Origin of the sequence: Alteripontixanthobacter muriae (genome assembly GCF_013336795.1) — a bacterium.
Taxonomy (GTDB): domain Bacteria; phylum Pseudomonadota; class Alphaproteobacteria; order Sphingomonadales; family Sphingomonadaceae; genus Pseudopontixanthobacter; species Pseudopontixanthobacter muriae.
Map to the genome: position 1 here is coordinate 1 of NZ_JAAFZT010000017.1, position 55,525 is coordinate 55,525.

Annotated in this window: 54 protein-coding genes and 1 tRNA gene (1 of these 55 cut by a window edge); 29 read left to right on the forward strand and 26 right to left on the reverse strand. The window is 61.6% G+C overall.

Annotation, left to right across the window (positions count from 1 at the left end; genetic code table 11):
* The coding region (locus G7A66_RS13930) for a hypothetical protein (protein WP_206675085.1) at nucleotides 1-262 on the forward strand (262 nt) is incomplete at its 5' end.
* Nucleotides 263-333: 71 nt separating this feature from the next.
* On the opposite strand, the gene G7A66_RS05535 is transcribed toward G7A66_RS13930, so the two are convergent.
* Together G7A66_RS05535 and G7A66_RS05540 are read right to left on the reverse strand one after the other, a co-directional pair.
* Nucleotides 334-1,260: a lipid kinase gene (locus tag G7A66_RS05535; protein WP_174294712.1), complete on the reverse strand. Its 927-nt coding sequence runs from the start codon at nucleotides 1,258-1,260 to the stop codon at nucleotides 334-336.
* 211 nt (nucleotides 1,261-1,471) lie between these two features.
* Nucleotides 1,472-2,845, reverse strand: a complete 1,374-nt coding sequence (locus tag G7A66_RS05540; protein WP_174294713.1) for a transposase — start codon at nucleotides 2,843-2,845, stop codon at nucleotides 1,472-1,474.
* Nucleotides 2,846-3,337: 492 nt separating this feature from the next.
* Here G7A66_RS05540 and G7A66_RS05545 point away from each other — a divergent pair, with 492 nt between their 5' ends.
* The 8 genes from G7A66_RS05545 to G7A66_RS05580 all read left to right on the forward strand — a co-directional run bounded on the left by G7A66_RS05545 (nucleotide 3,338) and on the right by G7A66_RS05580 (nucleotide 17,586).
* Nucleotides 3,338-9,229 carry a DUF3320 domain-containing protein gene (locus tag G7A66_RS05545; RefSeq protein WP_174294714.1) on the forward strand — a complete coding sequence of 1,964 codons (5,892 nt, stop codon included), beginning with the start codon at nucleotides 3,338-3,340 and terminating at the stop codon, nucleotides 9,227-9,229.
* Nucleotides 9,230-9,239: 10 nt separating this feature from the next.
* The gene (locus G7A66_RS05550) at nucleotides 9,240-10,361 is read left to right on the forward strand and encodes a metallophosphoesterase family protein (protein ID WP_174294715.1); all 1,122 of its coding nucleotides are present in this window, start codon (nucleotides 9,240-9,242) and stop codon (nucleotides 10,359-10,361) included.
* Complete coding sequence (locus G7A66_RS05555) at nucleotides 10,361-12,988, forward strand: AAA family ATPase (RefSeq protein ID WP_174294716.1); 2,628 nt, start codon at nucleotides 10,361-10,363, stop codon at nucleotides 12,986-12,988. The genes G7A66_RS05550 and G7A66_RS05555 overlap by 1 nt, the downstream gene beginning before the upstream one ends.
* Nucleotides 12,989-13,192: 204 nt before the next feature.
* A complete protein-coding gene (locus tag G7A66_RS05560) occupies nucleotides 13,193-14,308 on the forward strand; it encodes a DUF4062 domain-containing protein (RefSeq protein WP_174294717.1) in 1,116 nt (371 codons plus the stop codon).
* Between the two features lie 573 nt (nucleotides 14,309-14,881).
* On the forward strand, nucleotides 14,882-15,094 hold the full coding sequence (locus G7A66_RS05565) for a hypothetical protein (protein WP_174294718.1): 213 nt from the start codon (nucleotides 14,882-14,884) through the stop codon (nucleotides 15,092-15,094).
* Nucleotides 15,095-15,278: 184 nt separating this feature from the next.
* Nucleotides 15,279-15,506: a DUF3489 domain-containing protein gene (locus tag G7A66_RS05570; protein ID WP_174294719.1), complete on the forward strand. Its 228-nt coding sequence runs from the start codon at nucleotides 15,279-15,281 to the stop codon at nucleotides 15,504-15,506.
* A gap of 2 nt (nucleotides 15,507-15,508) precedes the next feature.
* Nucleotides 15,509-15,925, forward strand: a complete 417-nt coding sequence (locus tag G7A66_RS05575; protein ID WP_174294720.1) for a DUF2924 domain-containing protein — start codon at nucleotides 15,509-15,511, stop codon at nucleotides 15,923-15,925.
* Nucleotides 15,922-17,586, forward strand: a complete 1,665-nt coding sequence (locus G7A66_RS05580; protein WP_174294721.1) for a recombinase family protein — start codon at nucleotides 15,922-15,924, stop codon at nucleotides 17,584-17,586. Before G7A66_RS05575 ends, G7A66_RS05580 begins: the two co-directional genes overlap by 4 nt.
* Before the next feature lie 659 nt (nucleotides 17,587-18,245).
* Here the strand turns inward: G7A66_RS05580 and G7A66_RS05585 are convergent.
* A tRNA-Ser gene (locus tag G7A66_RS05585) sits at nucleotides 18,246-18,336 on the reverse strand.
* Nucleotides 18,337-18,453: 117 nt separating this feature from the next.
* On the opposite strand from G7A66_RS05585, the gene G7A66_RS05590 reads away from it, so the two are divergent.
* A complete protein-coding gene (locus tag G7A66_RS05590; protein ID WP_174294722.1) occupies nucleotides 18,454-19,488 on the forward strand; it encodes a peptidylprolyl isomerase in 1,035 nt (344 codons plus the stop codon).
* Here the strand turns inward: G7A66_RS05590 and G7A66_RS05595 are convergent.
* The 3 genes from G7A66_RS05595 to hemF form a co-directional block, all read right to left on the reverse strand.
* On the reverse strand, nucleotides 19,485-21,575 hold the full coding sequence (locus G7A66_RS05595; RefSeq protein WP_174294723.1) for a RelA/SpoT family protein: 2,091 nt from the start codon (nucleotides 21,573-21,575) through the stop codon (nucleotides 19,485-19,487). The genes G7A66_RS05590 and G7A66_RS05595 overlap by 4 nt on opposite strands.
* An 83-nt stretch (nucleotides 21,576-21,658) precedes the next feature.
* Nucleotides 21,659-23,584, reverse strand: coding sequence for a M1 family metallopeptidase (locus G7A66_RS05600; protein ID WP_174294724.1), 1,926 nt, complete (start codon nucleotides 23,582-23,584; stop codon nucleotides 21,659-21,661).
* A gap of 63 nt (nucleotides 23,585-23,647) precedes the next feature.
* Complete coding sequence (gene hemF / locus G7A66_RS05605; RefSeq protein WP_232366682.1) at nucleotides 23,648-24,544, reverse strand: oxygen-dependent coproporphyrinogen oxidase; 897 nt, start codon at nucleotides 24,542-24,544, stop codon at nucleotides 23,648-23,650.
* A gap of 44 nt (nucleotides 24,545-24,588) precedes the next feature.
* Between hemF and pdeM the strand changes: the two genes are divergently transcribed.
* Together pdeM and infC are read left to right on the forward strand one after the other, a co-directional pair.
* Nucleotides 24,589-25,296, forward strand: coding sequence for a ligase-associated DNA damage response endonuclease PdeM (pdeM, locus tag G7A66_RS05610; RefSeq protein ID WP_174294725.1), 708 nt, complete (start codon nucleotides 24,589-24,591; stop codon nucleotides 25,294-25,296).
* A 120-nt stretch (nucleotides 25,297-25,416) separates the two neighbouring features.
* Nucleotides 25,417-25,935, forward strand: a complete 519-nt coding sequence (infC, locus tag G7A66_RS05615) for a translation initiation factor IF-3 (RefSeq protein ID WP_170003116.1) — start codon at nucleotides 25,417-25,419, stop codon at nucleotides 25,933-25,935.
* A gap of 133 nt (nucleotides 25,936-26,068) precedes the next feature.
* Here the strand turns inward: infC and G7A66_RS05620 are convergent, their stop codons facing one another.
* Nucleotides 26,069-26,287, reverse strand: a complete 219-nt coding sequence (locus G7A66_RS05620; protein ID WP_174294726.1) for a hypothetical protein — start codon at nucleotides 26,285-26,287, stop codon at nucleotides 26,069-26,071.
* Between the two features lie 284 nt (nucleotides 26,288-26,571).
* Between G7A66_RS05620 and G7A66_RS05625 the strand changes: the two genes are divergently transcribed.
* Nucleotides 26,572-27,897 carry a cystathionine gamma-synthase family protein gene (locus tag G7A66_RS05625; RefSeq protein ID WP_174294727.1) on the forward strand — a complete coding sequence of 442 codons (1,326 nt, stop codon included), beginning with the start codon at nucleotides 26,572-26,574 and terminating at the stop codon, nucleotides 27,895-27,897.
* 87 nt (nucleotides 27,898-27,984) lie between these two features.
* Here G7A66_RS05625 and G7A66_RS05630 read toward each other — a convergent pair whose 3' ends face one another.
* The 15 genes from G7A66_RS05630 to hisB form a co-directional block, all read right to left on the reverse strand.
* Nucleotides 27,985-28,512 (reverse strand): J domain-containing protein, encoded by a 528-nt coding sequence (locus G7A66_RS05630; RefSeq protein ID WP_174294728.1) that lies wholly within the window; start codon nucleotides 28,510-28,512, stop codon nucleotides 27,985-27,987.
* A gap of 157 nt (nucleotides 28,513-28,669) precedes the next feature.
* Complete coding sequence (gene pal, locus G7A66_RS05635) at nucleotides 28,670-29,188, reverse strand: peptidoglycan-associated lipoprotein Pal (RefSeq protein ID WP_174294729.1); 519 nt, start codon at nucleotides 29,186-29,188, stop codon at nucleotides 28,670-28,672.
* 66 nt (nucleotides 29,189-29,254) lie between these two features.
* Complete coding sequence (tolB, locus tag G7A66_RS05640) at nucleotides 29,255-30,646, reverse strand: Tol-Pal system beta propeller repeat protein TolB (protein WP_174294730.1); 1,392 nt, start codon at nucleotides 30,644-30,646, stop codon at nucleotides 29,255-29,257.
* Nucleotides 30,647-30,650: 4 nt separating this feature from the next.
* Entirely contained in the window at nucleotides 30,651-31,529 is an 879-nt protein-coding gene (locus G7A66_RS05645; RefSeq protein ID WP_174294731.1) for an energy transducer TonB, read from the reverse strand.
* A gap of 11 nt (nucleotides 31,530-31,540) precedes the next feature.
* Complete coding sequence (locus G7A66_RS05650; protein WP_174294732.1) at nucleotides 31,541-31,990, reverse strand: ExbD/TolR family protein; 450 nt, start codon at nucleotides 31,988-31,990, stop codon at nucleotides 31,541-31,543.
* Nucleotides 31,990-32,697 carry a protein TolQ gene (tolQ, locus tag G7A66_RS05655; RefSeq protein WP_174294733.1) on the reverse strand — a complete coding sequence of 236 codons (708 nt, stop codon included), beginning with the start codon at nucleotides 32,695-32,697 and terminating at the stop codon, nucleotides 31,990-31,992. The genes G7A66_RS05650 and tolQ overlap by 1 nt, the downstream gene beginning before the upstream one ends.
* Nucleotides 32,694-33,194, reverse strand: coding sequence for a YbgC/FadM family acyl-CoA thioesterase (locus G7A66_RS05660; protein WP_174294734.1), 501 nt, complete (start codon nucleotides 33,192-33,194; stop codon nucleotides 32,694-32,696). Before G7A66_RS05660 ends, tolQ begins: the two co-directional genes overlap by 4 nt.
* 105 nt (nucleotides 33,195-33,299) lie before the next feature.
* On the reverse strand, nucleotides 33,300-33,689 hold the full coding sequence (locus G7A66_RS05665; protein WP_174294735.1) for a histidine triad nucleotide-binding protein: 390 nt from the start codon (nucleotides 33,687-33,689) through the stop codon (nucleotides 33,300-33,302).
* A 44-nt stretch (nucleotides 33,690-33,733) separates the two neighbouring features.
* On the reverse strand, nucleotides 33,734-34,045 hold the full coding sequence (locus G7A66_RS05670; RefSeq protein ID WP_174294736.1) for a phosphoribosyl-ATP diphosphatase: 312 nt from the start codon (nucleotides 34,043-34,045) through the stop codon (nucleotides 33,734-33,736).
* Nucleotides 34,046-34,097: 52 nt separating this feature from the next.
* Nucleotides 34,098-34,250 (reverse strand): PEP-CTERM sorting domain-containing protein, encoded by a 153-nt coding sequence (locus G7A66_RS05675; protein WP_174294737.1) that lies wholly within the window; start codon nucleotides 34,248-34,250, stop codon nucleotides 34,098-34,100.
* A gap of 128 nt (nucleotides 34,251-34,378) precedes the next feature.
* Nucleotides 34,379-35,158, reverse strand: coding sequence for an imidazole glycerol phosphate synthase subunit HisF (gene hisF, locus G7A66_RS05680; RefSeq protein WP_174294738.1), 780 nt, complete (start codon nucleotides 35,156-35,158; stop codon nucleotides 34,379-34,381).
* A gap of 10 nt (nucleotides 35,159-35,168) precedes the next feature.
* The gene (gene hisA / locus G7A66_RS05685; protein ID WP_174294739.1) at nucleotides 35,169-35,897 is read right to left on the reverse strand and encodes a 1-(5-phosphoribosyl)-5-[(5-phosphoribosylamino)methylideneamino]imidazole-4-carboxamide isomerase; all 729 of its coding nucleotides are present in this window, start codon (nucleotides 35,895-35,897) and stop codon (nucleotides 35,169-35,171) included.
* Between the two features lie 77 nt (nucleotides 35,898-35,974).
* Complete coding sequence (locus G7A66_RS05690; RefSeq protein ID WP_174294740.1) at nucleotides 35,975-36,766, reverse strand: SDR family oxidoreductase; 792 nt, start codon at nucleotides 36,764-36,766, stop codon at nucleotides 35,975-35,977.
* Between the two features lie 78 nt (nucleotides 36,767-36,844).
* The gene (gene hisH, locus G7A66_RS05695; RefSeq protein ID WP_174294741.1) at nucleotides 36,845-37,474 is read right to left on the reverse strand and encodes an imidazole glycerol phosphate synthase subunit HisH; all 630 of its coding nucleotides are present in this window, start codon (nucleotides 37,472-37,474) and stop codon (nucleotides 36,845-36,847) included.
* A complete protein-coding gene (hisB, locus tag G7A66_RS05700) occupies nucleotides 37,467-38,060 on the reverse strand; it encodes an imidazoleglycerol-phosphate dehydratase HisB (protein ID WP_174294742.1) in 594 nt (197 codons plus the stop codon). The genes hisH and hisB overlap by 8 nt, the downstream gene beginning before the upstream one ends.
* 82 nt (nucleotides 38,061-38,142) lie before the next feature.
* Between hisB and G7A66_RS05705 the strand changes: the two genes are divergently transcribed.
* The 4 genes from G7A66_RS05705 to G7A66_RS05720 all read left to right on the forward strand — a co-directional run bounded on the left by G7A66_RS05705 (nucleotide 38,143) and on the right by G7A66_RS05720 (nucleotide 40,763).
* Nucleotides 38,143-38,646, forward strand: coding sequence for an SspB family protein (locus G7A66_RS05705; protein ID WP_174294816.1), 504 nt, complete (start codon nucleotides 38,143-38,145; stop codon nucleotides 38,644-38,646).
* 61 nt (nucleotides 38,647-38,707) lie between these two features.
* On the forward strand, nucleotides 38,708-39,115 hold the full coding sequence (locus G7A66_RS05710; protein ID WP_174294743.1) for a hypothetical protein: 408 nt from the start codon (nucleotides 38,708-38,710) through the stop codon (nucleotides 39,113-39,115).
* Between the two features lie 97 nt (nucleotides 39,116-39,212).
* On the forward strand, nucleotides 39,213-39,872 hold the full coding sequence (gene gmk / locus G7A66_RS05715) for a guanylate kinase (protein ID WP_232366683.1): 660 nt from the start codon (nucleotides 39,213-39,215) through the stop codon (nucleotides 39,870-39,872).
* A 138-nt stretch (nucleotides 39,873-40,010) separates the two neighbouring features.
* Nucleotides 40,011-40,763, forward strand: coding sequence for an EAL domain-containing protein (locus G7A66_RS05720; protein WP_174294744.1), 753 nt, complete (start codon nucleotides 40,011-40,013; stop codon nucleotides 40,761-40,763).
* Between the two features lie 54 nt (nucleotides 40,764-40,817).
* Here the strand turns inward: G7A66_RS05720 and G7A66_RS05725 are convergent, their stop codons facing one another.
* The 3 genes from G7A66_RS05725 to G7A66_RS05735 are packed head-to-tail and all read right to left on the reverse strand — an operon-like array spanning nucleotide 40,818 to nucleotide 43,942.
* Nucleotides 40,818-41,624, reverse strand: coding sequence for an SDR family NAD(P)-dependent oxidoreductase (locus tag G7A66_RS05725; RefSeq protein WP_174294745.1), 807 nt, complete (start codon nucleotides 41,622-41,624; stop codon nucleotides 40,818-40,820).
* A 14-nt stretch (nucleotides 41,625-41,638) separates the two neighbouring features.
* Entirely contained in the window at nucleotides 41,639-42,778 is a 1,140-nt protein-coding gene (locus G7A66_RS05730) for an acyl-CoA dehydrogenase family protein (protein ID WP_174294746.1), read from the reverse strand.
* A gap of 3 nt (nucleotides 42,779-42,781) precedes the next feature.
* Nucleotides 42,782-43,942 (reverse strand): acyl-CoA dehydrogenase family protein, encoded by a 1,161-nt coding sequence (locus G7A66_RS05735; RefSeq protein ID WP_174294747.1) that lies wholly within the window; start codon nucleotides 43,940-43,942, stop codon nucleotides 42,782-42,784.
* Nucleotides 43,943-44,200: 258 nt separating this feature from the next.
* On the opposite strand from G7A66_RS05735, the gene G7A66_RS05740 reads away from it, so the two are divergent.
* From G7A66_RS05740 to G7A66_RS05755, 4 genes are all read left to right on the forward strand, one after another.
* Nucleotides 44,201-45,658, forward strand: a complete 1,458-nt coding sequence (locus G7A66_RS05740; RefSeq protein ID WP_174294748.1) for an MFS transporter — start codon at nucleotides 44,201-44,203, stop codon at nucleotides 45,656-45,658.
* 80 nt (nucleotides 45,659-45,738) lie between these two features.
* Nucleotides 45,739-47,058, forward strand: coding sequence for an acyl-CoA dehydrogenase family protein (locus tag G7A66_RS05745; RefSeq protein ID WP_174294749.1), 1,320 nt, complete (start codon nucleotides 45,739-45,741; stop codon nucleotides 47,056-47,058).
* An 85-nt stretch (nucleotides 47,059-47,143) separates the two neighbouring features.
* The gene (locus G7A66_RS05750) at nucleotides 47,144-48,235 is read left to right on the forward strand and encodes a Zn-dependent alcohol dehydrogenase (RefSeq protein WP_174294750.1); all 1,092 of its coding nucleotides are present in this window, start codon (nucleotides 47,144-47,146) and stop codon (nucleotides 48,233-48,235) included.
* A complete protein-coding gene (locus G7A66_RS05755; RefSeq protein WP_174294751.1) occupies nucleotides 48,232-49,311 on the forward strand; it encodes a phosphotransferase family protein in 1,080 nt (359 codons plus the stop codon). Before G7A66_RS05750 ends, G7A66_RS05755 begins: the two co-directional genes overlap by 4 nt.
* A gap of 213 nt (nucleotides 49,312-49,524) precedes the next feature.
* On the opposite strand, the gene G7A66_RS05760 is transcribed toward G7A66_RS05755, so the two are convergent.
* On the reverse strand, nucleotides 49,525-51,918 hold the full coding sequence (locus G7A66_RS05760; RefSeq protein ID WP_174294752.1) for a S8 family peptidase: 2,394 nt from the start codon (nucleotides 51,916-51,918) through the stop codon (nucleotides 49,525-49,527).
* A 209-nt stretch (nucleotides 51,919-52,127) separates the two neighbouring features.
* Between G7A66_RS05760 and dapD the strand changes: the two genes are divergently transcribed.
* From dapD to G7A66_RS05800, 8 genes are all read left to right on the forward strand, one after another.
* On the forward strand, nucleotides 52,128-52,967 hold the full coding sequence (gene dapD / locus G7A66_RS05765) for a 2,3,4,5-tetrahydropyridine-2,6-dicarboxylate N-succinyltransferase (RefSeq protein ID WP_174294753.1): 840 nt from the start codon (nucleotides 52,128-52,130) through the stop codon (nucleotides 52,965-52,967).
* Between the two features lie 98 nt (nucleotides 52,968-53,065).
* The gene (locus tag G7A66_RS05770; RefSeq protein ID WP_174294754.1) at nucleotides 53,066-53,404 is read left to right on the forward strand and encodes a hypothetical protein; all 339 of its coding nucleotides are present in this window, start codon (nucleotides 53,066-53,068) and stop codon (nucleotides 53,402-53,404) included.
* A 48-nt stretch (nucleotides 53,405-53,452) separates the two neighbouring features.
* Nucleotides 53,453-53,677 (forward strand): hypervirulence associated TUDOR domain-containing protein, encoded by a 225-nt coding sequence (locus tag G7A66_RS05775; protein ID WP_174294755.1) that lies wholly within the window; start codon nucleotides 53,453-53,455, stop codon nucleotides 53,675-53,677.
* A gap of 3 nt (nucleotides 53,678-53,680) precedes the next feature.
* On the forward strand, nucleotides 53,681-53,872 hold the full coding sequence (locus G7A66_RS05780; protein WP_174294756.1) for a DUF3008 family protein: 192 nt from the start codon (nucleotides 53,681-53,683) through the stop codon (nucleotides 53,870-53,872).
* Nucleotides 53,873-53,912: 40 nt separating this feature from the next.
* A complete protein-coding gene (locus G7A66_RS05785) occupies nucleotides 53,913-54,251 on the forward strand; it encodes a DUF3140 domain-containing protein (protein WP_174294757.1) in 339 nt (112 codons plus the stop codon).
* 2 nt (nucleotides 54,252-54,253) lie between these two features.
* Entirely contained in the window at nucleotides 54,254-54,544 is a 291-nt protein-coding gene (locus G7A66_RS05790) for a DUF427 domain-containing protein (protein WP_206675086.1), read from the forward strand.
* Nucleotides 54,545-54,607: 63 nt separating this feature from the next.
* A complete protein-coding gene (locus G7A66_RS05795; RefSeq protein WP_174294758.1) occupies nucleotides 54,608-55,063 on the forward strand; it encodes a pyridoxamine 5'-phosphate oxidase family protein in 456 nt (151 codons plus the stop codon).
* Nucleotides 55,064-55,177: 114 nt separating this feature from the next.
* Nucleotides 55,178-55,525, forward strand: the 5' portion of a protein-coding gene (locus G7A66_RS05800; RefSeq protein ID WP_174294759.1) for a DoxX family protein. It continues 81 nt past the right edge of the window; only the first 348 of its 429 coding nucleotides appear in the window; it begins with the start codon at nucleotides 55,178-55,180; the stop codon falls past the right edge of the window.

Consider the following 55,525-nt stretch of genomic DNA (forward strand, 5'->3'; position numbering starts at 1 on the left):
CACTGAAGGCGCCCCCCAGGTCCCCGAGCATCTTGCCTACGAGTTCGTTGAGCGTGTCTGGATCTGGTTCGGTCATGAGAGCGCTTCGCCTGGCAGTGATGATGTGCCGCGGGCATTCATGCCAGCCACCATCGAGAGCGACCCGATACTTGCTGTATTCGTTTGCCTGAAGCGCAGCAGGTTCTGCCTCAATCCGCTAACTGTCAAGAAGGCTGTTCGCCGCAAGTTGCTCCTCAGTCACCCGTTCACCAACGGCAGCTAAGCCCGTTCACTGGACCAGGACCAGACTGTCTGCTTGCGGCCCAGAAGCAGGCAGCCGAACGTTCGGGTCTATCATGAATGATAGAGGCGGAGCGGAAGAGGCTTGGTGCTCGTCTCGGGGGGAGCAAAAACTGTGACCGCAGCAGGCAGCACCTGGAAATGAGCTGGCGTAGCGGTCACGATCTCGCCGTCCGTGTTAACCGGCATCGGGTGCCGTGTCTCGATATCGAACTCGACGCACCGTGCAGTCCGCACTTCCTTCCAAGCCCCATGGGTTCCAGTTCTGAAGGCCCGCGCCATGAGCACCGACTTCCACAGGTTCGGCATTTCCAAGCTATAGAGATCCAGTCGTCCGTCATCGATCGCGGCTGTCTCTGCGACGATGTTACCTCCGCCATAGAGGCGGCCGTTCCCGATGGCGATCTGATAGGTTTTGACCCGTGTGCCTGTTCCTTTCTCGACGATGCGAGCGCGAAAACGCTTGGCGCTGGACAGAACACGAAGCGCGGCAACAGCATAGCCAAGCCTGCCAAAGCGCTTCTTCACTTCTGGATCGAGCTTCTGCGCCAGTTCGCTGCTAAGACCAATGCTGGCCACATTGAAGAACGCATGGCCATTCACCATGCCCACATCGATCTGTTTTGTCTGACCGGCAACCACGAGGTCTGCTGCCGCCTCAAAATCGAGCGGGATTGAAAGAGTCCGCGCGAGATCGTTGGCGGTCCCTGCCGGGATGATGCCGAGCGGCAGCCGGCTCTCCATCACTGCCGGAGCGGCAGATGAGATCGATCCATCGCCGCCGCAAACTACAACTGCGTCCGACCTTTCATGAAGTCTTGTGATGTCCCGAGCAATTTCGGGGAGGTTCTCGAAGGGCTCCACGGTAACAGAGAAACCCCCAGCTTCCAACCGCGCGCGCACCGGCTGGTAGGCGCGAGCACCTTGCCGCGACTTTGCGTTGTGGAGGAGCAGAACGTGCTTATTTCTATGCGACGGCATCAGGCAAACCGATCGGACTGGATAGCTGGCAAGGGATGTCCGCTATACCCGTTTGGCGTCCAGAACCATACGGTCCGCAGTCGGCCAAAGAACAGCCATCTGCTGGATCATAGTCGGATGACAGCTAACCACCCCTATTCTGTTGAAGAAGTCGGTTTGAGGCGCAGTCGTTAGCGGCCCCAGGTAGCGGCAAGCGGGATTGCCATCTCGCTTATGCCATTGCGAGCTCCGGCATCGGGATCATCTTTGCCATTTTGCGAAGGTTTTGGGCTGCTGCGGCGAGGTGGAACTCGTCTTTTGCTCCATTGGGACCGCGAAGACGCAAGCGGTCCAGCTTCAGTATTCTCTTAAGGTGAGCGAAGAGCATCTCAACCTTCTTTCGCTGGCGACGAGAGACAAGATAGGCGTCGGTGGTGGCAATATTCCGGGCCATGTCTCGTGCGCCTTCGTGAACCGAGCGCATGATCTTGCGAGCTGGCATTCTGGGCGTGCAGTGCTGCTTGAGATCGCAGGTTGAGCAGTCCTGCTGACGGGCTCGATAGCGGACGAAGCCGTCGGCATTGGCGCGCGGCCGCGGTGTCTTGAAGTTCCGGTTAGATGGATGAAGCCGTTTGCCGCCAGGACAGACATAGCTGTCGTCCTCGTGGTCGAAGGTAAAGGCGGACCGCTCGAAGGTGTCATCGCTCCGGGCGGATTTGTCGAACACCGGGATGTGCGGCTCGATGCTTTTGTCCTCGACTAGCCAGGCAAGGTTCGGCGCGGAGCCATAAGCCGTGTCGGCTACGAGGCGCTCGGGCCAGATGCCGAAGCGCTCCTGTGTGCGGTCGATCATTCTGCGCTGGGCGGTCACTTCGGCTTGCCGTACTGAGGTCGTGGCCTCGACATCGACGATTACCGCATGATCAAGGTCGATCAGATAGTTGGTGCTGTAAGAGTAAAAGGCCGCCTCGCGCGTTGCCGCCGTCCAGCGTGCCGCAGGATCGGTGAGGTTAATCCGCTTGGGGGTCACCGGCGTTGCGCCGCCGAACGCGGCATCGTCGAGCACCTCGAGATACTCGCGCACAGCCCGGCCAGCAGCTTTGGGCGGCAACCCCTCTTCACCCGGCTCTGATCGCTGCCGGTGGACATCGGCACGGATCAGACTGGCATCGACAGCGAAGCCCTCGGCGCCCACCAGCCCCTCGGCCATGCACCGTTCGACCGTCATCTCGAACAGCTTGCGCAGCAAGTCGCTGTCGCGGAACCGGCCATGGCGGTTCTTGGAGAAGGTCGAGTGATCGGGCACGGCGCCATCCAGATCCAGGCGACAGAACCAGCGATAGGCGAGGTTGAGATGCACCTCCTCGCACAGCCGGCGCTCCGAACGGATGCCCATGCAGTAGCCAACAATCAGCATCCGGATCATCAGTTCGGGATCGATCGAGGGGCGACTCATCGCGCTGTAAAACGGCTTTAGGTGCTCGCGGATACCAGTTAGATCAACGAACCGGTCAATTGACCGCAGCAGGTGATCTGCCGGAACATGATCCTCGATGCGAAAGCTGTAGAACAGCGCCTCCTGCATCACCGTTCGTTCGCCCATCATCAGCAAATCTCCTGATTACGAAGATCACTGAATCAGTAGCTTGGCTCCCATGCAAGCTGACTTTTTCAACAGAATAGGGTTGTTAGCGGACAGGCAGATTCTAGGATCGGATATCCGAAAACTGCCTTTCGTTTGCACCTAACTACGCGCCAGCAGTAGCCTACGAAGCCGATTTTCGCGGTGCCTCGCTAGGTAATGAAGACGGGCCGCATAACCGCCTGGTCAACAATGGCGACTTCTGAACGGCGTACAGACAATCTTATTTGGCACCTTGGCTTCGTAGTGACTAGATTAAAACGCCAATATTCAGCCAAACTTCGACAACGTGAACATCATCTCCGGTAAGATCAGTCGTTAAACTAAAAATGCAATCTTTCTTAAAATCTAAATGGTAGCTACGCTGTCAAGCGTGAGGGGCGCAGTGTGCAACATACTGAAAATTCCGATTTGCCGGTTAACGATGGCGACGATGCATTTGCTGCTAACCCAGCAATGAAGGTCGATGTAGCATCCAGCTTTACCTATGCCTCCTACCAAAATGCCGTGCCGGTTATCCGCTCGATCATCATCGAAAACAAAACCAACCGACATTACCAAAATTGCCGCATTGCGCTGACGTCCTCACCTGCCTTCCTGCGCCCCAAAGTCTGGACGGTAGATTGGCTTGCACCGGGGGACAGCCTGACCTTGACCGACCGTAAGGTGGATCTGGATGCCGATTATCTAGCCGGTCTGAACGAGGCGGAGCGGGGCGAACTTCGCTTGTCTCTGTCGTCGCGCGGCGAAGTAGTGCACGAGCGCACGCTGGACGTGCGATTGCTGGCGCGAGATGAATGGGGCGGCGTTGGCGACATGGCCCAGCTTCTGCCGGCATTCGTTATGCCCAACGATCCTGGCATCGCGCAAACGCTGCGTAGTGCGGCGGAGCAGCTTGCCGCCAGCGGCCACCCCAGCGGCCTGGACGGCTATCAGTCAGGTTCACCGCAACGCGCTTACATGCTTGCCGCCGCAGTCTATTCCGCCATCGCTGGATTGGGGGTTCACTACGCCGAACCGCCAGCAAGTTTCGAACAGAGCGGCCAGAAGATCAGGCGACCCGCAACCGTGATCGATCAGCGGCTGGCGACATGTCTCGACACCGCGCTGTACTTTGCCGCAGCGCTGGAGGGTGCCGGTCTGAACCCAGTCATCCTGATGTTCGCCGGTCATGCCGCAGTCGGAGTTTGGCTGACCAAGCGCACCTTTGCCAACGCGATTGAGCCGGATCAGATGGAGGTACGCAAGGCGCTGGCCTCGCACGAACTGATCGTGTTCGAAACTACCGGCGTCACCCACCGCCCGGCCATGACGCTTGAAGCCGCGCAGTCAGCGCTCGACCACCGGATGAGCGAAGAAGAAGCGCAGGGCTTTGTATCGGCCATCGACGTGCGGCGTTCGCGCAGCGGGGGCATCACCCCGCTGGCGTCGCATGACCCCGCGCAACCAAAAGAACCCGACGACGGTAATGCCCCCGTTGCCCCACTACCGCTTCCGGCTGCGCCCGCTGTCGGCAGCCTGGCTATCGAAGAAGTCGAGGTGAAGCCGACAAGCGCGGCCGGCCGGATCGATCGCTGGCAACGCAAGCTGCTCGACCTGACCCTGCGCAACCGGCTGCTCAATTTTCCCGACACCAAGAAAACCATTCCGTTTGTCTGCACCAATCCAGCTTTTCTCGAAGACAGGCTGGCCGAAGGGGCCGCCATTCGCATCATCTCACTTCCAGCGCAAAATCCGTTGGGGGAGCGAGACGCGGCGCTCTACCGCGACGTACACGGCAAGGACATCCAGCGCAGCTTCGCTGCCGACGCGTTGCTGCGCGACGAATTGCCCTCGCCGCTGGAACTTCCTCAGCTCGACGCACGGCTGATCGACCTGCACCGCCAAGTCCGCAACGATTTCGCCGAAGGGGGCGCGAATACGCTGTTTCTAGCGGTGGGCTTTTTGCGCTGGAAGAAGAAGCCTGAAGACACGCGCAGCTATCGCGCGCCGCTGCTGTTGGTGCCGGTCAAATTGGAACGCAGCAGCGCCAGTTCGCCGTTCCGCATCCGCTATCACGAGGACGAGCCGCGTTTCAACGCCACGCTGCTGCAATTTCTTGAGCGGGATTTTGACCTGAAACTGCCGCAATTTGCGGGCGATCTGCCGGTCGATGACAATGGTGTCGATGTCCCGCGCCTGCTGGCGATGATGCGCCTTGCCGTGCGCGATGTGCCAGGAATGGAAGTGGTTGACGACGCGGCGCTTTCGACTTTTTCCTTCGCGAAGTTCCTGATGTGGAAGGATCTGGTCGAACGGACCGATGCCCTGCGCGAGAATCGGATGGTGCGCCATCTGATCGATACGCCGGAACAGGCGTTCGATGGGGGCGAAGGGCGGGCTGTCTTTCCTGAAGAAAGCGATCTGGACCGGGCGTTTGCGCCGAGCGATATCGTGTGCCTGTTGCCGTCAGATTCCTCGCAAACCGCTGCCAGCCTTGCCGCTGCTGCCGGGCATGATTTCGTCATCGTCGGGCCGCCGGGCACCGGCAAAAGCCAAACTATCGCTAATATGATCGCCAACTGCCTTGCGGTCGGCAAGACAGTGCTGTTCGTGGCGGAAAAGACGGCGGCGTTGGATGTGGTGTATCGCCGGTTGCGCGAACACGGCTTGGGCGACCAGTGCATCGAACTGCATTCGAACAAGGCCGACCGCAAGCATTTCCTCGGCCAGCTAAAGGCGTCATGGGAGCATAGCGCCGATGCAGACCAATCGGAATGGACCACGATCAACGAGCGGTTGCGACTGCGCCGCGATACGCTGAACGCCTATGTCGCCGCGCTGCATATGATTTATGCCAATGGCTGGACACCCTACAAGGCGCTCGGAATCGCGCTCCAGGCAACCGCGATGTGCGCGCCGGAACTGTCATGGCCGCAGCGCGATGCGCATGACGTCGCCACGCTGCTGGAACTTGAAGAACTTGCTGCTGAACTGGGCCGGGTGTTCGTGTCGGTGGAGCGGGTGCCCGCGTTGGAACTGGTCGATATCACAGCATGGAGCGCGGGGTGGCAGGAATCTATGCTCACCTCGGCGCAGTCGCTGCGCAACGCCGCCGACCTGCTGAACACATCGCACGCCGCCTATCTCTCCGCGCTGGGTATTCGGTCCGAGGCACCGGGATCGTGGACGGAGATGGAAGAACTGGCCGCTCTGGCCCTGGTGATGGACCAAGGCCGAGATCACGACCTCACCATTGCGTTCGATCAGGACTTTGCCGAATGCAAAACCGCGCTGGCTGGGCTTGAGCAGGCGATAACCCGCTATCGCTCCGCCGAACGTGGTATGAATGCAGCGTATTCAGCTCAATCCGTGCGCCAACTCGATCCGGAAGCACTCGATCGGCAGTGGCGCGAAGCGAATGCTGCGTTCTGGCCCAAATCGGCGCTCGACAAACGCAAGCTCGGCAAATTGCTGCAAAGCTATGCTGACAGCGGCGATTCGCAGCCGGAGGTGGATCTGCCGCTTTTGCAAACCATGAAGGATTGTCTTGCGGCGATTGACAGCAACCCGCTGAACGGGCGCGCGCTGCCCATCGACGGGCTGGACACCGATCCCGCAATTGTCGCCGATATTCTCACCCGTGGGCAGCAACTGCGCAGCGCGCTGCGCCTTTCCGGCCATGACGACGATGCGCTGCAAACCGCGGCCCGTTCGGCCGAGGCAGGCCTCCGCGCCTGCGAGGATAACCGGCTGCGCGCCGCCGGGGCCAGATTGCTGGCGGGCAAGCTCGGTTTTGATGTTGCAAGCCAGCAGTTCAGCGCGGCGGCAGGGCGCGATTTTGCTCCGGGCAACACTCATGAGGATTTGGCACAGCTCAGCCTATCGCTGAAAGCTCTGATGGACGCTCGCCATCTGCTGCGTGACTGGGCGGCATGGTGTCAGGTGCGCAACCGCGCGGCTAACTGCGGACTAGCGCCATTGGCGGACCATCTGGAAACCGGCCTGATCGATGCGAACGCCAGCCGGGCAGCATTCCGCACCGCCTATGCGCGGTGGTGGCTCCCGCAAATTATTGACGGCGACCCGGTGCTGCAAGACTTCCGGCGTTTTCAACACGAAAATACCATCACGGAATTCCGCGAAATTGATGATCTGGTCCGCTCACAAGCCGCGCACCGGGTGATCGGCGCTATCGCTCATGGCTTGCCCGCCGTTCAGGGCGTGTCGCGCAATTCGGAACTTGGGCTGCTGCGCCATCAGATGGAACTGCAACGGCCTAGCCAGTCAATCCGCGAGATGGTCGGCAAAATGCCGGATACATTCTCGAAGCTGGCGCCGTGTATGCTGATGTCACCGCTGTCTATCGCGCAGTATTTTCCGCCCACCCAGTCGCTATTCGACGTCGTGATTTTCGATGAAGCATCGCAGATTACCACCTGGGATGCGGTCGGCGCGATTGCGCGCGGCCGCCAGACGATCATCGTGGGTGACCCTAAACAATTGCCGCCGACCAATTTCTTCGGGCGCAACGAAGAAGACGAAGATGTGGCGGACCACGAGAAAGACCTGGAGAGCATTCTGGATGAAGCCAAGGCGGCGGGCGTCCCGGTGCGAGATCTGCGTTGGCATTATCGCAGCCGCAGCGAATCGCTGATCGCCTTTTCCAACCACCACTATTACCGCAACCGGCTCGTCACCTTCCCCTCGCCCAAAGTCGACGATCAGGCTGTGCGGCTGCGCAAGGTGCCCGGCGGCATCTATGATCGCGGCAAAAGCCGGACCAATCGTATCGAAGCGCAGGCCGTTGCCGATGAAGCGGTTGCCCGGATGCGCAGTTGGCTGAAACTGCCGGAACAGGACCGCCCGACGTTGGGCGTAATCACGTTCAATGCGCAGCAGCAATCACTGATCCTCGATCTGCTCGACGCTGCCCGGCGCGACGACCCGGCGCTGGAGTATTTCTTCGCTGATGAACGAATCGAGGGAACCATCGTCAAGAATCTGGAAAACGTGCAGGGCGACGAACGCGATGTGATCCTGTTCTCGATCACGTTCTGGAAGGATGCGGCTGGCAAGCTCACGATGGATTTCGGCGCTCTCAACCGCAACGGCGGCGAACGCAGGCTGAATGTCGCTGTGACACGGGCGCGGCAGGAACTGATCGTGTTTTCCGGCTACACCGCAGACCAGATCGACATTAGCCGAACCAAGGCGCTGGCGGTGCAGCATCTCAAGACGTTCCTCGACTTTGCCGAGCGTGGCGCAATCGCGCTTCCGGCGCAGGTTACGGAGTCGGACGGTGCCTTTGAATCGCCGTTCGAGGAAGCCGTGGCAGCGCAGCTTGAGCAGCGCGGTTGGATGATGGTGCCGCAAGTCGGCATATCCGGCTTTCGCATCGATTTGGGTGTGCGCCATCCCGATCTCCCGGGTGCCTATCTGGCGGGCGTGGAATGCGACGGCGCAACCTATCACAGCGCGGCCACCGCGCGTGATCGCGACAAAGTGCGCGAACAGGTGCTAACCGGGCTTGGCTGGAACATCCTGCGGGTATGGTCAACCGACTGGTGGTTCGACGCGCCGGGCTGTGCGGCAAGGCTGGACGGGCAGCTTAACGAGTTGCTCGAAGAGAGCCGGACAAAACATGCGGCAAGTGTAGAGGAACCGGAGGCAGCCGGGATCGGACATTGGCATATTGGGCACCAGATCGAAAATCTGGAAGAAATCCGGGATGAGGCGGCTGCCACCCTGGAGCCCGAACCGATGCCGATGCGCGACGATGCTGCCAGCGGTGACGCGGCACCTGTAGCCCCAAATACGCCCGCCCCTTCGGCATCGGCGGAAACTGCGCGCGCCAGCTATCGCCTAACCGACCTGTCCGGTTTTTCGGCCGATCCTGAACGCTTCTACGCTTTCACCTATCGCGATACCTTGCGGGCGATGGTGGACGCGGTGATGCACACAGAAAGCCCGCTGCGCACGGATGTTTTGTGTCAGCGGATCGCGCGAGCGCACGGCTGGCAGCGGACCGGGAAGCGCATCCGTGACCAGATCGCCATGCATCTTCGGGACTTTGACCGGACCACAGAATTTGGCGCAGAATTCATCTGGAGCAAGGGCGCAATCGTTCCGGTCCACCCGTATCGTCGCCCCGCAACCGAGGACGCGCGCCGGTCTATCGCCGATATGCCGCTCGCCGAACTGGTCGCGGTGGTGCAGGATAACCCCGGACTCCTCGATATGCCGGACCCGGCGCGTGATCTGGCGCGGGTGCTGGGGGTCGAGCGACTTGCATCAGCCTCACGCGACAGGTTGGACGAGGCTTTGGCTTGCGCGTCGGCGATCGCCGCAGCAATGAAAACGGATTGAGTAACCAGCTATGTTTCGTTTCATTCATTCCGCCGACCTGCACCTCGGCAAACGCTTCGGCAATTTCTCCGGCGACCTGCCGGGACGGCTCCGCGAAGCGCGCCACACGGTTATCGCGCGGCTGGCCGAACACGCGCATACCCACGGCGCAAGCGCGATTCTGCTGGCGGGCGACACGTTCGACACCGAAACGCCTGCGCCCGATGTAAGGCGGCAGGCGTTGGCGGAAATGGCGCGGCATAGCGCCGTCCAGTGGGTGATCCTGCCCGGCAACCACGATTCGTTACAGGCGGCACAATTATGGGCCAACATGCGCAGCGAAGCTCCGGAAAATGTCGTGCTGGCGGTGGAACCCGCGCCGGTCGCACTTGCCCCGCATGTTACCCTGTTGCCCGCGCCGTGTACCACGCGCAGGCCGGGCCGCGACCTGTCCGAATGGATGGATGCCGCCGCCACGGCCGATGGCACGATCCGTATCGGCTTGGCGCATGGCGCAATTACCGAATTTTCGGAGGACAAGGTGGCTTCCGACGTTATCGCCCCGGACCGCGCGGCCAGAGCAGGCCTCGACTACCTCGCGCTGGGCGACTGGCACGGCGCAATCGCGGTCAACCCGCGCACTCACTACAGCGGATCACCTGAGCAGGACCGGTTCAAGCATGACCGAATGGGCGAGGCGCTGCTCGTCAGCATCGCCGAGCAAGGCGCGCTACCGCAAGTCGAGCGGTTGCGCACCGGCAGCTTTTTCTGGCAATCGCTTCATCTGCACCTGCTCGATGGAGATGACCCGGTGGAGGCGCTCGCGGCGCTGCTGGCAACCGCCGCCGACCGGCGGCAGGCGCTGGTTCGCGTTCATGCCAGCGGCAACACCCGGCTTGCGGGTCGCACCGCGCTAGGCGAAGCCGCCGCCAATGCCGCGCATGATTTCGCCTGGTTTGCGATGGAGAACGACGCGCTGCATACGGTCTGTGAGGTTGACGATCTCGACCAGATCGACCGGGGCGGTGCCTTGCGGCAGGCGGCCGCTGCGTTGCTGGCGGAAACGCAGGATGATCGACTTTCCGCCGGTGAGCGGGAGATTGCCAATGCCGCCCTCGCTCGGCTTCACGCTTTCGCACAGCAGGTGGCGTGATGCGGATCACGGCACTGCGGCTGTTCAACGTCAAACGCTTCGCCAAGCGCGGGGTGGCCATTGAAGGTATCGGCGAAGGCGTCAACGTGTTGTGCGCAGCCAATGAATTCGGCAAGTCCACCAGCTTTGAGGCGCTGCACGCGCTGTTCTTTCAGCCGCATACCAGCACCGCTGGCGATGTGCGCAACCTGCGGCCTTATAGCGGCGGCAATCCGCAGATCGAAGCGGATGTGTTTACGGATGCCGGGCAGTTCCGGATCACCAAGCAATTCTACGGAGGCAAGTCTGCGCAAGTGGCCGATCTGTTGACCGGGAGGCTGATCGCACAGGCCGATGAGGCCGAGAATTTTATCAGCGAACTGATCCAAGGCGGGGCAGGCGGTCCGGCGGGGCTGTTGTGGGTCCGGCAGGGCGTGACCGGGATCGAAAAGCTCAGCCGCCCGCAGGAGGAAAGCGAAAAGCAGGTGCGTGCCAGCCTCCTCGAATCGGTGCAGGGCGAGGTCGAGGCGGTTACTGGCGGACGGCGAATGGGGGATATCGCGGCGAAAACCGCTGAGGCGCTTGGAGAGCTTGTGACCGCAACGGGCCGCCCAAAGGCCGGTGAACGTTATGCCGCCGCCAGCGAAAAACGCGATAGTCTGGTTCTGACGGAGCGCGCGCTAGAGCAAGACGTATTGGCCTTGCGCTCCGCACTGGACCAGCGGGCCATTGAGGCTCTGCGGCTGGCAGAATTGCAAAATCCCGAAGAAACGATCGTGCGGCAGACCGCTATCGCCGCCGCGCAGGCAGCAGTCGATACGGCCCGCCAGCTCAGCGACAAGTTGCAAGCGGCGGAGGCGGAACTGGCGCTGGCGCACGCCCGACATGAGACGAGTCAACGCGCCGATACTCAGTTCCGCGAAGCATTGGCCGAAGTCTCCAGTCTTGAGGGCCAGCGGCAGGAAGCGCAACGCAAGCGCGATGATGCGGTTGCCAAACGCCGGGGCGCAGTGACTTCTATCGAAACGGCGCGTACCGAAGCTCAAACCGCCGAAGACGATGCCGAGGAAGCGCGCGACCTCTTGGCGCGGCTGGGTGCCGCAGAAAAGGCGCGCGAAGCGGCGGATCGGCTGATCGAGCTGAAGCAGCGACTGAACGCCGCAGAAGCTGCCCGCGAAACAGCCGAACAGGCCGAAGCAGAACTGGCGCAGGTCGAGATACCCGCTAATGCGATCAGTGAGTTGCAGGATCTCGATATCGCGATCGCGAAAATTCGCGCCGTTCGTGAGGCGGCAAGCCCCACCGTTGCCATCAGTTACGACCCGGGACGCGCGGAATCTGTCATGCTGGACGGCGTTCCGCTGACCGATGGACAAGAACGCGGTTATGAGGGCAATGCGCAGCTTGTCGCGCCGGGAATTGGCACGATCACGCTGCGTTCGAACGGTGCAGTACTAAGCAGCGACCAGTTGGAGCAGACGGAGGCGCGCCGCGCCGCGCTCCTGTCCTCAATGGGCGTGGCCGATCTTGCCGCGGCGCGCGAACGGCAGATTGCGGCGCAGAAACTGGCAACGCGGATCAGCGAAACGCGCTTGGAACTCCGCTCGCTGGCACCTGACGGCTTGCCCGCACTGCGCGCCGCGATTGCTGCGATCACGCCCGCCGATGCGGAGCAGCTTGAGCTAAAGGCCGACCCGGTAGCAACACGGCAAGCGCTGGACGATGCCGAACAGCGCCGTCAACACGCAAACCAAGCGGTGCGCGATACAGAACCCTTGCGTCAAAATGCCGAAAGCGCATTTGTAAAAGTAGAGACGGAGCTGGCCACTCTGGCTGCCAAGATGCAGCAGGCGGCAGCAGTGCTCGGCCCGGCCGAACAGCGGGAAGACAGTGCAAGGAAATTGCGTGACCGGCTCATGGAACTTGAGGTCGATCTGGCGTCTTCGGAAGAGAATGCAACAAAGCTGCGCGCCCAAGCGCCCGATTTCGGAAACCTGGAAGCATCGCTCAAACGGCAGTTGTCGGCCGATCAGGCCAACGAGACCAACATGGGCCAGTTGCGCGAAAACATTGCCGGGCTGACAGCTCAAATCCGTACCCGGTCCGATGAAGCAGTCGAAGAAAAATGGAATGAAACCAAGGACGCACTGGCGTCCGCTCAGGCCCGTGTCGCGGCGTTCGAACAGGAAGTTGCGATTCTTCAGCGCCTATCCGCCGCGCTCGACACCGCCCGCGCAGAAGCAAGCGATCTGTATCTGAAGCCGGTAATGGCTGAACTGAAGCCGCTGCTTGGCCTGCTGTTCGATGACGTTAGCATCACCTTCGACGACAAGACGTTGTTGCCGGACAAGATCATGCGCAACGGCCAGGAAGAAGATGTCGACCGGCTAAGCGGCGGAATGCGCGAACAGCTTTCGGTCCTTACCCGCCTCGCCTTCGCTCGCCTGCTGGCCCATGATGGGCGTCCGGCGCCGGTTATTCTCGATGATGCGTTGGTCTATTCTGACGACGATCGGATTGAAAAAATGTTTGACGCGCTCCATCGCCAGTCCAGCGATCAGCAGATCATCATTTTCTCCTGCCGGCAGCGGGCTTTTGCGCAACTGGGCGGCAACATCTTACAAATGACAGACTGGGTGCCGCAATAGCGATCGCATCTCCAGCTTGTCATGCGGGTCCATTACGGCCGGGGTGCTGGGTCTGACCTGGGGTCGGATCGGTAGACTGGGAAAAGAAGAGGAAGCGCGATGATGCACTGCCTAAATTCGTCCGCTCACGGCACGGCATCGAACCGGTCCTCGCGGCCACTACCACTTCACCGTAGAATCCCCTGATTGGGGCATGAGAGACAGATGGCACGTGATCCTATAAAAGTGATGATCTCAAGCCGATGCAACGATCCGTTCCCGGCGGGAGGCGAGCCTCTCAGCGACACTCGCAGAGCGATCAAGAAGGAGCTCGAAGCCGAAACGCTGTTCGGCGAACATCTGTTTGAGGTCTGGATCAACGAGGACGCTCCACCTGCCGACACATCGCAAGACTCCCTGGATGTATGTCTCGAATCCGTCGACAAGGCTGACATCGTACTGGTGCTTGCGAACGGCAATGCGGGCTGGGCTCCCGATAAGGCGGACATCGGGATCTGCCACGCGGAACTGCTCCGAGCTCACAGTTCGGCGCCCGGGAAGGTCCGTCTCATCTCGCTGGGCAAGATCAAGGGCGATCCGTTAGATCACGCTCAGATTTTGAGGGACCAGCGCTTCAACGAGTTCCTTTCGACCCAAAACTTCTTCCGGGGCGGGTCGGTCAAAACGCTTAAACAAGCCACGACTCGAGTTCGCGAAGCGGTCGTCGACGCTGTGAAGTCGCTTGCCCATCTTGGCGTACGCGAAGTCCGGAAGGGCAAGTATCACACTGGAGACGCGCTGGCATGGAGCAAGCTCGACTTCTTCGCCCGGCGAAGGGCGATCGTGGTGAAGTTACAGGAGGCTCTGGAGGATCGCGGCGGTTTGTCGGCGGGAAACGACCTGCTGACGCTTCCGATCGAGGGAAAGGAAGTTCTTCTCAGGCTCGACGCGGTCCCCGCAGCACTTTCGAACCCCGCCGCGAGAGAACTGGTGGGGCGCCCTTTCCTCAACGACTTCCTTCTCGTCGACGAGCTCAAGGCGGCAATAGGACCGGTCCACATCATTGGATGCCAGAAAGGCGCGACGGAAATCCAGGCCCAGAACGTTCTCGGTTTTCCGGATGCGACGATCGTTCCGACGCCCTTCGGCGTCTACGTCGCGGATCCGATCCAAAAGGTGCAGTTCGTCTTCCTAAAGGACTGCCGGGACCCTTCCTCCACGCGCTTTGCCGCGCAACGTCTTTTCGACTGGCTCGCGCAAACGGGAGAGAGCGTCGCGCTGGTGGAAAGGGCGGATTCCAGAGCCCGTATCGTGAACGTGCTGGCTGAAGAGAACAAATAGCGATGTGGAAAGTTTTCCGCCCGGTTTCGGGTGAATGTTCAGAAGCTTTGGGTGGCCTATCCGGTGCCGCCGCAGGTCTGGCGCCATTTGTTGACGGACTTGCGCCCGGAAACTTAGGTGTGGTGCGAAGGTGGCACAGACGAATGACCGCTTTTAGGATTGAAGCCGGGAGCAGCTAGCGGCTGAAGTGAGGGCGCGAAGCAGACGTGGCGCAGCTTAGCGGCGACGCAGCAGTCTCTCCAGCAGCCGAGGCTCCTGCATTGGCTGTACCCGTCCATACCGCGAAAGCCGCTCGGATGGATGCATGGCTCCTTTCGAGGACAACCCATCCGATCCGGAACTGTGGAACCTGAGCCTGGACATCGCTGTCGTTTACACCGCCTGTTTTACCCGGCCCGAATCCCGGAAGCGATTTTGCGGAAAAATTGATCGATAGCCTGGTAGATGATGCTTCTCTGCCACAGGTGAATTCTCCGTATGGATTGGCCCCGCTAGTCTGAACCCACACTTCCTGAAGCAGAGCCAGAAAAGCTCAGTCTGGACTTCCTGCCGACGAACGACCTCAATGGCGCCATGGAAGATGACCTGCATCGACGCGAGCTCATCCAGCAGCTTCTGCTGGAGGCCGGCCGCATCATGGAAGACGGCTCGCCCGATCTCGCGCTCGCAGCTCCCGATGATCGCCAGGCGCTCCTGTCGCGCATCGATCAGCTTACCCGCGACGGCCGAGCAATCGTGGCTCTCGCAGCTGCCGCTGCGGCGCTGGCGGAACAGCCTGGCAGCTGACACGGGCCGTGCTGGTCCTTTAGTGATGGGATTGCACATCCCATTCGACTTCCCTCCCGAACGAAGCATTGCTGTCATCACTGGATCGCAGCCGATGTAACCGGCTGCCGCCCCGACGATGCGCTCGATCGGGGCTCCAGGTGGTGGGACCGGCACGATGCCGCTCCAGCGAAGGAGAACCACCATGACGAAGCAGAAGAGTGAGCAGCCGAAGGGCGAGACCAAAATTGGTAAGGTGCTCGCGCTGCTGAAGCGCAAGCAGGGCGCCACGCTAGACGAGATGATGGAAACGACGGACTGGCAGAAGCACACCACCCGCGCTGCGCTCAGCGGCCTCAAGAAGAAGGGGCACGCGGTCGAGCGCGAGATGCGCGGCGATGCATCCTGCTACCGCATCACGGCGAGCGCCTGATCATGGCGAACCTCGACCAGCAGCTCGAGGAGCTGCAGACAATGAAGAAGGACGACCTGAAGGACCGGTGGGCAAGGCTCACCGGTCGCCCGGTCCCGAAGGTGAGCGAGAAGATGCTTCGGCTGGCGCTTGCCTATGAACTGCAGGCAGAGGCGCTCGGCGGCCTCTCGCGCAAGACCAGACAGCGCCTCGACCAGGTTGCCGCAGGCAAGAGTGAGACGAAGGAACTGCGCCCCGGCATGCGGCTCGCCCGCGAGTTTGCCGGGAGCGTGCACATGGTCACCATCGGTGACGAAGGCGAGATCGTCTGGAACGGCAAGAAGTGGAACAGCCTCAGCGAAGTAGCCCGCGCGATCACCGGCACGCGCTGGTCAGGTCCAGCCTTCTTCGGCCTTCGTGAGAAGAGGAAAGCGGCATGAAGAAGGTCCGCTGTGCGATCTATACCCGCAAGTCGAGCGAGGAAGGTCTCGAGCAGGACTTCAACTCGCTGCATGCGCAGCGCGAAGCCTGCGCTGCCTATATCCTGAGCCAGGCGTCCGAAGGCTGGTCGCTGCTGCCAGAAGAGTATGACGATGGCGGGCTTTCGGGCGGAACGCTGGAGCGCCCCGCCCTCCAGCGGCTGCTGAAGGACATAGAAGCTGGCAAAATCGATACCGTGGTCGTCTACAAGGTCGACCGGCTGAGCCGCTCACTGCTCGACTTTGCGAAGTTGGTCGAGACGATGGACAAGGCAGAGGTCAGCTTCGTCTCTGTGACCCAGTCGTTCAACACCACCAACTCGATGGGACGGCTCACGCTCAACATGCTGCTGAGCTTTGCCCAGTTCGAGCGCGAGGTCACCGCTGAACGCATCCGCGACAAGATAGCGGCATCGAAGGCCAAGGGCATGTGGATGGGTGGCAATCCGCCGCTCGGCTATGCACCGGAAGGACGAACGCTCAGGATCGTCGAGGAACATGCCGCACTGATCTGCGACATCTACCGGCGCTACATGGAACTCGGTAACGTGCGCTTGCTCAAGGAGCAGCTCGACGGCGAAGGTGTTCGAGTGCCGCTGCGGCAGACCTCCTCCGGGCGTAGCATGGGCGGAGTGCCATTCACCCGCAACCAGATCTACAGGATCCTCACGAACCCGATCTACCTTGGAGAGATCCACCACAAGGGACAGGTCTACGACGGTCAGCACGATGCAATTGTAGAGCGCGACCTGTGGGACAAGGTACAGGTGAGGCTTGAGGACAATCGGCAGGGGACGCAGCAGGCCGCAACGGTAAAGTCCTCGAGCCTGCTTGCAGGTCTGGTCTTTGATGACGCCGGTGAGCCTCTGGTTGCAAGCCATGCCTGCAAGAGCAAGGTCCGCTATCGTTACTACGTCAGCAAAGCACTCCAGCACGAGCCGGGGAGCGCGGGTAGTGGCATGCGGATACCTGCGCTGGAACTGGAGAAGACCGTAGCTGAAGGCTTGGCAGCGCAGTTCGACAATCCTCTACGACTGATGGCTCTTGCACACCTGCAGCCCCGCGCCGATGAGATGAAGCAGTTCTCCCGCGACTGCGAAAGCTTGGCCACGAAGATCCGCAAACGCGATCGGCTTCTGCTGCGCCAGTTGATCAGGCGGATCGTGATCCATCGTGTACAGATCCAAGTCCAGCTTCGCGCAGGCTCATTGGAGGAAGCCTTGAACACGCCAGCTGCACCAGATGCGCCCGAACACGTCGAACTAAGGATCGATGCAGGACTCCGTCGTACAGGGACGGTGATGCGGCTGGTACAGGCCGATGGTACGCTGGCGGGATCAGCAGAGCCGCAGGAGCACCTCGTCAGGCTAATCCATCGCGCGCGCAGCTGGTGGACGGAAATGACATCCAGTGGACTGACACCTGCAGCTTTGGCCAGGGAGCATGGCGTGACCTCTTCCTACGTCTCGCGGCTGGTCCGGTTGAACTTCCTCGCGCCTGACATCCTGGATCACATCATCTCCGGTACCCAGCCCGCCGGGCTGGATGCGAAGACCCTGCTCAACCTCCACGATCTTCCGCTCGACTGGGATGAGCAGAAAAGGATGCTCCAGATCACCTGAAAGCACAGAGTGCATTGTAAAGCGGCGGCGCTACGGCGCCGCTTCTCGTTCGCATGGTTCTGGAGCATCGCCGGAATCGAAAGTGGTACCTGCGAAATCGGCCGCGGAGAATAAGGGCCAAATCTCCTGATCTAGCTCGCCCGATAGGCTCTCCGACAGACCACCTCGGCGCTGGAATGGCGCGGAAACGCGGCATTCCTGCCAGACACAAAAATCGTTCTATATCAACGACTTATAAGTGGCGGACCGAGCGGGATTCGAACTAGTGGTACGGACCCGAAAAATAACCCACGGAAATGTGGGCAGAAAACAGCCCAACAAAGCCAAGATCGCCAGCCGGAGAAAATTGGCCTCACTTGGGAGTATGTGCGTACCGGGAGAATCTGCGTCGAAATGAGCAACTTTGACTCAGCGAGTCCTGACTTTTCCGTTTAAAATCAGAGACTTGCTGGCGGACCGAGCGGGATTCGAACTAGTGGTACGGACCCGAAAAATAACCCACGGAATTGTGGGCAGAAAACAGTCCAACAAAGCCAAGATCGCCAGCCGGAGAAAATTGGCCTCACTTGGGAGTATGTGCGTACCGGGAGAATCTACGTCGAAAAGAGCAACTTTGACTCAGCGAGTCCTGACTTTTCCTTTCAAAATCAGAGACTTGCTGGCGGAGCGGGTGGGATTCGAACCCACGATACGGGGTTACCGTATACACACTTTCCAGGCGTGCGCCTTCGACCACTCGGCCACCGCTCCGCATGCCTTTGCGAGCCGCGCCCTAGCCGGGCATCGGGGCGTTGGCAAGCGGGCTTGGCAGCGCTCTTTCTCCGGAGAGCTTTTCCAAACGGTCGGCAGATGGCAGGATGGCAGGTGATGAAACATCTGCTCACCGCTTCCGCACTCTTCATGAGCCTCGTCCACCCCACGGCGATGGCGCAAGAGGCGCCCTCTCCCGCCGCCATTGCCGCTGCGGCTCCTGCGCACGACTGGCAGCCGATCTCCGCGCAGGATTTGCTTGTCATGACGCTGGCGCCGGACCGGGACGGCCACACGCGGACCGTCACAATCCAGTTGATGCCGCCACCGTTCAGCGAACCTTGGGTGGATAACATTCGCACGCTTGCACGCGCCGGCTGGTATGACGAGGTCAGCATCAATCGCGTCCAGGACAATTACGTCGTGCAGTGGGGCGATCCCGATGGGGAAGAAGAAGCGAAGGCAAAGCCGCTTCCAGAGGGCCTGCGCCCGACCGAAGAGAGTGACTATGCCGCGGTGCCTATCGAGAACCTGGATGTGAAAATCAGGCAAGCGCTTGCGCGGGGTATTCTCAACAGGGAATCACATGATCGTGCTGAGCTCATGGAAGCCGGGCCCGAAGGGCGCATGGCGTCTTTCTGGATGCGCCAGTTTCGATCCGATCCTTACGCCTTGGCTAATCTGTTTTATCGTGGATGGCCGATTGCCATGATGTTCGGAGAGAAGGAAATCTGGCCCGTTCACTGCTATGGTATGGTTGGCGTCGGACGCGGCATGTCGCCCGATGCTGGCTCCGGTGCTGAACTCTACACGGTGATCGGCCATGCGCCGCGGCACCTCGACCGCAACATCGCACTGGTCGGCCGCGTGATCGAGGGGATCGAGCATCTTTCCAGCCTGCCACGCGGCACCGGCGATCTCGGCTTCTACGAAGACTCGGCAGAGCACGTGCCGATCAGATCCGTCCGCATCGCTGCCGATCTGCCGGAAGGCGAGAGGCCTGCATTCGAATATCTTTCCACCGAGAGCGACAGCTTCGCAAATTATGCCGACGCAAGGGCCAACAGGCGCGAACCGTTCTTCATAAAACCGGCGGGCGGCGCCGACATCTGCAACGTACCTGTCCCCGTGCGGCGAGCAGGGGCGGACTAGACCCGTTCAGCTTGGGCCACGGCATCGCTGGCGCGCAGGGCGCTGGTGATGCGGGTCAGATGCGCCAGATCCACTACCTCCAGTTCCACCTCATAGGTCTGGAACGGCGTATCGCGGGTGACCTGTTCCAGCGCCATGACATTTGCCATGTTCTTGGCGAAAATTCCGGCCATCTCGTACAAGGTGCCCGGCCGGTCATAGAGTATCACCCGCATCCGTCCCAGCGCGCCTTGCGATCGCCGGCCCCAGGACAGGTCGAGCCAGTCGGCATCGATCCCGCTGGCCAATTGCAGGCAATCGATGGTGTGGACCTCGACGCCCTCGCCCGCCTTGCGCAGGCCCACGATCCTGTCGCCCGGTACGGGATGGCAGCATTCGGCGAGACGAAACCCGACCCCTGCGGTCAGCCCCTTGATCGATATGACCCGTTCCTGCTGCGGCCAGTCCGGCTCTTCCGCAAGGTCGGCAGTGCTGCCGGGGACCAGAGCCTCCATCACTTCGCGGTCGTCCAGCTTGGCCGCGCCGATGGCATACATCAGCGCTTCCTCGTCCTCGAGGCCCAGCCGCTTGATGGCCGCGCGAGTCGCTTTCTTGCCGATGCGGGTGGGCAGGCGCGCAGCAATCTCGTCGAACAGCTTGGTCCCGATCTCCGCCACCTCAGCCCGTTCCTTCAACCGAACCGAGCGGCGGATGGCGGCACGCGCCTTGCCGGTCACGACGAACCCCAGCCATGAAAGCTGGGGGTGAGCATCGCCGCCCTTGATGATCTCGACCACGTCGCCATTGTTCAATGGTGTGCGCAGCGGCATGTGCCGCCCGTTGATCTTGGCGCCGACGGTATGTGCGCCAAGGTCGGTATGGACGGCAAAGGCGAAGTCCACCGGCGTAGCGCCCTTGGGCAGAGGGAACAGCCCCCCCTTGGGCGTGAAGGCGAAGATGCGATCCTGATAGATCGCCATGCGCGTGTGTTCGAGAAGTTCCTCCGCATCGTGGCTGGCATCCACGATCTCGATCAGATCGCGCAGCCATCCAACCTGCCCGTCGGGGCGGTCGCCCTGCTTGTAAGCCCAGTGCGCCGCCAGACCGAATTCGTTGAGGCGGTGCATTTCCTTCGTGCGGATCTGCACCTCCACCCGCATCGAATTTTCATACATCAGCGCCGTGTGCAGGCTGCGATAGCCGTTGTTCTTGGGCGTGGAGATATAGTCCTTGAAGCGGCCCGGGATGAACTGCCACGTCTTGTGCAGGACACCCATCGCCCGGTAGCAATCAATCTCGTCCTCGCACAAAATGCGGAACGCCATGATGTCGCTGACCTGGTCGAAGCTGACATGCCGTTCGGCCATCTTGCGCCAGATGGAATAGGTCTGCTTCTCACGCCCCGCAACCTCGACCTTCAGCCCGGCTTCGCTCAGCGCCTGCTTCACCGCGAGCGCGATGGCATCGACCTGACCACCGTCCTGGTTGCGGATCTGCTCCAGCCTGCCGGTAATGGTGGCATAGGCCTCCGGCTCCAGCTGTTCGAATGCCAGCGCCTGCATCTCGCGCATATATTCATACATACCGACGCGTTCGGCCAGCGGCGCATAGATTTCCATGGTCTCGCGGGCGATGCGCTGGCGCTTTTCCGGCTTCTTGATGAAATGCAGCGTGCGCATGTTGTGCAGCCGGTCGGCCAGCTTGACCAGCAGCACGCGGATGTCCTCGCTCATGGCAAGGAGGAACTTGCGCAGATTCTCCGCCGCCCGTTCGTCCTCGGGCATGGCGTCGATCTTCGACAGCTTGGTCACGCCATCGACCAGCCTTGCAACTTCCGGCCCGAAGTTCAGCTCCACATCCTCGATCGTGGCGAGCGTATCCTCCACCGTATCGTGGAGGAGCGCCGTGATGATCGTTTCCTGATCCAGCTTCAGATCGGTCATCAACCCCGCCACTTCGACCGGGTGGCTGAAATAAGGGTCGCCGCTGGCGCGCTTCTGGCTACCGTGCTTCTGCACCGTGTAGACGTAAGCCCGATTCAGCAGAGCTTCGTCCGCATCCGGGTCGTATTCCTTGACCTTTTCGACAAGTTCGTACTGGCGCAGCATCACTGCTGAATGTGCGCATTGCAGGCCGCAGGGCAAGCGCTAATGCGCCCTGCCCTGCGATTTAGCGCAGCGAACTTCCGCTCTCAGCTCCTCGGCTGTAACAATGCGTCGACCGTTCCGGTCGTCACGGAATGGTAGCCGGGACGGGTTTCGGCATAGATCCGCCGGGCGATGGTCCGGCCCCATTCGCCCTGCTCCATCAGCGTTTCGAACAGGGGCGCGACGAATTTGCGCCGCCCGACCTGCGCGAGGAAGCGCTCCGCAAAAGGCACCGCGGGTTCGTAACGATTGGCAAGCGCCAGATCGAGCCAGAGGAACAATTCCTCATTGTTGCCCGACGCAGACAGGTCCAGCGCCGAATCCAGCGCAGGGAGTTGCACCGCATCAAGATCGCGGGGGATTTCAGCAAGGAAGCGCTGCCTTTCGGCGGACGACCAGCTGGCCCATGCGTCGCGATCGAGGCGGCGATCCGCCGTGTAGCCACGCGCCGCTGCATCCACTTCGGCGAAGGCTGCAGGATCGGGCCGCGCAACATTATCGGGCAGGCCGGGTTCATAGATCCATTCGGCCAGTTGCAGCCGCTGCGCCTCGGCCTCGTCGCGGACGAGATTGCGGCGCATATCCTCCAGCAGCATGGCGGATGTGGCGGGCTGAAAGGCATGATTGTCGAACCATTGCCGCAGCCAGGCATCGAAGCGTTCACGGCCGACGATGCTCTCCACCGTTCGCAGGAAATAGGCACCCTTATCATAGACGATGGCGCTGCCTACTGGGTCGGCGTTCACCGGCTGGTGCAGAGCAGTTCCGGGTGCTTCCATCCCGACCTCGGCCAGCGTGTTCTCGATCGCGGCGAAGCTGAGGGCAGCTTCCTGATCGGCACGTTCCTTGCCGTAGATCTGCTCGACGATGCGGTTCTCGAAGTAGGAGGTCACGCCCTCGTTCAGCCAGCTGTCGGTCCAATTGGCGTTAGTGACCAGATTGCCCGACCAGCTATGAGCCAACTCATGCGCGACGAGGCCGGTAAGGCTGCGGTCCCCGGCAATGAAGGTCGGCGTCAGGAAAGTCATGACCGGGTTCTCCATGCCGCCATAGGGGAAGCTGGGGGGCAGGACGATCATGTCGTAGCGGCCCCAGCGATAGGGGCCGTACAGATCCTCTGCGGCGGCGACCATGCGTTCGGTATCGGCGAGTTCATAGGCAGCGCGGTCGATGACGACAGGCTCGGCCCAGACGCCGGTGCGCGGGCCGAGGGCGCGAAACTCGATATCGCCCGCCGCAATCGCGATTAGATAGGGCGCCACCGGCTTGTCCATCGCTAAGGTGAAGATACGCCTGTTCCCCGGCGCGTCCACGGGTTCGCCGCCGCTGAGGCCGGACATCACCACGTTCAGCGGTTCGGGGGCACTCACCCGCGCTTCCCAGGTCTGGCGGATGCTGGGGCTGTCCTGCGTCGGGATCCAGGTGCGATTCAGCGTCGGCTGCCCCTGGCTGAGCAGGAAGGGATGTTCGCCCCCGGCGGTCTGTTCGGGCGAAAGCCATTGCAAGGCGCCTGCATCCATCGCCGCATCGTAGCGGATGGCGATCTGGCGCGCGTCACCGATTGCGATGGTGATAGGTTCGCCCATGCCGTCGACCCGTTCGCCCACAGTGAAGGGCAGCGCGTTTCCTGCATTGTCGGTAACGGAAGCAATCCGCAAGCCGTCGCTGTCGAGGATGATCTCATCCGCGCCGGGTCGCGCCGCGATGTCGAGAACGGCCGTGCCGCCCACATTGCGATTCGCAAAATCGAGATCGAGGTCGAGATTGACATGCGTCACCCGCGCGATCTGCGGCTGCGCGAAAGTCAGTTCGTCCACGGCATCCGCACTGGTCAGAATAGGCGCGACCATCGCCTCACCCATGGCTGCCGTCTGCATCGCGTTCTGCGATCCGGCAGGCACGGTGGTGCAGGCGGCGGTGGCAAGAAGTATCGTGAGGACAGCAGCAGTGGAACGGTGGGCGGAACGCATGAAATTCTCCGGAGAAAGTAATCTGCCCGGCATAGAGGCAACAATATGAAGTCGCGCTGAAGCTCAGTTCCAGACAGCGTGCGGTGGCAGGCTCATGAGAATGGCGTCGATATTGCCGCCGGTCTTGAGGCCGAAAAGGGTGCCGCGGTCATAGACGAGGTTGAATTCGGCATAGCGGCCCCGCCATTCCAGCTGGCGCTGGCGGTCCACTTCGTCAAAATCGCTGTCCATGCGCCGCCTGACGATGCGCGGGAAGACGGCAAGGAAAGCCTCACCTACATCGCGAGTGAAAGCGAAGTGCCTTTCGAAAGCGGCATCGTCCTCGCATTCGAGATGATCGTAGAAAATGCCGCCCACCCCGCGATGGCACTCGCGGTGGGGGATGTAGAAATATTCGTCCGCCCATTTGCTGAACCGGTCGTACCAGGTGGGATTATGCGCTGCACAGGCCGCGCGGAAGGCGGCGTGGAACTCCGCCGTGTCGTCCTCATATGGGATCGGTGGATTAAGATCCGCTCCGCCCCCGAACCAGGCCTTGCCGGTGGTCAGGTAACGCGTGTTCATGTGCACCGCCGGGACGCGTGGATTGGCCATGTGCGCGACCAGGCTGATGCCGGTGGCGGTGAAAGCGGGGTTCTCGGCACTGGCGCCGTTCACGCTGGCGGCGAATTTAGGCGCGAAATTGCCGTGTACGGTCGAGACATTCACGCCGACCTTCTCGAAAACCTTGCCCTTCATCACGCCCCGCACACCGCCGCCAGGAGCCGGATTGCCCTCCTCCTCCCGGTGCCATTCGGCAAAGTCGAAGCGCGCGTCGCTGCCCTGCTCCTGCTCGATCGTCTCGAAGGATGTGCAGATACGGGTCCGCAGATCCTCGAACCAGGCGCGGGCCTGTGCCGTGCGGGTGTCGGTTGCCGGATCGGCGGAGGCGCCGGATGATGGGGTGTCGCGTTGCATCATGCTTTTGGCTTGCCACCGGATTGGCCTTGCGGCAAGTGGGCCCAATGGTTCCCCTTTCGTTCGCCAATCAGGAATTCCTCCTCACCACGGGCCGGGCGGTCTTCTGGCCGCGAGAGAACGCGCTTCTGGTAGCGGATCTGCATCTGGAGAAGGCCAGCTTCTTTGCGCGGTATGGGCAGATGTTGCCGCCGTATGACAGCCGCGAAACGCTGGAGAGGGTCGCACTGGCGATCCGCGAAACCGGCGCAAGGCGGGTCTATACTCTTGGCGACAATTTCCACGATGCGGGCGGTGCAGACAGGCTGGAACCGCACGCCGCCGGCATGCTGGCCGCGCTGACGCGGATCGTCGACTGGGTCTGGATTACCGGCAATCACGACGAAGATGCGGAAGGCAAGGCCCCGGAAGTGAAGGCGGGCGGCACCATGGCAGATGAACTACTGATCGATGGTGTGGTTCTTCGCCACCGTGCGCTGAAAGGCGAATCGCGTCCCGAGCTTTCCGGACATTATCACCCGCGGCTTGAAGTCTCGGTTCGCCGGCGCAGGATAAGGCGGGCCTGCACGGTCGTCAGCCGTGACGCCAATGGTTCGGGGCGGATGATCCTGCCCGCTTTCGGCGTGCTGACCGGCGGGATGGATGCCGCCGATCCCGCCATTCTGCAGGCGATGCAGCCTGCTTCGCAGATCGATGCGGTACTGCCTGCAGCAGGGCGGCTGGTGCAGTTTCCCCTGTGGCGGTCCGCTGCCTGACGGCAATGCCGGCGTTCTGCAACTGAGCACTGGCGCAACGGAGCAATGCTCCCTATATCGGCGGCTTACAATTCGGCAATTTCAGGAGACTGCCCCATAGCCCGTCCACCCCGGCGCACCATGCAACCGCCCATCAAGAGCGGCCCGCGCTACGACAACATGATCCAGTCCGACAAGGTCCGCGTCATCGATGAAACCGGCGAGAACGTCGGCGTGATGTACACCCGCGAGGCGATCGAACAGGCGGCCGGAGTCGGCCTGAACCTGGTCGAGGTATCGCCCAATGCCGATCCGCCGGTCTGCAAGTTTCTCGATGTCGGCAAGCACCGCTTCGAAGCGCAGAAAAAGGCCAATGCCGCGCGTAAGTCGCAGAAGACCCAGGACATCAAAGAGGTCAAGATGCGCCCCAACATCGACACGCATGATTATGACGTGAAGATGCGGAACGTGCACAAGTTCATCGACAATGGCGACAAGGTGAAGGTCACCCTGCGTTTCCGTGGCCGCGAGATGGCGCACCAGAATTTGGGCATGGATCTGTTGAAGCGGGTGCAGGACGACACGTCGGAAACGGCGAAGGTCGAGGCATTTCCCCGGCTCGAGGGCCGTCAGATGCTAATGGTGCTCTCACCCAAGTGAATTTTTCGGGACTGCATCGTGGTTGCCACAATGGCGATCATGATGCCCGCCTGACCTCGCTGCATACAAAATGGCGCTGCATACAAAAAGGGCGCGCCGCAATGGCGCGCCCTTTGATCGTGAGGCGTAATGTTCAAACGCTGATGAAATTATCGTCGTCATCACTTTCTGCGATCAGATAAGTGATGCCGACCAGAACCAGGCCGAACAGAATGGGGATTGCTGCCGAATTGCCGGCCAGTTCGTTTTCGGCCGTAATCGGTGCGGCATCGCGCTGAACGGTTTGTGCGACTGCCGGGCTGGCAGCCAGCGACAGTGCGGCCATGGGCGCAAGTATGTTCCGTATCTTCATGCAAATATCCTTCTGCGATCGAATGTAATGGGATAACGGCATGGGAGTTTGTCTGTTCCGAACCTGTCGCGATGCGTCGCATCACAGCCTCGCGCTGTCGTATTCCACCAGTTTCATCACGCGTGATTCATCCCGGCGGTTGAAAACCTGCCCGTTCGGAATTAATCGCAAAATCAGTTCAGCGCGTGGCGAAGATGCGTTCCTGCGGAGGTTAGGAACCCTGGTCGCCCCTAGCTATCCACCCCCGCCTTCCTGGGGGAATATGATGCAAGGAAGCCTCCGACATGACAGATGCTGTCGATGCCGCCGAAACCCCGACGCCGCGCCGTAAACCCAAGCCGGAAATCACCACGATCGCGGGGCGCGAGGTCAAGCCCAGTACATTGATGATGGGGCATGGTTACGACCCCGCCCTGTCTGAAGGGTCGCTGAAGGCACCGATCTTCCTCACCTCCACCTTCGCATTCGAAAGTGCTGCTGCCGGCAAGCGGCATTTCGAAGGGATCACCGGCCAGCGGCCCGGCGGCGCCGAGGGCCTCGTTTATTCGCGGTTCAACGGTCCGAATCAGGAAATTCTGGAAGATCGCCTCGCCATCTGGGACGGCGCGGAAGACGCGCTGTGCTTTTCCAGCGGCATGACCGCGATTTGCGTGCTGATGCTGGCCTTTTGTTCGGCTGGCGATGTAATCGTCCATTCCGGCCCGCTTTATGCCGCCAGCGAAGGCTTCGTCGCCAAGGTCTTGAGCAAATTCGGCGTGACCTATGTCGATTTTCCCGCCGGCGCCACGCGCGAGGAACTGGACGCAGTGCTGGCGAAAGCGGGCAAGCAGGCGGCTGATCAGGGCGGCAAGGTCGCGATGATCTACCTCGAGAGCCCCGGTAATCCGACCAACGCTCTTGTCGATGTCGAAGCCGTGAGGGATGCGCGCGATGCAGCATTCGGTACCGGCGACAACATGGTGCCTATCGCGATCGACAATACCTTCCTCGGCCCGCTGTGGCAGCGTCCGCTGGATCAGGGGGCGGACATCGTCGTCTATTCGCTGACCAAATATGTCGGCGGCCATTCCGATCTGGTCGCAGGCAGCATCGGCGGCGCGAAGAAGTGGATGGACCCGGTGCGCGCGTTGCGCAACACGATGGGCGGGATTTGCGACCCGAACACCGCCTGGATGTTGCTCCGCAGCCTGGAGACCGTCGAACTGCGCATGCAGCGAGCCGGAGAGAACGCCGCAAAGGTGTGCGATTTCCTTCAAAACCACGCCCAGGTCGATGGCCTCGGGTACCTCGGCATGATCCAGGACGAGCGGCAACAGGACATCTACGATCGCCACTGCCTGGGTGCCGGATCGACATTCTCGCTGTTCCTCAAAGGAGGCGAGGACGCCTGCTTCCGTTTCCTCGACAGTCTGAAGATCGCCAAACTCGCGGTCAGCCTGGGCGGAACGGAAACGCTGGCCAGCCATCCGGCCTCGATGACTCACCTGTCAGTGGCACATGGGCGGCGGCAGGAACTGGGCATTACCGATAGTCTGGTGCGTATCTCCATCGGCATCGAGGACGCCGACGATCTGATTGCCGATTTCGATCAGGCACTCGAAGCAGTCTGATCGGGCAATTCAACCAGGCAAGGAAGGGGTCTGCTGCGAAGCAGGCCCCTTTTTCATGTGCGACGAGCAGGCGCGAGATGGAGGCGCCTAGCCCTTCCACTCCCGCCGTTCCTCGGCCTGCTTCAGCACCTCATAGGCGACCTGGAAGGTCTGGAACTGCTTGGCCGCCTCGGCATCGCCCGGCTTCACATCGGGGTGCACCACCTTGGCCTTGTTACGCCAGGCCTTCTTTACGGTTTCGAAATCGGCGTCCGTTTCCAGTTCGAGCACCTTTAGCGCGCGCAATTCGTCGGAACTGCGGGTCCCGTCACCCGATCCGCCCCAGCCGTAATGCTGCGCTTCGGCGTATCCGGCATTCTCGCTCTGCTCGCTCTTGGCGCGCGCTTCGGCGGCCTCCTTGTCGAGCCCTTCGAAATAGTCCCAGCCGCGATTGTATTCGGCCGCATGCTTCTGGCAGAAATACCAGCGGTCCGGGCTGTTCGGGCTTTTGGGAGCGGGGCAATCGCCCTTTTCCTCGCAATTGTGGCGGTCGCAGGTACGCACCGTCGTCGTCTCGCGGCTGGAGCCATAGCTGCGCCAGCGCGGGAAACCCCAATCGTTCGACCGACCGGCCATTAGACTATCTTCCTGGAATGCATGGCCGAACCTATAGGCACAAACGCGCTCTACCGCCACCTCCGCCTGCCGCAGCATCGCTTCGGCACGTCGGTATGCAAAAGGGGCGGAGCAATATGGATTGCTCCGCCCCTTTCAAGGTCAGTTCAGATCGAAATCAGTTCACCACAACGGTCACGGCGCGGCGGTTCTGCGCCCAGGCCTGCTCGTTGGAACCCAGTGCGACCGGGCGTTCCTTGCCATAGCTGACCGTGCGGACACGGGTTGCGGGCACGCCGAGGCTTACGAGATAATTCTTGGCCGAATTGGCACGGCGTTCGCCCAGCGCGAGGTTATAGTCGCGCGTGCCGCGTTCGTCGGCATGACCTTCCACAGTCACGGTGACATTCGGATATTGCGCCAGATAACGCGCCTGCGTCTGCAGGGCAGCGGCGTCGGCGCTGTCGATATTATAACGATCGGTATCGAAGAAGATCACGTTCTGGCCGTTAACCATCTGTTCGAAGTGGGTCTGCGTGCCGGGTCCGCTCATCCCGGCATTGGGGTCCGTCACGGGCGTGTTGCTTGCATTGGTCGGCAACGGCTGCGGCGGCAGCGACTCAGGGGGTTCCTTCTTGCACGCGCCAAGCGCCAATGCGCTGGCCGTAAGGGCGACAATTGCGAAACGGGTATTCATTCGTGCTACCTCCTGTTGTCGGTCGAAAACTCTATGGATTGCGGACCCGGTTCTAATCCAATGATCTTAGGGCAGTATCGGTCCCCACGAGGGATCGGACGCGTCCGCCGGAGTGGCCAGGCGGCGTTCATTCGTCCCGGTAAGGTCTACTTGCCACAGCGCCGTATCGCCCGATCCGCGCTCGGTCCGGAAGAATTGCACGATCCGGCCATTCGGTGCCCAGGTAGGCGCTTCGTCTTGCCAGCTGTTAGTCAGGTAGCGGATGTTCTTGCCGTCGGGGTTCATCACCGCGATGCGGAAATTGCCGCCAATATGGGTGAAGGCGATCTGGTCGCCGCGCGGGCTCCATTCAGGCGTCGCCGCGCGTCCGCCGAAGAAGCTGAGGCGGCGCTGGCCCGAACCGTCGGCATTCATGACGTAGATCTGCTGGCTGCCCGACCGGTCGCTTTCGAACACGATGCGGCTGCCGTCGGGCGAATAGGACCCGCCGATGTCGATGCCCGGCGTGTCGGTCAGGCGGGTGCTGGTGCCACCCGTCGCCGGCACGCGATAGATATCGGTATTACCGTTCACCGCCATGGAATAGAGGATGTATCGCCCGTCGGGCGACCAGCGCGGCGCGAAGGTCGGATTGGCGCTTTCCGTGACCAGCGTCTGCTGCCCGGTGCCGATGTCATAGACATAGATGCGCGGATTGCCGTCGACATAGCTGAGATAGGTAAGCTGGCGGTAATCCGGCGAATAGCGCGGCGTCAGCGCGGTGGAACGGCCCGTAGTGATGAAGCGGTGATTAGCTCCGTCGCTATCCATGATGGCGAGGCGCTTTGTGCGATTATCCTTAGGGCCGGTCTCGGCGATATAGGCGATGCGGCTGTCGAAGAACGGATCTTCTCCCGACAAGCGGCCATAGACCAGATCGGCGCATTTATGCGCAGCGCGGCGCCAGTCACCGGGCTGCACCACCCATCCCGCGCGGGCCAGTTCGTCGTTCAGGGCTACATCGTACAGATAGCAGCCAACTGTCAGCCGTCCATCCGCGCCTGCCTGCACATAACCCTGGATCAGCATTTCGGCATCGCGATTGCCCCAGACAGACCACGAAGGAGCGGTAATCTGGCTGTATGAAGGCTGCGGCAAGGCATCGGGACCGACAGGTTCGAACAGGCCATTGTTGCGCAGATCATTATAGACCACCCGAGCGATTTCCTTGCCCAAGGCCGCCGTCCCGCTGGCATTCGCTGCCGTATCCACGTTGCGATCGGTTGCGAAGCCGGGAATGGCGATGCTGAGGTCCTGCCACGCCGACTCGTCGGTGACACTGCCCGAGAGCCCGGAGGTTTCTTCCTCCAGAGTTTCCACCGCGCCATCGGGCGGGGGTGCCTGACCCAGATCCTGTGCCACTGCCGGCGCGGCATAGAAGGCCGCTGCCGAAAGGAGGAGAAATGAAAGTTTCTTCATAAGCTTACAGCCTTCTGTCGAAGCGCCAATCACGGATGCGCCTCCATTTGTCGTAAAATTCGGATGGCAGGTTGAAAGGAGCTGCCAGTTGCACAGCGCGGATCGCCTGTTCGGCATGAAGTTCCGCTTGCGGGCGGTTTGAATCGTTGATGCCGCTCTGGCTCACGACGCGGGGTCGGCCCTTCAGCGATCCGTTCTCGTTCAGTTCCCAGGTAAGGACCGTGACCAGCTGGTCGGCATCGACGCCCTGGGGCGCGCGCCAATGCGGCTTCAGCTGGCGATTGATCGCGGCGGAAAGGGCTGCCTGCTCGGTTGCGCCAAAGGCCGCTGCCACGGTGCGGGTCTCGCTGCTCGTTTCGCTCGACCCCGCTCCGGGAAGAAAGTCGCTGCCGATCCGGCTGCCGCCGCTACGCTTCGGCGTGCTGACCGCCGGCTTCGCCGCAGCAGTGCGTGCCGGTGCAGGCTTTGCAGCAGGCGCGGGCCGCGCGGCTGGCGCGGCAGTCCGCCGCGGAGTTGGCCGGGGTGCGGAGGTCGCACGAGGCTGCGGCCGAGCCGCGGTGCGCGGCTCCGGTTCACGCTGCACGCGGGGAGCGGGTTGCGGTAGCGGCAATTCAGCCTGCTCCGGCGTGTTCTCGGACATCTTCGGTGCAGGCTCCGGCGCAAGGGTCGGCGCGGTTGCCGCCCGGCTGACCGGCACGGGATCGGGCGCAGTCGCCTCGATTCCGACATCGGTTGCGAGGCTCACCGTCATCCGCTCCGGCGGCGGGGGCAACACGGCGTTGAACTCGGGCTGCATGAGCAGGACAGCGACCAGTCCGGCATGCAGGGCAAGCGCCACGCCCAGGCCGATCGCTTCGCCGCGCTTCAGAGTGATGCCCACCATATGCGTTCCTGCTATGGCGCTGTCGCTGAACCGTTGGTGACCAGCGCGATTGCATTGAAGCCGGCGCGGTTCAATTCTCCCATTACGGCCATGACGCGCCCGTAATCCAGCCCCCGGTCGGCGCGCAGCGTCACCTGCGGCGTTTCGCCTCCGTCGCGCTGCAAGGCCGCCAGCGCGTCGGGGAAGCCGCCGACGGCGATCCGTTCATCACCAATGTAGATGTAGCCGTCCGCATCGAGAGTAACGGTCACGTCCTCCGCATCACCTTCGGACGGATTGGCGCGGCTGTCCGGAAGGTCGACCGGCACGGCGCTGGTCATCAGCGGCGCGGTGACCATGAAGATGATGAGCAGCACCAGCATGACGTCCACGAAGGGCGTCACGTTGATCTCCGCCATGGGGGTGCGGCGTGATCCGCTCCTGCGGCTGCGCCCGCCGCCCGATCCGACACTCATCGCCATCAGGCCAGCTCCAGTTCCCGGCTGAGGCTGGAGTGGAACCGGTCCGCAAAGCGTTGCAGGCGGGCTTCCAGCGAATTCACCGAATGGCTGAAGCGATTATAGGCGATGACCGCTGGAATGGCCGCAAACAGGCCGATGGCGGTTGCGAACAGGGCTTCGGAAATGCCGGGCGCAACGACCGCCAGACTGGAATTCGCCTGCGCGCCGATCTGGAAGAAGCTGTTCATGATGCCCCAGACAGTACCGAACAGGCCGACGAACGGCGCGACGGACCCGACGGTGGCGAGGAAATTCAGCCGGTCAGCCAGATCGTCGGCTTCTTGTGCAACCTGGCTTTCCATCGTGCTGGCGATCCGCTGGCGAGCGCCTTCGCGATCGATAGCCTTGCCGCTGGTCGACCGCCGCCATTCGCCCACGGCTGCCATGGCGATGCGGGCTGAGGGAATATCGCGCTTGCCGCGTTCCGACATAAATCGGTCGAAATCGTCCGTCTTCCAGAATTCGGCTTCGTACTTGCGGCATTTGCGCCGCACGGCAGCCATGCGCGCCGAGAACGACACGATGATCATCCAGGTCCAGATGCTGGCGAGAACAAGTCCCAGCATCACGGCCTGCACCACGATGTCCGCTTCAAGGAAAAGCATCAGCGGGTCGAGGCGATCCGGAGCGGCGGCTGCCGCCAGAGTGGAAAATGCGAAAGATGTCATACGGAACTTTCAGGTGATTCGGACTCAGGAGCATCGGAACTAAGAAACGTCTCGAAAGCTTCGCGCCAGGCCTTCGGCTGACGCCGAGGCTGACCGTCAGGCGCGACGAAACCGATGCGCAGCGAGGCTTCGGTCAGCACTTCGCCTTCTGCACCGGCACCGGTCAGGCGAAGCGCACGCTGATGCATCCGGCAACTGGCCGCACGCATCTGGGTGCATTGGGTGACGATCAGGACGTTGTCATCGAGCCGGGCGGGCCGAAAGTAGCGGATGGCAAGATCGGCGACCGCATAGGCCCCCTCGCCTGCTTCGACCGCAGCGCGTTGGTCGATGTCAAGCAGGCGCAGCAGATCGGATCGGGCACGTTCGAACCAGCGGAGATAATTGGCATGATAGACGACGCCCGAAAGGTCGGTGTCCTCATAATAGGCTCGCACGGCGAAAAGATGGCGCGCGCCGTCGATGCGGCCGCCGGACGGTTGGGGGAAGATCGTCATGGTGCGATGCAAGCCTTAGCTTAGCGGCAAAGCAGGCGGCAAGCGGGATAATGGACCAACCGGCCACCTGCTGCGACAGGCGGCGCTACCGGACGGAGCGGCGCGTTAGCCTTGGCTGCGCCGCGCGATCATCGATCCGAGCGGCTCACCGCCGAACAGGTGCACATGCAGATGCGGCACTTCCTGTCCGCCATGCGCGCCGACGTTCGCCAGCAGCCTGTAGCCCGGCTCGACAAGATCGTTGTCACGCGCCACCTTGCCGACGGCGCGCACGAAACCGGCGATCTCCTCAGCCGAAGCATTGGTCGAAAAATCGTCCCAGCTCACATAGGCTCCGTGCGGGATGACCAGGATGTGCAGCGCAGCCTGTGGGGCGATGTCCCGAAAGGCGTAGGCCCATTCGTCGCGGTACACTTCCTCGCTCGGGATCTCGCCGCGCAGGATCTTCGCGAAGATGTTCTGATCGTCATAGGGTGCGGTCGCATCAATTGGCATCAAGAGGTTCCTGCTGCTGCGAATGGAAGAAATCCCGGGAGTCTTTAATGGCGTGCAGCCTTTTCTTCCAGTCCGGATAGCCCTTCACGCCGGTCAAGCTCAGCCATCACATCTGCAATTGCCACTTCTTTCGCGTTCAGCAGCACAGTCAGATGGAACAGCAGGTCGGCCGCCTCGCCGACCAGCTCTTCCCGGCTGCCGGACAGGGCTGCGATCAGGGTTTCTACCGCTTCCTCACCCAGCTTGCGCGCCATGACCGGCAGACCGCGAGCGTTCAGTTGGGCCACATAGCTTTGGTCGGGGTCGGCGCCTCTGCGCGCTGCGATGGTGCGTTCGAGGCTGCTCAGAGTGTCCATGGAATTTGCCATGCCCAACCTGCAAGCGAGAGGTCAAGCCCGGACAGCAGAGTCAGTCTTCGTTCCGGTCCTGCTTGCGGCGCTTCGCCGTCTGGCGGCCGATTACCAGCCCCACCAGCCCCAGCCCGAACAGCGCCATATTAGATGGTTCGGGCACCGCAACTTGGGCGACGGTAAACCAGACAGGGAGTTCGGTGAAGTTCATGCCCCGCCCATTCACCTGATTTTAAGGATGCGCAAACCTGATCGGGTGCCCGTCCCAAAATGAAACCTGACCAGGTGTGACCGAACGCCAGAACATTTGCGCTGCAACGAGCGCAATCGAACGACGTTTCAGTCAGTTGCGCGTGCGGGTAATCCGGCGGCGCGGAGAGCTTCATGCGCATCGGCAATGGTGTGCGTGCCGAAATGAAATATCGAAGCTGCCAGAACCGCGCTTGCATGCCCTTGGGTCACACCCTCGACCAGATGGTCCAGCGACCCGACACCGCCGCTGGCGATGACCGGCACGGAAACCGCATCGGCAATCGTGCGGGTCAGTTCCAGATCGTAGCCCGCCCGCGTTCCGTCACCATCCATCGAGGTTACGAGCAATTCGCCCGCGCCCAGCCTTGCCAGTTCCTGTGCGTGGAGCAGGGCGTCGATGCCCGTGGCACGGCGTCCTCCATGGGTGAATATCTCCCACCGCCGCTCGCCATTGCCGGTTTCAACCCGGCGCGCATCGACAGAGGCGACGACGCACTGGCTGCCGAAGCGGTCGGCAATGTCGCCGACCAGTTCGGGGCGCTCCACCGCCGCGCTGTTCACCGCCACTTTGTCGGCACCCGCCAGCAGCAGCGCACGCGCATCCTGCGGACTGCGAACCCCGCCACCGACAGTCAGCGGCATGAAGCAGACCTCCGCCGTCCGCCGAACGATATCGAGCAGCGTGCCTCGCCCTTCATGCGTTGCCGAAATGTCGAGGAAGCACAATTCGTCGGCACCGGCTGCATCATAGGCCTGCGCCTGCTCCACCGGATCGCCCGCATCCCGCAGATCGACGAAGTTCACGCCTTTGACGACTCGGCCATCGGCAACATCGAGGCATGGGATGACGCGGATACGGACAGTCATACCCTATCCTTCAGGCCCGCGCGGCCATGGCGAGTGCGGCACCGAGGTCGAGCCGCCCGTCATACAGCGCGCGACCGGTAATCACCCCTTCGATGCCCTCATCGGCGTGAATACTCAGCATGTGGATGTCATCGAGCCCCTTCACCCCGCCGCTGGCGATGACGGGCATGTCCGTCACGCGGGCGAGTTCCACGGTCGCATCGATGTTGCAACCCTTCAGCATGCCGTCGCGGCCGATGTCGGTGAAAAGCAGGCTGGCGACGCCCGCATCCTCGAAGCGCCGCGCCATGTCGGCTACCGGCACGTTGGAGATGTCGGCCCATCCGGCGGTGGCGATCATGCCGTCGCGCGCATCGACGGCCACGACAATGCCGCCTTCCCACTTCTGCGCCATGTATTTCACGAAATCGGGGTCGGTCAGGGCGGCGGTACCGATGACCACGCGGCTGACGCCGAGCTTAAACCAGCCCTCGACGGCCTCTGCAGTACGGATCCCTCCGCCAAGTTGAACGTGACCGGGGAAGCGGGCGACAATGGCTTCCACCGCTTCGCGATTGCGGCTTTCCCCGGCGAAGGCTCCGTCGAGATCGACCACATGCAGATGAGTGGCACCTGCTTTTGCGAAGGCTTCCGCCTGTGCGGCAGGATCGTCGCCATAGACAGTGGCGCGGTTCATGTCGCCTTCGGCGAGGCGCACGACCTGGCCGTGCTTGAGATCGATGGCGGGAAAGACAATCATGGCGGTTGCGCTAGGCCGGGCGCAGGAAAAGCGCAATATGCCGCTTCAGCGATCAGGGCACCTGAAGATGCCGCGCTTCAGGCGTCGGTATTGCGCTGCGCCAGAACGACCTCCTGAATGACAGTGCGGCGCGACTGTGTCAGCGCGTAATGCACGGCGACCGCTATGTCCTCGGCCCGCATCATTTCCTCGTTCTTGATCTTTTCCCGCTTCTCGGCCTCTTCCATGTCGGGCTGGAAGTCGCTGCCGGTCAGCGCCGGGGTGATGAGCGAAACCTTGATGCCGTCTTGTGCAATCTCGCGGCGCAGGGCCTCCGCAAACCCTGCAACGCCGGTCTTGGTGGCCGCATAGATCGTCGATCCGCCGCCCAGCTTGTGCGTGGAGTAGCTGCCGATAAAGACGAGATCGCCGCTGCCTGATCCCAGACCCTGCATATGTGTAACGGCCTTATGAGCGCCCACGACAAGGCCGGTGAAATTATCGGCAATGGCATAACGGATGGCGTCCTCATCCATATCGGAGAGGCCTTCTGCCGGAACTGCGGCGCAGAAGATCGCTATGTCGTAGCTGCCTGCATGGCTGGCGCCTGCCTCGAAAAACCTGTCCAGCCCCTCGCGTTTGGCAAGATCGCAGGCGATCCCGTCGCCCGTGCCGACTTCGGCTATGCGCTCGAGTGCGTCGGCCAGATGATCCTTGTCGCGCCCGCAGATGAAGACATCGACGCCTTCGCTCGCCAGCAGAACGGCAATCGCCCGTCCTATACCTGTCGTGCCCCCCGCAATGATCGCCTTCCGGCCGGAAAGTGCAGGCTTGGCTGTATGCGCGTCCGCAAGATCGCGGGCTTCGGTTCGGCTGGGAATATCGTGCATGGGGAACAGGCTCCTTCGCAGGGGTGACGCCCCGCCCGCGCTACCGTTCCCGGTTCATGAGCACTCGCCCGGCCGATATCAGGGCTGCCAGTCGAGAAAACGGCGCAGCATCGCGATTCCGTATTGCTGGCTCTTTTCGGGGTGGAACTGCACTCCGGCAATATTGCCGCGGGAAACGGCCGCGACGATGCCGCCGCCATGGTCGGTCATCGCCGCCACATCCTGCCCGTCGTCAGCGACGAATTGGTAGGAGTGCAGGAAGTAGGCCTCCCCATCTTCGAGCACAGGATGCTCACGGGCGTGGGGCAGCAGGGCCACGTCGTTCCAGCCCATATGCGGAACCTTGATCGCAGGATCCGTTCGCTCGACCGGCAGGACGTCGCCGCCGATCCAGTCCAGCCCCGGCGTCTCGCCGTGCTCGTGCCCGCGCGATGCAAGCAGCTGCATGCCGACGCAAATGCCGAGGAACGGTACGCCATCGCGGAGCACCCGCTGCTCCATCGCCTCGACCAGACCGGCGCAGCCGCGCAGGCCTTCGGCGCAGGCGCGGAAACTGCCCACACCGGGAAGAACGACATGGTCGCAGCGACCAAGAGCGGCCGGATCGGCAGTCACTTCGATCGTTTCAGCGCCCGCTGCCTTCAGCGCATTGTGTACGGAATGGAGGTTGCCGGCACCATAATCGATCAGCGCAACCTTCTCAGCCACCCAGCTGCCCCTTGGTCGAGGGCACGGCACCACCCTTGCGCGGGTCTATCTCGACCGCCTGCCGCAGGGCGCGAGCGAAGCCCTTGTAGATCGCTTCGCAGATGTGGTGATTGTTGGTGCCGTAGAGCAGTTCCACATGCAAAGTCAGCCCAGCGGTCTGGGCAACCGAATGGAACCAGTGTTCTATCAGTTCGGTGTCCCACTCCCCAAGCTTTTCCTGGCTGAAACCCGCTCTCCAGACGAGATAGGGGCGCCCCGAAATGTCGAGCGCGACCCGCGCCAGAGTCTCGTCCATGGGAGAGAAGGCAAGTCCATAGCGCCCGATCCCGGCCTTGTCGTCCAGCGCCTTGGCCAGCGCCTGCCCGAAGGCGAGCGCGCTGTCTTCGGTCGTATGGTGCTGGTCGACATGCAGATCGCCAGCCACCTTCAACGTGACGTCGATCAGCGAATGGCGGGAAACCTGTTCGATCATGTGGTCGAGGAAGCCGATGCCGGTCGAGATCTCGTAGCGTCCGGTGCCGTCGAGGTTCACCTCGACTGAAATCTTCGTTTCGGCAGTGTCGCGGGTGATCAGGGCGTGTCGCATGGCGCGCCTATAGGCTGCACTCCGGACCCGTGCAAAGGATTCCCGCTTGACCGGCGCCGCCACCCGCGCCACCAAGCGGGCCATGAGCGACAACACGCCAGACAGCCTGATACCCTATGACGAAATCGTGCAGGAAGCCCTGCGCGCGGTGGTCGGAAGGGTCCTCGGCGAAATTCAGCAGAACGGCAGCGAACTGCCGGGCAATCACCATTTCTACATTACTTTCAAGACCCATGCGCCCGGGGTCAGCATTCCCGGCCATCTGCGCGAACGGTTCCCCGATGAAATGACGATCGTGCTGCAGAACAAGTTCTGGGATCTGGCCGTCGACGAGACCCGCTTTTCCGTCGGACTCAGCTTCAACCAGATGCCGTCCAAGCTCGACATTCCCTATTCCGCGATTACGGCTTTCGTCGATCCCGCGGTGGATTTCGGGCTGCAGTTCCAGGCCAGTGTCGCCGACATGGCCCCTGCCCCGCATGAGGATGCGGAGAACGACCCGACGGAACAGTCGGCGCGTCCGACCGTTGAGGAATCCGAAGACGGCTCGAATGTCGTCACCGTCGATTTCGGCAAAAAGAAATAGGCGCGGCCTGCTTCGGCAGCCGCCGCGCCTTTACAGAGCAGCGGGGCCTAGGCAGAACACGATGAGCAAGCACATCACAGAACGCGGCGCGAAGCAGGTTCGCAAGGCCGCACGCAAGTTGAACGGGCGGACGAAGAATATCGCCGGCCCCAGTACCAATCCGGCAACGAACCTCCTCATTCAGGACATTCTGCTGCGCAGCGCCGGACGCCTGACGCGTCATACGCTGGAGAAGGGCCTGCTTCGCCGCCGCTATGACGCCGAACAGGCGCACCGGATCGTGAAGAACCGTTCCATGCTGCAGACGCTGGCGACTTATGGCGTTACCAAGCTGGCCACACGGTCGCTCCCGGGCGCTTTGCTGGTCGGCGGCGGACTGCTTGCCAAGACGATCTACGACCGCAGCTTCAGCAGCCATGAGGCCCGTCGCGAAGGTGACAAGGATCTGGCGGAGCAGGCGAAGAAATAAGATTCGCGCCACTACATCAGGAGAGCAGATGATCGTCTGACGGTCATTTTTGCCTCTCCTACTTGATTTTGCGGCCATGCTCGCGGCACTAGCGCGCATGGCCGTTTTGATTCCCGACAATACGCAGAACCCCGATACACTGCATCGGCGCGGATTGATGTTCGTCTTGTCCAGCCCCTCTGGCGCAGGTAAGACTACCGTGGCGCACAAGCTGCTCCGCGAGGACGGCGCCATTGCAATGTCGGTTTCCGTCACGACGCGGGCGATGCGACCCGGTGAGATCAACGGCAAGGATTACATCTTCACCGACCGTGCGGCATTCGAGGCGATGGTCGAGAATGGCGAGTTTCTCGAATGGGCCGAGGTTTTCGGCAATCTCTACGGAACGCCAAAAGCGCAGATCAAGGCCGGCTTGAAGGCCGGTCACGACTTCCTGTTCGACATCGACTGGCAGGGCACACAACAATTGTACCAGCGCATGGAGGTCGACGTGGTCCGCGTCTTCCTGCTGCCGCCGAGCATCGCCGAACTGGAACGGCGGCTATCGTCGCGCGGCACGGACAGTGTCGAAACCATCGCAGGTCGTATGGCCCGAGCCCGCAGCGAAATCAGCCATTGGGACGGCTATGACTACGTCGTGGTCAATGACGATATTGACGCCTGCTTCGAAAAGGTGCGCGGCATCCTGCAATCCGAACGGATGCGCCGAGCGCGCCAGACCGGGCTGGTCGATTTCGTGCGCGACCTGATGCGCTAGTGAAAAGTATATCGCCATTATACGCGGCGGAAAGAATCGTTAAACTTTTCGTGCGAATACAAGCAAATGCACGACGAGACTACCAGAAGAACGGGGTGCCAGGGCTGCAGTGCTCCTCAGCATCATTTCGACATCGTGATGGCTTTCCAGCCGATCGTCGATATCGAAACGGGGCAGCCCTATGCTTTCGAGGCCTTGGTACGCGGAAGCGGCGGTGAAGGCGCGGCCGACGTCCTTGGCAAGGTCACACCTGAAAACCGGTATGCCTTCGATCAGCAATGCCGGGTCGCAGCAATCGAAGGTGCGGTTGCTGCCGGCATCCTCGAAACCGGCGCAAAACTGTCGATCAATTTCTTGCCGAACGCCGTGTATTCGCCCTTGGCCTGTATCCAGCTGACCTTGAAGACCGCACGCGCCACCGGGTTGCCCGCTGATCGACTGATCTTTGAGTTCACCGAATCCGAGGAGATGATCGATACCGATCACGTCCGCGGCATCATCGCGACTTATTCTCGAATGGGCTTTGGAACGGCTATCGACGATTTCGGCGCAGGTTTCGCAGGGCTTGGCCTGCTCTGCAAGATCCAGACAGATTATCTGAAGCTGGACATGGAATTGACCCGCGGGATCGACAGATGCTCCACACGGCGCAAGGTCGTCGGAAGCATGGTGCAACTCGCCCGTTCTCTCTGCATCATGATAATTGCCGAGGGCGTCGAGACTGCGGGCGAACTCCATGTTCTGAAGATTTTGGGCATCCGCTACGTGCAAGGCTTTCTGCTGGCCCATCCCGGCTTCAGATGCCTGCCCGAAGTAAATGCGGCCGTTCTGGCGTCAGCACCGCTCGATCCGACCGAAACAGTGCAGAACCAAGCCGTTTCCGGCTTTTAGCCGCGCAAGGATGATGAGCGGACCGGGAACGACAAGTCCCCGGCCCGCGAACGCTTACCGGCCCGACGGATCGACGAAGTTCCCGGCGCCGATGTTAGCGTTCACCACGCCCCCATCAATGGCGATCGTGGTGCCGATAACGTAATCGCCTGCACGGCTGGCGAGATAGATCGCTCCGCCCGCCATATCCATCGTGTCGCCCACGCGGCGCAAGGGGATGCCTTTCTCCACCAGATCCTCGTTATCGCGGGCGGCCTTGTTCATTTCTGACGGGAAGGCACCCGGCCCGATACCGCTGGTAACGATGTTGTCGCGCACCAGACGCGCGGCCAGCCGCTTGGTGAGATGGATGACCGCCGCCTTGGAAGCCTGATAGGAATAGGTTTCCCACGGGTTCAGCTTCATGCCGTCTATCGACGCTATGTTGATGACCTTGGATGGCCGATCCTTGCTCGCCGCGGCCTTCAGCAACGGGTGCAGTTTCTGGGTGAGGAAGAACAGCGACTTCACGTTGAGGTCGAAGACCTTGTCCCAGCCTGCTTCCGGGAAGTCCGCGAAATCATGGCCCCATGCGGTGCCGGCATTGTTGACCAGAATGTCGATGCGATCTTCGCGGCCCGACACTTCCTTCACGAAGGCTTCAATGCCTTCGATGCTGGAAAGATCGCCGGGAATGCCGATGACCTTTTCACCGAGTTCGTCGCAAGTCGCCTGCACCTGCTCCTGCTTGCGGGCGGTGATGTAGACGCGCTCGCAACCGGCGGCCAGAAAGCCTTCGACGATCATTTTGCCGATGCCTCGGCTGCCGCCGGTCACAATGGCGACACGGCCTTCTAGACCGAACAAATCCTGCAAATTCATGGAGTTTTCCTCTCTCAATATCCGCTCAGCTGCGCCACGCGGCCGGCATGGTAATAGGCATCGCCCATGAATTCCGACAAGGCGCGGTCGCGCTTCATGTAGAGGCCGATGTCATATTCGTCGGTCATGCCGATGCCGCCATGCATCTGCACGCCTTCGCGCACCGCGAGGCCCGCAGTGCGTCCGGCCTTGGCCTTGGCAACCGACACCATCAGTTCCGCCTGCTCGCTGCCCGCATCCAGCAGTTGCTGCGCCTTCAGCACGGCTGCCCGGGCGATTTCCACTTCGGAATATAGATGGGCCGCGCGGTGCTGCAACGCCTGGAATTCCCCGATCAGCCTGCCGAACTGCTTGCGCTGTTTGAGATAATCGACCGTGAGATCCATGGCCCCGCGCGCCACGCCGACGCTCTCCGCCGCGGCGCCGACTCGTCCGGCATGAAGCATCCGGTTCAGCACTTCGCGCCCGCCGTCGACTTCACCGATCACGGCATCGCCATCCAGTTCCACTCCGTCGAGCTTGAGATGAGTCGCGACGGATGAATCGACCAGCCGCACCGCATCCTGCGACAGGCCGCTGGAGTCCTTGGGCACGGCGAACAAAGTGATGCCGTCATTGTCGCTGTTCCCGCCCGATGTACGCGCGGCCACGATGATCATGTCGGCGCTCGCCCCGTGGATAACGAAATCCTTGCTGCCGGACAGGCGGAACCCGTTGCCGGAACGCTCTGCCTTGGTCGCGATGGTCTCAGGCCGGTGCTTCGGCCCTTCGTCCAGAGCCACCGCATAGACATGCTCGCCCGAAACGAGGCCAGGAATCCAGCGCTCCTTCAGATCGGCTGAAGCATGGCCGAGCGCCGTTCCGGCCATGACGGAACTGGTGAGGAAAGGCGACGGAGTCAGATTGCGGCCGATCTCCTCGAGAACGATGCCCGCCTCGACATTGCCCATGCCGAGGCCGCCATCATCTTCTGATACCATCATCCCGGCGAAGCCCATTTCACCGAATTGCTTCCACAATTCGTGGCCGAAACCATCCTTGCATTCGCAGTCGCGCCAGTGACGCAATTGTTTTGCAATGGCCCCTTCTTCGGCCATGAATTGCGATGCGGAATCCGCCAGCATCGCCTGATCGTCGTCATGATACAGTGCCATTCCTCAGGCCCCCGGCAGTTCGAGAATACGTTTGGCGACGACATTGAGCATGATCTCGCTCGTGCCGCCTTCGATGGAATTCGCCTTGGTGCGCAGCCAGCTTCGGGCGGGCTTGCCACCGTCGCTTTCTTCGCTGTCCCATTCCAGGCTGCGGCTGCCGCCTGCCGCCATGATCAGCTCGTGGCGTTTCTTGTTGAGTTCGGTCCCGGCATATTTCAGCGTGTTGGGCTGCGCGGGGTGGCCCTTGCCCGCTTTCAACTCATCCATGAACTTCTCACTCATGGCGGTGAAGGCCAGCGCATCGACGTCGAACATCGCCATTTCGGCGCGAAGCACCGCGTCGAGCTCGCCCTGCCGGCTCATTGCCGAACCGAGCGACGTAGCCCTGTCGCCGCCGCCGGTCGCCGAGATCATCTCGCGCTCATGGCCGAGAAGGTATTTCGCCACGTCCCAGCCGCGATTGACCTCGCCCACGATCTGCTCCTTCGGCACCTTCACATCGTCCATGAAGGTTTCGCAGAACGGGCTGTTGCCACTGATCAGCTTGATCGGCTTGGTCGAGACGCCTTCGCTTTCCATGTCGAACAGCAGGAAGCTGATGCCCTGATACTTGTTCTCCTTGTCCGTGCGGACGAGGCAGAAGATCCAGTCGGCCTTGTCGGCGTAGGATGTCCAGACCTTCTGACCGTTCACCACCCAGTGGTCGCCGGCATCTTCGCCGAAGGTCTGCATGGACACGAGGTCGGAACCAGAACCCGGCTCGCTATAGCCCTGACACCAGCGAATTTCGCCGCGGGCAATTTCGGTCAGATAGTGCTTCTTCTGCTCTTCCGTGCCGAATTTCAGCAATGCGGGGCCGAGCATCCAGATGCCGAAGCTGGAAAGCGGCGGGCGGGCGTTGATGCGGCCCATCTCTTCGCGCAGCACCTTCGCCTCTGCGGCCGTTAGTCCGCCGCCGCCATATTCCTTAGGCCAGGCAGGAACCGTGTAGCCTTTTTCAACGCAGGCCTCGAACCATTGCTTTTGCGCTTCGGACTTGAAGCTGGCATTGCGGCCGCCCCAATAGACATCGTCTTCATCATGCACCGGCTGGCGCATTTCTTCCGGGCAATTCGCTTCCAGCCAGCTTCGCGTTTCGTTGCGGAAGGTCTCGAGATCGGCCATGTCAGCATATCCTCTCATCTTGGGGGTTGGCGGCGCTTGCCCCACCTTTTTCAACGCCGCTTGTTGCCCCAAGCCTAGGGCGATTCGGACCCTTTACGCAAGCGTAAGCTCGACGGGTCGCCTTGCCGTAACGTCAGGCTGCAATGCGTTGACGTGTCATCCCATGTCCCTAAGCTGAGGGTGTCTTGGAGAGGACCGAAAAATGCGAATAATCGCGACAGATTGCGCCCGGCGGGTTGCCAGAGAGGCACATCGCGCATGAATGTGGCCGCCACCCTTCCGGCGCCGGTGAGGGCAGCCGAACCGCTGCCGCTGAAACTGAAACTGGTCCATGGGTTCGGCGCGGTTGCGTTCGGGGTGAAGGATAACGGCTTTTCCGTCTTCCTGCTCATCTTCTACAACCAGGTGCTAGGGATGGAGGCGAGCCTCGTCAGTCTGGCGCTGATGCTGGCACTGATGATCGATGCCTTCATCGACCCGATGCTCGGAAATCTGTCGGACCGCACCTACACCAAGTGGGGCCGACGCCTGCCTTGGCTCTATGCAGCCGCCCTGCCGCTCGCAATCGCCTGGACGGTGCTGTGGTCGCCGCCGCTGGATAGCGTGCCGACATTCTGGCAGCTGCTGGCCGTGGCCGTGGCGGTGCGGCTCTGCCTTTCGGCAGTTGAAGTTCCCTCGGCGGCCTTGGTGCCGGAATTGACGCTGGATTATGACGAGCGGACCGATCTGTTCCGCTATCGCGCGCTGTTCGGCTGGATGGGCGGATTGCTGATGTTGCTGCTGGCTTATCAGGTCTTCCTGAAAGGCGGCTTGCTGGAGGCGGAAGGCTATGCCGCTTTTGGTCTGTTCGGCGCGGGATTGATGCTGGTGGCGACGGTGTTTTCCGCGCTGGGCCAGCACCGCCGCATCGCGCATCTGCCTGCGATCAAGCCACCGCCCTTTTCGCTCAAGGTCGCTTTCTCGGAAATCCGCGAAGCCTTTGCCGAGCGCGCATTCCTGATTCTGGCCGCAGGTGCCGTCGCCGCCTATATTGGCCAGGGACTCACCTTCGCCTTTACGAATTATCTCTATCTCTATGTCTGGCAGTTCGGCACCGGCGCCTTCGTGTATTACCCGCTGGTGCTGTTCGCCAGCATCGTCGCCGTTTTCGTTTCGGTGGGCGCCATGCACCGGCGCTGGGGCAAGGCGAAGGCAGCGGCGTGGGCGGCCATCGTGGGCGTGATCCTGTGGCTGACGCCTTACACGCTGTTTCTGGCGGGGTTCTGGCCCGAGGCCGGCTCCACCCTCTCCACCGCGCTGGTCTTCGCCTTCCTGTTCTTTGCCAACTGGATGACCGTAACGACCCTTCTGTCCAGTTCCAGCATGGTCGCCGAGATCGTCGAGGCCTTCCAGCAGCGGACTGGCAGGCGGGCGGAAGGATCGTTCTATTCCGGCAACTGGTTCGTGCAGAAATGCGCCGGCGGGGTTGGAATCTTTCTCGCCGGTTTGATCCTCGATGCCGCGGGCCTGCCAGCCGGAGCCGAACCCGGCTCCGTCGCGCCCGCGGTGGTCGACAGGATGGTGCTGTTCTACGGCGTCATCTCACTCGTGCTCGCCCTGGCTTCCGCCTTCTGGTTCGCCCGTTTTCCAATTTCGCGTGAGGATCACGAGGAACGCTTGGGCGCGCTGGATGCTGCGGCGCGCGGCAACCCCGCCTCGACCGTAACCCGGCCCTAGATATCGCATTCGCACCGGCTCCACCTTGCCATTCACCTGATCCGCCGCCACTCTGCGGCGCAGAAACGAGGAAACAGATCATGGAATTCGACCTTTCAGACCGCCAGCAGCATTGGCGCGACCGCGTTCGCAAGTTCATCGCCGACAATGTGCGCCCCCGTCACAAGGACTACCTGTCGCAGCAGGCCGAAGGCGACCGCTGGAAAGTTTTGCCCGTGATCGAGGAGGAGAAGGAAAAGGCCAAGGCGCTCGGCATCTGGAACCTGTTCATGCCGCCGCGTTCCGGCCGCGCCCATGTGGATGATTCCTTCGAATTCGACGGCCCTGGCCTCACCAACCTCGAATATGCGCTCTGCGCCGAGGAAATGGGCCGCATCGGCTGGGCGAGCGAGTTGTTCAACTGCTCCGCGCCCGACACCGGCAACATGGAAGTGCTGCATCGCTACGGCACGCGCGATCAGAAGGACGAATGGCTGAAGCCGCTCATGGAAGGGGAAATCCGTTCCGCCTTCCTGATGACGGAACCCGACGTAGCATCGTCCGACGCGACCAATATCGAATGCTCGATCAAGCGGGATGGCGACGAATATGTCATCAATGGCCGCAAATGGTGGTCGAGCGGTGCCGGCGATCCGCGCTGCAAGGTCGCTATCGTGATGGGCAAGACCGATTTCGAGGCCGACCGCCATTCGCAGCAGAGCATGATCCTGATGCCGCTCGATGCCGAAGGCGTGACCATCGAACGCCATCTTCCCGTCTTCGGCTATGACGATGCGCCGCACGGGCACATGGAAATCGCGCTGAAGGACGTGCGCGTGCCCGCCCGCAACCTGCTGCTTGGCGAAGGGCGCGGGTTCGAGATCGCGCAGGGCCGCCTCGGGCCGGGCCGCATTCACCATTGCATGCGCACCATCGGCGTTGCCGAAGAGGCGCTGGGCAAGATGGCCGAACGCCTGCAGAGCCGCAGCGCCTTCGGCAAGCCGATCTACAAGCATTCGGTCTGGGAAGAACGCGTGGCCCGCGCCCGCATCGACATCGAGATGACCCGCCTGCTCTGCCTCAAGGCTGCCGACATGATGGACAAGGCGGGCAACAAGGCTGCCAAACTGGAAATTGCCATGATCAAGGTACAAGCCCCGAACATGGCGCTGCGCATCATCGACGATGCCATCCAGGCGCATGGCGGCGGCGGCGTGTCCGACGATTACGGCCTCGCCAGCGCCTACGCTCACCAGCGCACCCTGCGCCTGGCGGACGGGCCGGACGAGGTGCATGCACGCTCCATCGCGCGGATGGAATTTGCAAGCCATGCGCCCGATCCTTCGGGCGACAGGAAGATGGGCACCGGCATGGCCGCAGGCAGCGGCGGCGGGAGCGCCGCGGCGACAGCAAACGCCTGACGCATAGCGCAACTGACTCGCGCGGCCCCTGCCCTGTCCCAGGCGCAGGCGCCGCGCTGAACTTTTCGAGACAAGAGCGAGAGACATGAAAGCAGCCATCCTGGAAAAAGCGGGCAGCCCGCTCGAAATCGGCGATCTGTCGGCGGCCAAGCCCGGCCCGCACGAGGTGCTGATACGCACGTCCGCGTGCGGCCTCTGCCATTCCGACCTTCATTTCATCGACGGTGCCTATCCGCACCCCCTGCCCGCTGTTCCCGGACACGAGGCCGCTGGCGTGGTCGAAGCTGTGGGCAGTGAGGTGCGCACCGTTGCGCCCGGCGATCACGTAGTGACCTGCCTCTCGGCATTCTGCGGCCATTGCGAATTCTGTGTGACCGGCCGCATGGCACTGTGCCTCGGCGGCGACACGCGCCGCGCATTGGGTGCCCCGCCGCGCCTGACCCGCGCGGGTGGCGGCGAAATCGTGAACCAGATGCTGAACCTGTCCGCCTTTGCCGAACAGATGCTGGTCCATGAACATGCCTGCGTTTCCATCGACCGCGACATGCCGCTCGACCGCGCCGCCATCATCGGCTGCGCCGTGACAACGGGCGCGGGGGCGATTTTCAACGCCGCTGCCATCGTCCCGGGCGAAACCGTCGCCATCATCGGCTGCGGCGGCGTGGGCCTTGCCGCCGTGAATGCCGCGAAAATCGCGGGTGCTGGCCGCGTCATTGCCGCCGATCCTATCGCCGAAAAGCGCGAACTGGCGAAGGTGCTGGGCGCAACCGACGTTGTCGATCCGACAGCCGAGGGCATGACCAAGCAGATCATGGAGATGACCAAGGGCGGCGTGCATCATGCGATCGAGGCCGTGGGCCGCCAGGCTTCCGCCGATTTCGCCGTCAGCATCCTGCGCCGGGGCGGCACCGCGACGATACTCGGCATGATGCCGCTCGACTGCAAGGTCGGGCTGGGCGCCATGGATCTGCTGTCGGGCAAGAAGCTGCAGGGTGCGATCATGGGCAACAACCGCTTCCCGGTCGATCTGCCGCGGCTGGTCGATTTCTACATGCGCGGCCTGCTCGACCTCGACACCATCATCTCCGAACGCATTGAATTGAAGGATGTGAACGAAGGGTTCGAGCGCATGAAAAAGGGTGACAGTGCACGCAGCGTCATCGTGTTCGACCAATGACCGACACGCCGATCGATGCCGAAAAGGCCTTCACCGGCACTACCGAACCGCAGGGGGAGGACCGGCTGGACCTCGACCGACTGGCCGAATGGATGCGCGATAATGTCAGCGGCTTCGAGGGGCCGCTGTCACAGGCCAAGTTCAAGGGCGGGCAGTCGAACCCCACATACCGCCTGGACAGCCCCAGCGGCAGCTATGTCCTGAGGCGCAAGCCCTTCGGCAAATTGCTGCCTTCCGCCCATGCCGTCGACCGTGAATTTCGCGTGCAGTCAGGCCTTGAAAAGGTCGGCTTCCCCGTCGCGCCGCAACATGGGCTGTGCGAGGATGAGAGCGTCATTGGCGCCATGTTCTACGTGATGGGAATGGTCGACGGAAAGACGATCTGGGACGGATCGATGCCCGGTTCAACGCCCGAAATCCGACGACAGACCTATTTTTCGATGGTGGACACGCTTGCCGAACTGCACCGGGTTGATCTCGGCGAAGCGTGCCTCGAAAGCTATGGCAAGCCCGGAAATTATTTTGGGCGACAGGTCGAACGCTGGACGAAGCAGTACCGTTTGTCGGAAACCGAGCGGCTCGAACCCATGGAGCGCCTGATCGAATATCTACCCGCCACTATTCCCGAACAGACCCGCACCAGCGTCGTTCATGGTGATTACCGCATCGACAACCTGATTTACGACAAGAACGAGCCCAAAGTGCTGGCGGTGCTGGACTGGGAATTATCCACACTCGGCGACCCTCTCGCTGATTTCACCTATCTCTGCCTTGCCTGGGTGACGGAGAATGGCGGACGTTCGGGCGTAATGGACCTTGATCGCAAGGCACTCGGGATCCCGGAACTGAACGAGGTCGTCACCCGCTACTGCGCCGCCACGGACCGCGACGAGGTACCGGACATGAACTGGTACATCGCCTATAATTTCTTCCGCCTGGCGGGCATCATGCAGGGGATCAAGAAGCGCGTGGCAGACGGGACAGCGTCCAGCGCGCACGCCCGCGCCATGTCGGAACGAGTCGAGCCTCTGGCGCAGACCGCCTGGGACTTTGCGAAAAGAGCGGGCGCCGAATAGTGGGCCCGCTATTTCCCACGTTCACAGGTATATAATCACAGCCTGTCAGCCATGATTTCTGTCAACCGGGGTCAATAGCAACGAGGCTGATTAAGGCTCTTGCTTCTAAGTGTGTCACCGCTGCTGCACGCGGAGTATGCCGCATCTGAACAGCAAATCACGTGTCTGGCGACCTTGCGCAGAGGCAGGCTCAGCCTTCAAAACATCCGCAGTCTAGAACTGGCGGTTCCATTTGAGTGCGATGCCTTGATCGTCGGGCAAACTCGAATAATGGCCCGGATCCTTGCGATAGAACAGGCTGGCCGATGCATTGCCCGTCCATAGCGGACCGGTCCATGCCAACTCGCCCATCAACTCGCTGCCTTCCGGCGCAAGGCTCATGGCGCGAACACCCGAAATGGCGCTCTCCGTCGCGTAATCATAGGCAACAGGCAGTTCGAAGTTCAGCCCGCCGCCAGAGATCCGCAGAGGCTGCGAAACCCGGAAGCCGAGCGAGTCTCCATTCTTCAAGGCATTGTACCGGGCCAGGTCGAAAGACCATGCATTGCTGGAAAAATCGGAACCTGCGCCGATTGTGCCCGTGCGGTTGGCTCTGGTGTAGCCCTGCCTGAAGGCTGCCCCCATGCGCCAGCCCGGTGCGAAATCATACCCGGCGGTTGCATCGACAAAGAGGCTGTCCGCCCCGGTCGCGCCCAGCGCATCGTGGAAATACGCCCCCAGCACCGTCTCGTCCTCGGCCAGCCAGTTGAGGCCGAGCGTGGCCTCGACATCGCCGAAGCGGCGGTCAGCCGTCAGCGCGAAAGTGCGAGCGCCGAATTTTTCCCGGTCGCGGCGCAGGCTGCCGGTGCTCTGACGAAAATTGCCCAGCCAGGCCTCGCCCTGCTGTGCGCTGACCGTCAGGCCCCATTCGCCGAGGCTGCGGCGCATGGCGAAGGATGCGTCGCCGCTCTCGATGAAGCCATTGTCACCCTGTGCGCTGCCCGCGATCAGGAAAGCGGGACGGCTCTGCCCCTGCATCTGCGCGACCAGCCCGCTGGCTCCTTCGCCGAAAGCGAAACCGGCCTGCAGATCGGGCGCGATCTTCATCGCGATGCGGGCGGCGAGCACCTGCGCGATCTCGGCATCGTCCTGCGACAGGCGCAACTGCCCCGTCCACAATGCGCCGTCCCGAGCAGGCGAATCGCCAATGCGGAAGGCCATCGCGACATCCGCATTGCCGCCTGAGACGTGACGGCCTTTGCGTGCAAGCGCGGCCTCGAGCCGGGGCCGCAGGGCTGCGCTTTTCGCGCGCGAGGAGAAATCAAATTCATAAGCACGTTTGTATTTGTCGAGCAGGACGGCCTTGACCGGGTCACGCGAAAGCGCATCGCCCATGGGCCCGGATGCGACGCCCGTATCATCGCCCAGCGGAACAACATCGGTGGTGCCGGCCAGAGTTGTGGCACCGGCAGGAGCGAATGCGCGCGCGATGTCCAGGACACCCCGGCCATAGATCGCGTCGGCCCCGGCAGCGCCCGCATCGCGCGCACTGTCGAGCAGGATCGAAACGATATCCGCACCCGTAAGATTGGGAAACGCCTGCTTCAGCAGGGCCACCGCACCCGAAACCTGCGGCGCGGAAAAGCTGGTGCCGGAGAACAGCGTCACGAAGCGGTCGCCGTTCTCGTCGGTGGTGATGAATAATTCTCCGTCCTGATAGACGCAGCATATCCGCTGCCCACGCGCCGTGAGATAGGATGTGGCGAGCGCCCCGGCCTTGTTGCTGAAGGGCGAGATGACGCCATTGTCATCCACAGAACCGACGATGATGACATTGCTGCCACCCGACTCGAGAATGCTGGCGGCGAAGGGGTCAGGCTGATCCGGGTCTATGTCCGGTTCGGTCGATTCCCCGTCATTCCCAGCCGAAACGATCAGGACGACGCCGCGTGCTGAGGCACGCGCCACTGCGGTTCGCACGATGTTGCTGATTCCGCCTCCGCCAAGGCTGAAATTGATGACCGTTGCGCCCGCGCCCACAGCGCGGTCGATTCCGGCTGCGATGGCTGTCGAATTGAAAGTGCAGCCGAGCGAGGCATCTTCTGGATCCTCTTCCGCACAGCTGCCGGGGGTGTCGGCCCGCAGCGCGATGATCGTGGAATTATAGGCGATCCCCACTACGCCGGTGGAGTTGCGTGCTGCGGCGGCGACCAGAGCCACGTTGGTGCCGTGGTCGTCTTCCTGCTGTGCCGTGCGATTTCCGGCTACATCGGCAGAAGCAGGGTCGATCCTGCCGGCAAATTCAGGATTGTCGAGATCGATGCCAGTGTCGATGATCGCGATCTTGGACCCCGTACCCGTCACGCCGCGCGACCATGCGGTCACAGCATTGTGGAAAGCCGGGCCCTCCGATCGACGAAATTCCGCCGTATCGAAAACCGCTGCAGGTGTTGGCGTGGGGGTCGGCGCGGGAGTTGGCACCGGGCTGGGCGTGGGCGTGGGTGAAGGAACGGGTGTGCTTATGACCCGTCCGCCCGAACCGCCGCCGCCGCAGGCCGACAGAATGGCAACAGCGGCACAGGTGGCACCTACGCGCAGGCGCAGGCTGGAACGGTAAGAATGGTTCATACGGTGCGACTCTCCTCCATATCGCTTATCCGATTTTCCCTAACCATATCATGAATAATCAAATTCTTGCGAAAGCAAATCGTAGCTCATACGCAAGGCGGTCTCCTGCGCTGAACCGCCAGTATCTTGCCCCCTTCCCGCTGCACCGCTAGCAACCTCGCGAAATGCGTTGAATGCGCGTGAATGCCTCTTGGAAGGAATAGTTGATAATGCCCACTCACCTGCAGGCCGCGATCGAGAAAGCCTGGGACGAACGCGCCGATGTCACGCCGCAAAGTACCGCGATCCGCGGCGATGTCGAACAGGCGCTTGCCATGCTCGATTCCGGCGAGGCACGGGTTGCCGAACCCGATGGCGAAGGCGGCTGGAAGGTCAATCAATGGCTTAAGAAGGCGGTGCTGCTTTCCTTCCGCCTCTACGACAATCAGATCGTGGACTTGGGAGCCGCCGGCGCGCCCGCATTCGACAAGGTGTCATCGAAATTCGCCGGATGGGATACAGCCCGCTTCCGCGAAGCCGGGTTTCGCGTGGTGCCTGGCGCCGTGGCCCGGCGCGGCAGCCATATCGGCAAGGGAACGGTGCTGATGCCAAGCTTCGTCAACATCGGCGCCTATGTCGATGAAGGAACCATGGTCGACACCTGGGCCACTGTCGGAAGCTGCGCCCAGATCGGCAGGAACGTCCATATTTCGGGCGGTGCGGGCATCGGCGGAGTGCTGGAACCCCTTCAGGCGGGTCCGGTCATCATCGAGGACGGCGCTTTCATCGGCGCGCGTTCGGAAGTGGCCGAAGGCGTTGTCGTGGGCGAAGGCGCAGTGCTTTCTATGGGCGTCTACCTGGGTGCTTCGACAAAGATCGTCGATCGGGCGAGCGGCGAGGTTCATATCGGCCGGGTACCGCCCTACGCCGTTGTCGTGCCCGGCACGACGCCGGGCAAGCCCATGCCCGACGGATCGCCCGGGCCGTCGCTCTATTGCGCTGTCATCGTGAAGGTCGTCGACGCCCGCACACGCGAAAAAACCGCGATCAACGAATTGCTGCGCGACTGATCGCCTGTGCTGACGCAGACCCGTGCCGGAACGTTCGCCGTTCTGGGCGGTAATATTATCAAGCGGGATCGCAACGAATATCCCGGAGGGACATAAAGATGAGCGACGAAAGATTGAACAACGGCAACCGCGAAGTGCACATCAACGAAACGGAAGCCAGCGGCGGCTCGAAAGAAGGCGTCGTTCGCTGGGTGCTGCTCGGCGGCTTGCTGCTGGTCATCGTCCTGCTCTCGATCATCTGGATAACCGGAGCGTTGAGCCAGGGCGAAGTGGAAAGCGAAGCGACCGTTTCCGGCACCATCGATGCGATGGATGCAGGCGAGGAAGGCACTGTAGGCACCAACACCGACAGCATCATCATGCAGAACGAAGCTATTGGCGATGGTGAACCCAACCCGGAAGTCCCCGATGTCGAACAGGATGTCATTCCGAATTGAGGGCAGCCCGGCCGGCGGGTTGAGACGCACCAGAAAGGCTTGAACATCATGAGCAATTCAAATTCGTACCAGACCGGCGACAAGGTCAAGTGGGAATGGGGCAGCGGCGAAGGTACGGGCAAGATATCCGAACGCTTCACCCGCGATGTCGAACGCACGATCAAGGGTTCGAAGATCAAGCGCAACGGCAGCCAGGACGATCCTGCCTATCTGATCAAGCAGGACGATGGCGATGAAGTCCTGAAGCTCGGGTCGGAACTGAAGAAGGATTGAATCATGCCCGCAAAGTCGAAAGCACAGCAGAAAGCGGCAGGAGCGGCCCTTTCAGCCAAGCGTGGCGACACCAAGGTCTCCGATTTGCAGGGCGCGTCCAGGCAGATGTACGATTCCATGTCCGAAGACGAGCTTGAAGACTACGCAAGTACGGAGCGTAGCGACCTTCCCGATAAGTTGGATGGCGACGACTGAACTTGCCCCCGCACGATGGTGAAGTACAGGACGATCTGAAATGGACGATGACAAGAAGGCCGAGGTCTATTCCGAATTCACGGACTGCGTGAACATGCAGCCCAAGGAGTTGGAGGAATGGCTTGAAACCGACGAATTCAAATCGGTCGGCGACTCCGACAGCGGGGAAAGCACCGGCCACGCATCCGGTCGCCGCATCGTCGAAATCAAGCGCACGAAGAAGGCGGAACTCACAGACGACCAGTACAAGCACATGCAGAAGGTCGTCGGCTACGCTCACCGCCACCTCGCGCAGAAGCCCGACAGCGACATCGCCGATAGTAACTGGCGCTACAGCCTCATGAACTGGGGTCACGACCCCTGCAAGGATGATGGATAATCATGACCATGGAAGCCATCTGGAACGGATCCATCATCGCTCGTTCGGAAAACACGGTGCAGGTCGAAGGCAATCATTATTTCCCGCCAGCGTCGGTCGACCGATCCGTACTCGTCGAAAGCGACACGACATCCACTTGCCCCTGGAAGGGCACGGCGCATTATTACACCATCGACGCAAACGGCGAACGCAATCAGGATGCCGCCTGGTACTATCCCGAACCGAAGGACAAAGCCGCGCAGATCAAGGGTCACGTCGCCTTCTGGAAAGGTGTGACGGTCCGCGAAAACTGATCGGCACCTGGCGGAACAAGCAGCCGCATTGGCGGGTTTGTCATGGGAAGGAGCAACTTTCCCATGACCATGACAATCTCCGACATTTCGAAGCACATGAAGGCCATCGATTTCTGCATGCTGGTCAGCCGCGCGCAGGATGGTTCGCTGGGTGGCCGGCCGATGAGCAACAACCAGAAAGTCGATTACGAAGGCGACAGCTTCTTCTTTTCCTATGACGACACGCGAATGGTCGAGGACATCGGCCGTGATGCATCGGTAGGGCTGACCTATTCCGGTTCCCCTGCTGCAGACATGCCGAAAGGCGCACCGGGATTGTTCATCCATGTCGAAGGAGAAGCCAAGCTGATCCGTGACAAGGATAAATTCGCAAAGCATTGGGACAAGAGCCTGTCGCGCTGGTTCGAACAGGGCGTCGATACGCCGGGCATGATCATGATCAAGGTTGCGGCGAAGCGCATTCACTACTGGGCCGGAGAAGACGAAGGCGAAGTGAAGGTCCCCGATCCGGCGAATTGACGCGTTTGTTCTCGGGTCGAAAAATCCTCCCTTGCTGCGGCCCGGTCATTCGTCGATGCCTGGCAAGGTGAGCCATATTCAGCCAGTCCTTATGTGCTTCCGAAGAAGCGTCACATGACCTTCCCCGGCAAGACCATCACCCGCCTTGCTCTCGCTGCAGCCTACGGTTTTGCTGGCTTTCTGCACATCACCAGCCCGGCGCCCTTCCTCAGCATCATGCCGCCCTTCGTTCCCTTGCCGGAACTGGTCGTGCTGCTGACAGGCGTCGCAGAAATGCTGGGAGCTCTGGCTCTCGTCCAACCGATCAGTGCGGAACTGCGGAGAGCCGGCGCAGTTGGCCTGGCTCTGTATGCCGTCTGCGTCTTCCCCGCCAACATCAACCACTTCATTCTGGATCTGGGCAGAGAAAATGGCGGGCTGGGCCTCGTCTATCATATTCCGCGCATGTTCGCGCAGCCCGTC

Excerpts from the sequence above, each read along its gene's own strand:
- G7A66_RS05705 (WP_174294816.1), top strand. The coding sequence starts at position 38,143 with ATGAGCGACAACACGCCAGACAGCCTGATACCCTATGACGAAATCGTG.
- G7A66_RS05730 (WP_174294746.1), bottom strand. The coding sequence starts at position 42,778 with ATGGCACTGTATCATGACGACGATCAGGCGATGCTGGCGGATTCCGCA.
- dapD (WP_174294753.1), top strand. The coding sequence starts at position 52,128 with ATGCCCACTCACCTGCAGGCCGCGATCGAGAAAGCCTGGGACGAACGC.
- G7A66_RS05575 (WP_174294720.1), top strand. The coding sequence starts at position 15,509 with ATGGCGAACCTCGACCAGCAGCTCGAGGAGCTGCAGACAATGAAGAAG.
- tolQ (WP_174294733.1), bottom strand. The coding sequence starts at position 32,697 with ATGACATCTTTCGCATTTTCCACTCTGGCGGCAGCCGCCGCTCCGGAT.
- G7A66_RS05780 (WP_174294756.1), top strand. The coding sequence starts at position 53,681 with ATGCCCGCAAAGTCGAAAGCACAGCAGAAAGCGGCAGGAGCGGCCCTT.
- G7A66_RS05560 (WP_174294717.1), top strand. The coding sequence starts at position 13,193 with ATGGCACGTGATCCTATAAAAGTGATGATCTCAAGCCGATGCAACGAT.
- hemF (WP_232366682.1), bottom strand. The coding sequence starts at position 24,544 with ATGATGCAACGCGACACCCCATCATCCGGCGCCTCCGCCGATCCGGCA.
- hisB (WP_174294742.1), bottom strand. The coding sequence starts at position 38,060 with ATGCGACACGCCCTGATCACCCGCGACACTGCCGAAACGAAGATTTCA.
- G7A66_RS05710 (WP_174294743.1), top strand. The coding sequence starts at position 38,708 with ATGAGCAAGCACATCACAGAACGCGGCGCGAAGCAGGTTCGCAAGGCC.
- infC (WP_170003116.1), top strand. The coding sequence starts at position 25,417 with ATGCAACCGCCCATCAAGAGCGGCCCGCGCTACGACAACATGATCCAG.
- G7A66_RS05595 (WP_174294723.1), bottom strand. The coding sequence starts at position 21,575 with ATGCTGCGCCAGTACGAACTTGTCGAAAAGGTCAAGGAATACGACCCG.
- G7A66_RS05675 (WP_174294737.1), bottom strand. The coding sequence starts at position 34,250 with ATGAACTTCACCGAACTCCCTGTCTGGTTTACCGTCGCCCAAGTTGCG.
- G7A66_RS05770 (WP_174294754.1), top strand. The coding sequence starts at position 53,066 with ATGAGCGACGAAAGATTGAACAACGGCAACCGCGAAGTGCACATCAAC.
- G7A66_RS05620 (WP_174294726.1), bottom strand. The coding sequence starts at position 26,287 with ATGAAGATACGGAACATACTTGCGCCCATGGCCGCACTGTCGCTGGCT.
- G7A66_RS05720 (WP_174294744.1), top strand. The coding sequence starts at position 40,011 with ATGGCTTTCCAGCCGATCGTCGATATCGAAACGGGGCAGCCCTATGCT.
- G7A66_RS05725 (WP_174294745.1), bottom strand. The coding sequence starts at position 41,624 with ATGAATTTGCAGGATTTGTTCGGTCTAGAAGGCCGTGTCGCCATTGTG.
- hisA (WP_174294739.1), bottom strand. The coding sequence starts at position 35,897 with ATGATTGTCTTTCCCGCCATCGATCTCAAGCACGGCCAGGTCGTGCGC.
- G7A66_RS05690 (WP_174294740.1), bottom strand. The coding sequence starts at position 36,766 with ATGCACGATATTCCCAGCCGAACCGAAGCCCGCGATCTTGCGGACGCG.
- G7A66_RS05565 (WP_174294718.1), top strand. The coding sequence starts at position 14,882 with ATGGAAGATGACCTGCATCGACGCGAGCTCATCCAGCAGCTTCTGCTG.
- pal (WP_174294729.1), bottom strand. The coding sequence starts at position 29,188 with ATGAATACCCGTTTCGCAATTGTCGCCCTTACGGCCAGCGCATTGGCG.
- G7A66_RS05660 (WP_174294734.1), bottom strand. The coding sequence starts at position 33,194 with ATGACGATCTTCCCCCAACCGTCCGGCGGCCGCATCGACGGCGCGCGC.
- G7A66_RS05600 (WP_174294724.1), bottom strand. The coding sequence starts at position 23,584 with ATGCGTTCCGCCCACCGTTCCACTGCTGCTGTCCTCACGATACTTCTT.
- G7A66_RS05740 (WP_174294748.1), top strand. The coding sequence starts at position 44,201 with ATGAATGTGGCCGCCACCCTTCCGGCGCCGGTGAGGGCAGCCGAACCG.
- G7A66_RS05625 (WP_174294727.1), top strand. The coding sequence starts at position 26,572 with ATGACAGATGCTGTCGATGCCGCCGAAACCCCGACGCCGCGCCGTAAA.
- G7A66_RS05550 (WP_174294715.1), top strand. The coding sequence starts at position 9,240 with ATGTTTCGTTTCATTCATTCCGCCGACCTGCACCTCGGCAAACGCTTC.
- G7A66_RS05545 (WP_174294714.1), top strand. The coding sequence starts at position 3,338 with ATGAAGGTCGATGTAGCATCCAGCTTTACCTATGCCTCCTACCAAAAT.
- G7A66_RS05555 (WP_174294716.1), top strand. The coding sequence starts at position 10,361 with ATGCGGATCACGGCACTGCGGCTGTTCAACGTCAAACGCTTCGCCAAG.
- tolB (WP_174294730.1), bottom strand. The coding sequence starts at position 30,646 with ATGAAGAAACTTTCATTTCTCCTCCTTTCGGCAGCGGCCTTCTATGCC.
- G7A66_RS05735 (WP_174294747.1), bottom strand. The coding sequence starts at position 43,942 with ATGGCCGATCTCGAGACCTTCCGCAACGAAACGCGAAGCTGGCTGGAA.
- G7A66_RS05750 (WP_174294750.1), top strand. The coding sequence starts at position 47,144 with ATGAAAGCAGCCATCCTGGAAAAAGCGGGCAGCCCGCTCGAAATCGGC.
- G7A66_RS05580 (WP_174294721.1), top strand. The coding sequence starts at position 15,922 with ATGAAGAAGGTCCGCTGTGCGATCTATACCCGCAAGTCGAGCGAGGAA.
- G7A66_RS05760 (WP_174294752.1), bottom strand. The coding sequence starts at position 51,918 with ATGAACCATTCTTACCGTTCCAGCCTGCGCCTGCGCGTAGGTGCCACC.
- G7A66_RS05775 (WP_174294755.1), top strand. The coding sequence starts at position 53,453 with ATGAGCAATTCAAATTCGTACCAGACCGGCGACAAGGTCAAGTGGGAA.
- G7A66_RS05630 (WP_174294728.1), bottom strand. The coding sequence starts at position 28,512 with ATGGCCGGTCGGTCGAACGATTGGGGTTTCCCGCGCTGGCGCAGCTAT.
- G7A66_RS05540 (WP_174294713.1), bottom strand. The coding sequence starts at position 2,845 with ATGATGGGCGAACGAACGGTGATGCAGGAGGCGCTGTTCTACAGCTTT.
- G7A66_RS05590 (WP_174294722.1), top strand. The coding sequence starts at position 18,454 with ATGAAACATCTGCTCACCGCTTCCGCACTCTTCATGAGCCTCGTCCAC.
- G7A66_RS05755 (WP_174294751.1), top strand. The coding sequence starts at position 48,232 with ATGACCGACACGCCGATCGATGCCGAAAAGGCCTTCACCGGCACTACC.
- G7A66_RS05745 (WP_174294749.1), top strand. The coding sequence starts at position 45,739 with ATGGAATTCGACCTTTCAGACCGCCAGCAGCATTGGCGCGACCGCGTT.
- G7A66_RS05785 (WP_174294757.1), top strand. The coding sequence starts at position 53,913 with ATGGACGATGACAAGAAGGCCGAGGTCTATTCCGAATTCACGGACTGC.
- gmk (WP_232366683.1), top strand. The coding sequence starts at position 39,213 with ATGGCCGTTTTGATTCCCGACAATACGCAGAACCCCGATACACTGCAT.
- G7A66_RS05535 (WP_174294712.1), bottom strand. The coding sequence starts at position 1,260 with ATGCCGTCGCATAGAAATAAGCACGTTCTGCTCCTCCACAACGCAAAG.
- hisF (WP_174294738.1), bottom strand. The coding sequence starts at position 35,158 with ATGACTGTCCGTATCCGCGTCATCCCATGCCTCGATGTTGCCGATGGC.
- pdeM (WP_174294725.1), top strand. The coding sequence starts at position 24,589 with ATGGTTCCCCTTTCGTTCGCCAATCAGGAATTCCTCCTCACCACGGGC.
- G7A66_RS05665 (WP_174294735.1), bottom strand. The coding sequence starts at position 33,689 with ATGCCAATTGATGCGACCGCACCCTATGACGATCAGAACATCTTCGCG.
- G7A66_RS05790 (WP_206675086.1), top strand. The coding sequence starts at position 54,254 with ATGACCATGGAAGCCATCTGGAACGGATCCATCATCGCTCGTTCGGAA.
- G7A66_RS05795 (WP_174294758.1), top strand. The coding sequence starts at position 54,608 with ATGACCATGACAATCTCCGACATTTCGAAGCACATGAAGGCCATCGAT.
- G7A66_RS05645 (WP_174294731.1), bottom strand. The coding sequence starts at position 31,529 with ATGGTGGGCATCACTCTGAAGCGCGGCGAAGCGATCGGCCTGGGCGTG.
- G7A66_RS05570 (WP_174294719.1), top strand. The coding sequence starts at position 15,279 with ATGACGAAGCAGAAGAGTGAGCAGCCGAAGGGCGAGACCAAAATTGGT.
- G7A66_RS05650 (WP_174294732.1), bottom strand. The coding sequence starts at position 31,990 with ATGGCGATGAGTGTCGGATCGGGCGGCGGGCGCAGCCGCAGGAGCGGA.
- G7A66_RS05670 (WP_174294736.1), bottom strand. The coding sequence starts at position 34,045 with ATGGACACTCTGAGCAGCCTCGAACGCACCATCGCAGCGCGCAGAGGC.